The organism is Nocardioides sp. NPDC004968, assembly GCF_040608935.1.
GTDB lineage: Bacteria > Actinomycetota > Actinomycetes > Propionibacteriales > Nocardioidaceae > Nocardioides.
Genome location: NZ_JBEXJF010000016.1, coordinates 56,375 through 107,324 on the forward strand (window position 1 = coordinate 56,375; position 50,950 = coordinate 107,324).

The following is a 50,950-nucleotide window of genomic DNA, read 5'->3' on the forward strand; positions in this document are numbered from 1 at the left end:
CGCTCTACTCCACCTACCGCCAGATCTTCGACGAAGCCTGGACCCGAGGAAACGAGATATCCGCCTGATGTCGGACCTGGCGAAGTACCTCACCGCCGCCCACAACGCCGTAGACGTAGCCGACGCGATCCTGCAGGCGAGCCGGGACCAGTCCGTCGCGTTCAAGGGCGACCGGGATCCGGTCACAGAGACCGACCTGGCCATCGAACGAGCCATGCGCGACAGTCTCCGCCGAGCGACGCCCGAGGCGGGGTTCCTGGGTGAAGAGACCGGCGGAAGCACCGACGGACTCGCTTGGGTCCTCGACCCGATCGACGGCACCGCCAACTTCACTCACGGCGTGCCTCTGACCGCGGTCAGCCTCGCCCTCCTCGACCACGGCGAGCCGATCATCGGCCTGATCGCAGTTCACGCCGAGGGCGTCAGGTATGCCGCGATACGTGGACAAGGCGCGACCCGAGACGGAGACCCCATCAGTGCCAGCGCCTGCACGCAACTGCCATCGGCCATGGTCGCGATGGGTGACTACGCGACCGGCTCCGATGCCGACTCCCGCAACCGGACCCGCCTCCGAATCACCACCGTCCTTGCTGCCCGCGCTCAACGCGTACGCATGCTAGGAAGCGCCGCCATCGACCTCGCTTGGGTCGCGGCAGGCAAACTCGACGCGTCGGTGATGCTCTCCAACAAACCCTGGGACACCGCCGCCGGCGTACTCCTCGCCCGCGAGGCCGGTGCACGAGTTACCGACCTCGCCGGCCGCGAGCACGACCTGACCTCGACCGCCACTATCGCGGCCGCACCAGGAGTCGGCGATCAGCTACTCGACGCGTTGGACCAAGACGGCCTCGCCTGACCGCGGTATGCGTTCCGCCGGGCATCGGACTTCCTGAGCCGATGCCGCGCACACGTCGCGTGCGCAAGCGAGATTCTTTGCTTGATTCGGTTTAGATGTCGGTGCTCGCGGGTAGAACACTTCACGTGAAGGCTGCTCGGGCGGCATCGAGGGATCTGGCAGGCAGGCGGGCGTTTGGCCGTCTGCTGGCCTTGGCAACCCTCCTGCTCGCGTTCCTCACCGCACTCCCGGCCGCAGCGATCGACGTACCGTTCGACCCGTTGCCGATCCCGGGCGAGGACGCGTGCAACAACCTCGATGCACCGATTCCGGCTTCACCTCATGGGTTCGGGTCGTTCGTCGTCGAGCTCGATATCGATCGGGCGGGGCGGTCGGCGGATCCGTTCGCCGCCGAGCACCCGGCGTCGATCGAATCGGTCTACGGAACTTCACCGCAATGGTTCACCTACGACAACGGCTGTACCGGGCAGTTCGTCGCCGATGCCGGGACAGCGCTCGGCAACATCCTGCTCGAGCTCTCCGGCCTACCGCCGAACTGGTCCCACGCTCTGCTCCACTCGGTGCTCTCCCCTAGCTCGTGGCTCATCGCGCTCGAAGAACCCGTCGTGGAGGCCACGACGGCGACCGCACAGGGAGTGTGGTCGCCATGGCTGCCGATCGTCCTGCTTCTCGTCGTCGTGATCATCATCTTGCGGGCTCGAACCGGTCGATTCGCAGGCTCAGCCACCGCAGCGGCCTGGGCTCTTCTCGTGCTCGGCCTCTCATCCTGGTTGATGAACTACCCCTTGGAGGCAGTCCACCTCGTCGATGACGGAGTGCGTGGAGCGACCGAGCTGATCGCCACGTCGTTCAACGACGAAAAAGCTCTCCCGGAAGACGCCAAAGACCTCGGCGACGAGTCGGCGGTCGTCGCGGTGGACATTCAGTTCGACCACATCGTACGAACCACGCAGTACCGCACCTGGGCCACTGGAGTCTTCGGCAATCCCGATTCCGCGACTGCCAAGGAGTACGGGCCGAAGGTCTTCGCCGCTACGCACTTCTCCTGGGAGGAGTACGAGACCTACCGTGACGATCCGGAGGGCGCCGGAGCGAAGATCGTCGAGAAGAAGGCCGATGACTTCAAGACGTACGCCGAGCAGATCAAGGAGAACGATGCGCTCGCGTACGACCACTTCAAAGGCGGCCACTGGTCGCAGCGAGTCACTACATCGCTCGTGAACCTCGCGATGATCCTGGTGACCTGCGGGTTCTTGCTTCTCGCCGCTCTCGCCACGCTGCTCGCGTACGCCCTCGTTCGGCTCATTGTCCCCTTTTCCCCGGCGCTGGGTGTGCTGTTCATGATCGACCGCACCCGCGACGCGGCGGTCGCGATGCTCAAGCGTGTCGCCGGGCCTCTGGTGATGGGCCCGGTCTGTTTCCTCGTGGGACTTCTGCTGCTGCGATTCTTCGCTGCCATCCTTGCAACCGACGCCATCTGGTTCGTCCTCAAACTCGGCCTCATCGGCGTCCTGACCTACGTCGCCTGGAAGCTGGTGCGGCCGCAGGCCTACACCGTGGGACCCGTCCTGAATCGCGCCTTCGCACCTCTCAGAGCGGCGTTGGCTGCTCGGGCGGGTGCTGCGCATGGCACAGCAACGAGCCCTGCCAACATCACCGAGACGGCATCCGCCTCCGCAGGTGGGCAGTCGGCCAGCTTCGCTCTCCCGTACGTGCCACCGCCTGGGGCGACTTGGACCGATCCTGATGCGGCGACCTTCGTGCCGTACGTTCCAGCGCCGAAGGCACTGGAGGCGGCGCCGTCAGCTGCGAAAGAGCCGGTAGCGCGTTCATCGGCTACCCCGGCCGCGAGCCCGAGTGATCCGCAATACGGCTGGCCGATCGGGCCGCACCCACTTGTCAGGGCCAGCGAGCTCTACCCAGCGCCGCCCGTGAAGCGCGCGACCATGATCACGCCTCTGGGACCTCGGACCCGATTCCCACCGGACGGTCTCAAACTGGAACCGAACACGGCGTATCAGGTGGCTGGCCGCGGGACCTACTACACGGACGACGAGGGAATGATTGCCCACGTCGAGACAACATTCGGAACGAAGGGAAACCTGAACTGGGACCTGAACTACCCAGCAGCCAACGTGACTTACGTTGTCAGCGACAGATTCCGCTACGACACCGACAACGACACCAGGACCGTGAGGGCGAGCGACGTACAAGCGACGCGCGGCGATGCCCCGCGGTCAAGGTCGATCCAATCGTCGGTCGGAAGGGCCGCCGGCGATGGCTACGACGGCGGCCATCTCCACCAGAACGCGCACGCAGGAGGAGCGGAGCGGATCAACATTGTCGCCATGCTCCAGGAACTGAACCGATCCGGCTCGCAGGAGTACGGCTCCATCCCGAACAGCTTCTACCGACTTGAGACCGAACTGCGTGCCATGGTCGACACCGGGCGTAACGTCGAGATTGATTTGTACATCGACTACCCCGAGGACAGCGATAGCCGATCGCCGACGGCCATCACCGCCGAGTACCGGGTCGACGGCGGAGACCCCATACGAGAGGAATTCGAGAATGTCCGAGACGACTGATCCCGAGGTCCCGGCATTGGTCCGCCAGGGCGAGCTGATCGAAGAGATCTCCGCGATTCTGTCGGAGAGCGTCACGGGCGACTGGACGAAGCTCGTCCTCAATCGTCGCGCGTTGTCGATGTTCGCAGAGGAAACCATGCAGGTCACCCGCCCTGACGGCTCCACGACCGGAACTCTGGGCCCTCGACAGGCATCCAGGCTTTTCAAGGAGCTGCGCCAGGTGATGTATCGACCAGGTGCAGGCACCTGGCTGTCGTTGGAGTGGACCGTGACCAACCAGGACGGACAGCGACGGGCGGATGTCGATTTCAACTACGACGACGAGCCAGCATGGCGGCGCGACATCGATCCAGGTCTATATGGGCTTGACCTCGACAAGTTCCCGCGACGTGACGACGCCATCCCTCATTGGCTAAAGGCGAAGCTGGCCGAGGCTCGTGCGCGGGCCACGTGATGCTGGTTCAGATTGAGCCGGACGTGGGGCGTCTGCTGTATGGCCGCGTCATGTCCGCGCGTGCCGTTCTCATCACCCGGTCGATCTCCTCGAGCGCCTGAAGACGGCGCCCGTTGAGGTCGTCCATCTCCGTCGGCTGAACCCCGAGCTGTCTGATGGATTCCCGCACCTGCTCCAGCTTGGCCAGTAGGTCCTCGTCGCCGCTGATGATCGCAAGCTGACCGATAACGGCGCGAAGATTGGACTCCATGCCATACATCGCGATCCGGCGTGGCTCTCGCTCGGCCTCGGAACGTCTCCTGATGCGCGCGTCGCACCTGTCAAAGCAGACACGCAAGTACTCGTAGAGGCCCTCGGCACATTCCCCGTACAAGCGAAGCTTCGCTTCCAGGACTCGTATGTCCCAGTCCTTTCGACGAGCGATCTCCCCTGAGAGCCACGTTGCAGCCAAGGTTGCGGTCAGGCCCATCCCTGCAACGATGAGGGTGATCATCTCAGTGACCCTAGTGGAACCCGAGGTGATCCTGCATGAGATGGCACGAACAGATCTAAGCCTCTCGACGCCAGCGGTCGGGGGTGGTGCCGTAGCGGGACTTGAAGCGGCGTACTAGATAGCCCGGGTCGGTGAGGCCGGTGCGGGTGGAGATGACCGAGAGCGGAAGGTCGGTTTCGCGGAGGAGGCGGCGGGCTTCGGTGAGGCGGCGCTCGGTGAGCCAGTCGAGGAGGGTGCGGCCGGTGCGTCGGCGGATGACGGTGGTGAGGTGGCCGGGGGTGTAGCCCAGGGTGCGGGCCAGGTCGCCGGCGGAGACCTTGGTGGCGTACGTCCTCTCGATCTCGTCGAAGACCCGGCTGACCAGCGGGTCCGGGGCGATGGGAGCACTCGGAGCGAGGCGGGCGGAGGCGACCAGGAGGTTCGTGAGGATCGCGGTGACGGCGTCGTGGGAGCCGAGGCGTTCGGGATGGCGTAGCTCGTCGTCGAGCTCGGTGAGCCAGGCCCGCCACCGCGGGCGCTCGGCCTCGGGGACCATGCCGCGGCGGCCGTCGGCGGCGAAGAGGGCGAGCAGCGGGTGGTGGGCCCAGGTGAGCGGGGAGATGGAGGCGAGAGACGGGATGGCGTCGGGGGTGAACGCCACCGACCAGGCTCGCGCATGGGTGAGCTCGGCGAGCGACTCGGCGGCCACGACCTCACCGGGAGCGACCGCGTGGACCTCGCCGTCACGCAGCGCCACCTGCTTGCCGTCGAGGCCGACGGCGCCGCCGCCGCGCTCGACATAGGCCAGCACCCAGAAGTCGTGGGCGTGTCGGTTGTCGGGAGGCAGGTGCTCGGTGTCGCAGTCGGGATCGAGGGGTACGACCCTGACGGCGGGTCTGCCCGGGCGCTGGTCCCAGGCGTAGACCGGGGTGCCGTCGGCGCGCACGGTACGGACGGCTCGGGCGAGTACCGAGGTCGAATCCGAAGAACGTCCCATGTCGACCGACTTCCCTCCCACTGTAGATCCGCAAGATGTCCCATCGTGGAGCTATGACCACCATACAGATCATCGACGGCCGCGCCGAGGGCGAACGGGACCGCCCGTTCCTCCCCGGCATGGGCCGCACCTGGCTCCTTCCCCTCTACGACCTCTTCACCCGGCTCGCCCGCGTGCGCGCGCTCCACGAAAGGACGGTCGAGCTCGCCGGCATCGCGCCTGGGCAAACGGTGCTCGACGTCGGTTGCGGCACCGGCAACCTCTCCTTCTCGGTGCTTCGCGCCGTCCCGGGAGCCGTCGTCACCGGACACGACCCCGACGACGCCGCGCTGCGGATCGCCGCTCGGAAGGCGGGTCGGCGGGGCGTACGTCTCTCGCTGGTGCAGGGGTACGCCGACCGGTTGCTGCCCGAGGACGGCAGCGTCGACCACGTCGTCTCCTCGCTCGCGCTGCACCACGTCGACGACGCCGGGCGCGAGGGGTTCGGACGCGAGGCCCACCGGATCCTCCGGCCCGGCGGGCGGGTCACCATCGTCGACTTCGGCGCCCCCGACCACGGTCACGGCGGGCACGGAAAGGGACACGGCCACGAGGGCCACCGGCACCGCGGGATGAACGCCCATACCGAGCGCAACCTCGACGACGGGATCGTCACCCTGCTGACCGACGCCGGGTTCACCGATGCCCGCGAGATCGACCACATCGCCCACCGGTTCGGGCCGATCACGATCGTGCAGGCGACTCGCTGACGGCCCGGGGGTTAGACCCGCGCCTCCTGGGCGGGCAGTCTGGCCCCATGTACTTCCTCGGAGTCGACCTCGCCTGGGGCGTGCGCAGGCCCACCGGCCTGGCTGTCCTGGACGAGGAGGGCCGCCTCGTGCACGTCTCTGCCGTCAAGACCGACGACGAGATCGTCGCCGTCCTCGAGCCCTACGTCGACGACTGTCTCGTCGCGATCGATGCGCCCCTGATCGTCACCAACCCCACCGGGAACCGTCCGGCCGAGGCCGCGCTCAACAAGGACTTCGCTCGCTTCGACGCCGGCGCACACCCCTCCAACACCAGCAAGCCGGAGTTCAGCGAGCAGCCTCGAGGCGCCCGGATCGCAGCTCGGCTCGGGCTCGACATGAACCCCCGGTCCGGCCGGCGGCGCCGGGCGATCGAGGTCTACCCGCACCCCGCGACGGTGGCCCTCTTCCGCCTGGGACGGACGCTGAAGTACAAGAACAAGTCAGGGCGTGACATCGACCAGCTCCGCGCCGAGCTGATCATGTTGTTCGGCCTGCTCGAGGGTCTCGCGAGCGCCGACCCGCCGCTGCTGCTCGACAACCCGTCGTGGCACTCCCTGCGAACGGCCGCCGAGAATGCCGTACGCAAGAGCGAGCTGCGCGTGGTCGAGGACCAGGTCGACGCGGTGCTGGCCGCCTACATCGGCCTGTTCGCGACTCGCGCACCGGACCGCACCACCACGTACGGCGACTTCGCCACCGGCTACATCGTCACGCCGACGCTGCCCGACGACCTCCGCCCGACACCCCGCGGGCGGGCCGGGGCGAGGGTCCACGACACCGCGACCGCGGTCCGTGAGTACGCCGCGATGCAGCCGACGCTGCAAGAAGCGGCCGACCAGTACGTACAGCTGGTGACTTCGATCCTCGACGACGCGGGCATCAACTACCTCACCGTGACCTCGCGCGCGAAGTCGGTCGCCTCGTTCGCGGCCAAGGCCGCTCGAACCGTCGACGGGCGGCAGGTCTTCACCGACCCGCTCCGCCAGATCACCGACCAGATCGGGCTGCGCGTGATCACCTACGTCCACAGCGACGTCCAGGCCGTCGCCGACCTCCTCGACGACCAGGTGGTGGTCCACGACGACCGCGACATGGGCGAGGAGACCGCCAGCGAGGGCCGGTTCGGGTACGCCAGCCGCCACCTGCTCGTCAGTCTCGACCCAGCGCGCGAGGGACAGGCAGCGTACGAGCTGTTGCGAGGGCGCCAGGCGCAGATCCAGATCCGCACCGTGCTGCAGCACGCCTGGGCCGAGTTCGAGCACGACATCCGCTACAAGGGCACCATCCCCAGCGAGCACGTACCCGACTTCGACCGGCGGTTCACGCTCGCTGCCGGCCTGCTCGAGCTTGCCGACCGTGAGTTCTCCACGATCAGGGACCGGCTCCGGGAGGGCGCGACCGCCGCCAGCACGGAGGCTCCCGACGACGACCCGCGGATCAGCCCCCGGGAGCTGGCCGCGTTCCTGGCCGGGCAGTACGCCGAAGCCGGCTGGTCGCGGACCGACCACTACGGGTGGATCTCCGGCGTCATCCTCGAGCTCGGCATCACCTCGCTGACCGAGCTCGGCGACGCGTTGCGCTCGGTCGACGAGGAGACCCTCATGGCGCGGATGGACTACCGCTATCCGCCGGGCGCGGTGCGGCGGCTCGACGACGCCCTGCTCTGGGTCTACGGCGACGCCTATGTCGGGCTGCGCGCCAATGCGCACCGGGCGCCCGGCCTGCGAGCGAGGCTCGCCAAGATGCGCGACTCCGACTGAAATCCGATCCGGGGGCGGGCGCGAATTCCCGCTATGAGACACCTGGATCGCCACACCCTCGCCCATGCCGCCGCCGGTGTGCTCGCCGGAGTGGCCGGAATGTCGGCCGCGCACCTCACCGCTGCGCTGCTCACACCGGCCTCGTCCCCCGCGCTCGCGGTCAGCACCGCGGTCATCGACGCCACGCCCACCCCGGTCAAGGAGTGGGCTGTACGCGAGCTCGGCAGCGCGGACAAGCCGATCCTGATCGGCAGCGTGCTGCTGGTCACGATCGCGTTCGCCGCCGTGATCGGCGTCGTGGCCCGCAGACGGCTGAGACTCGGCGTCGGGCTCATGGCCGGCCTGGTCCTGCTCGCCGGGGCCGCCGTGGTTCGCCAGCCGCTCTTCGAGGTCGCCAACCTGGTGCCCACGCTGGTGGCGCTCGTCCTCGGACCCGCCGTCCTCGTGCTGCTGACCCGCGCCCTGACCGTTGAGCGCACGCCGAGCCACCGGAGCGACACCCCGAGCGACAGCGCGGCCACGCGCCGCAGCGTACTGATCGGGTTCGGGGCCCTCGCCCTGCTCTCCGCCGCGGCAGCGACCGGCGGGCAGCTGATCGTGCGCGGACGTACGGCGCTCGCCGACATCATGCTGCCGCGGGTCCGCGACCCGTTGCCGGCGCTCCCGGCAGGGCTGGAGGAGACGCACCAGGGGATCTCCCGGTTCATCACCCGCAACCGCGACTTCTACCGTGTCGACACCAAGCTGGCCGTCCCGATCGTCGACCAGAACAGCTGGTCGCTGACCATCGACGGTGACGTCGAGCGCGAGCTCACCTTCAGCTACGACGACCTGCGCGCGCGGGAGAACGTCGAGTACGACATCACCCTGACCTGCGTCTCCAACGAGGTCGGCGGCAAGCTCGTCGGCGCGGCGCGCTGGACCGGTGTACCTCTCAAGGAGCTGCTCGACGAGGCCGGCGTCGGCGGCCGGGCCGACCAGATCCTCTCGACCGACGTCGAGGGCTTCACGATCAGCACGCCACTCGAGGCCGCGATGGACGGGCGCAACGCGATGGTCGCCCTCGGCATGAACGGCGAGGTCCTCCCCCGCACCCACGGCTTCCCGGCCAGGCTGGTGGTGCCCGGCCTCTACGGGTACGTCGGCGCCACCAAGTGGGTCACCAGGCTGACCCTGACGCGCTACGACGAGGCGACGGCCTACTGGACCGACCGCGACTGGGCCATCGATGCCCCGATCAAGCTGTCCAGCCGGATCGACACGCCCCGCCCGCTGAGCAACATCCCCTCAGGCCGCACCGTGATCGGCGGCGTCGCCTGGGCCCAGCACCACGGCGTCGCCAAGGTCGACGTACGCATCGACGGCGGCCGCTGGCAGCCCGCCGAGCTCGGCCCGGACGCCGGGATCGACTACTGGCGCCAGTGGTTCCTGCCCTGGGACGCCCAGCCCGGCAGTCATCAGCTGGCCGTTCGGGTCACCGATCGCGACGGCAACGTGCAGAGCGACGCGCGAGCCACCCCGTTCCCCGACGGGTCCAGCGGGATCCAGGAAATCGTCGTCACCGTCACCTGATCAGAAATTGGCGAAATCCGATTCGGCCACCGTGCCGAAGCCCTCATGACAGCAAGAGACCAACCCTCGAAAGGCTCTCCCAATGAAGCTCAACACGATCACCCGCACCGGCAGCGTCGCCGCGTCCATGGCGCTCCTGCTGGGTCTCGGTCTCTCGGCATGTGGTTCCGAGGACTCCGCGTCCGGCAGCGAAGGCGGGTCCAGCACCTCCGAGTCGACCGAGGCGGCTCCCGAGGAGTCCGAGAACATGGAGGCCGGCGCGCAGACGTTCGGCGAGGGCTGCAAGCTGATCCCCGCCGACGGCGAGGGCTCGTTCAACGGCATGTCCACGGCCCCGGTCGCCTCCGCGGCGAGCGCCAACCCGCTGCTCACGACGCTGGTGTCGGCCGTCGGCCAGGCCGAGCTCGTCGACACCCTGAACAGCGCCGACGCGCTGACCGTCTTCGCCCCGACCGACGACGCCTTCGCGAAGATCCCGAAGGCCGACCTGGACGCCGTCCTGGCCGACAAGGAGACGCTGACCAAGGTCCTCACCCACCACGTGGTGGCCGGTCAGCTCGGCCCGGACGAGGTCGCTGGTGAGCACGAGACCCTGGCCGGCGACATGATCACCGTCGAGGGCGAGGGCGAGGAGTTCACCGTGGGCAAGGAGAACGCCAAGGTTCTGTGCGGCAACATCCCGACCGCCAACGCCACGGTGTACGTCGTCGACACCGTTCTGATGCCCTGACCGGGACATCGGACCGGATATCCGCGAGGATCGATACATGAGACCGCTCAGCTCAGTTCCCTCCGGCGACTCGTCGCCGGAGGGAGCGGGGTCCCCGGGGCTTCCCGAGCTCCTCCGTCGCGTCGCCCGAGGCGATGAGGCCGCCTTCGCCGCCCTCTACGACGCGACCTCCGCCCGTGTGCACGGACTGGTGCTGCGGGTGGTGCGAGACCCGGCTCAGGCGGAGGAGGTCACCCAGGAGGCGTACCTCCAGGTGTGGCGTACCGCCAGCCGGTACGACGAGAACCTGGGCAGCGCCCATTCGTGGCTGCTGACACTGGCCCATCGTCGTGCCGTCGACCGGGTTCGATCCGCGGAGTCCGCCGGCCGCAACGACACGGCCTACCACGGCACCACCCAGACCCCGCCCCATGACACGACGGCCGAGGCCGTGGAGACCTCCTTGGAGGCTCGCCGCGTCCACACGGCCCTCGAAACCCTGACGGCAGTTCAACGTGAGGCGCTACAGCTGGCGTACTTCGGTGGTTACACCCACACTGAGGTCGCCGCCATGCTCGACCTGCCGATAGGCACTGCAAAGACCCGAATCCGGGATGGACTGATCCGGTTGCGCGACGCGATGGGAGTGAGCCGATGACCGCGCATGACATTCACGCCCTCTCCGGGGCGTACGCCGTCGACGCCCTCGACGACATCGAGCGCGCCCGGTTCGAGGAGCATCTCGCCGTGTGCGCCGACTGCCGTGACGAGGTGGCCAGCCTGCGCGACACCACCTGGATGCTCGGCGGCCTGACCGACACCGCTCCCTCGCCGGAGCTGCGCGACCGCCTGCTCGCCGGCATCAAGGAGATCCGGCCGCTTCCGCCCGAGACCACGCCGAAGCACAGAGCCATCGAGACTCCTGAGCCCTCGGACGCGTCGCCCGGCCGTCGACGGTTCGGTTGGCGTACGTTCGCCGCCGCAGCTGCGGTGCTGGCCGTCGTCGGCACCGGCACGGTCACCGCCGTCGAGCTGATCCGCGACGACTCCAGCCAGACCATGACGACCGCGGAGCGGGTGCTGAACGCGAAGGACGCCACCACCGTGGCCGTCGACCTGCCCGGCGACGCCCGGGCCCGGGTGGTCCGCTCGGTCTCGGAGAACAGGGCCGTGCTGGTCACCTCCAACATGCCGGCCGCGCCGACCGGCAAGGTCTACGAGCTCTGGCTCCAGCACGACGACGTCATGGTCCCCGCCGGCGTGATGCCCGCCGGCAGTGACCAGACCGTCGTCCTGCAGGGTGACGCCGGGGACGCGAGTGCGGCCGGGATCACCGTCGAGCCCGAGGGAGGCTCCGACGAACCCACCTCGGCCCCGATCGCACTGTTCGACTTCGCGCAGGCCACCTGACCTGCGCGAACGGGAGGCCGGCCGGCTCAGGCGTAGGGGTCGAGGGAGACCCCGGCCGGCTTCCCGGTCGCCAGTGCGTTGCCGAAGCGGGCGTCGGTGAGCTTGAAGGTGGCGGCGCCGAAGTCGGCTGCGACGAGGCGGTCGCGGATGCCGGCCGGGTAGTTGTCCCAGCCGACCAGGCCCTTCATCTGCCAGACACCCTCGTGGTTCTCGGGCGGCTCGTCTCCGCCACCGGTCTTGGGGAAGCGGAAGCAGTGGGTGCTGCCGCCGTCCTTGTGATAGACGGCCTTGGGGTGCGTACCGCCCTCGAACTGCAGCTCCGACTCCGGCTTGATCTGGTAGCCGGAGTGCTGAGAGACGGACATGAACCTCGCGTGACCGTCCTGCACCCACACGATGATGTGCTCCCAGTCGTGCCGGTGGCCGGCCGAGCCCGGGCCCCACGAGACCTGGTCCTTCTCGAAGTAGTAGCCGTAGAGGTACGCACACCAGCCGTTGTTGCACTTCGAGCGGGAGTAGACGTTGGTGCTCTGCAGGTCGGAGAGGTCGCGGCACTGGCCGTTGACCGTGCCGCCCATCGCCAGGCCGCCGTTGAGCGTGCCGTCCGGGCCGATCGCCGGGGTGCTGTAACAGCCGTCGGTGTCGAAGTCGAGCGCCGGCTGCCAGGTGCGGTCGCCCTCCGGGGCCGAGGCCGGCAGCGCCGGGGGCGGGGCGGCCCAGGCGGCCGCCGGAACGAGGGAGAGGAGTGCGGCGAGCGGAAGCGCCAGGGCGAGCTTGCGCGTGAGTCGTTTCCCGAGAGTCATGTGGGGTCCCTTGTTCGTGGGGGAAGGGGGTGCACAGATGCAACCAGTGCCGCGATCGCGTGACAACCCCTTGTGCGTGAACGCGCCGGTAACGCTGCTCACCGGTGGTCTCGCCGGCCCTGGTTGGATGGACCGGTGGACGCAACGCAGTGGCACGAACGGATCACCGCCGAGCTCGCCGGCCTCGGGCAGCAGGAGTTCGTGATCATCTCTGAACCCTCGCCGCCGGCCCCGGAACCGACGGGCTTCCTGGCTCGGCTCAGGTCGAAGTCGTCACGGACCGTGCCGTCTCGGTGGGGGCAGGTGCTGTGCGTCGACTCGGTTCTCTACGCGGAGTTCGCCGGTACGCAGCACATCGGCGGCACCTGGGAGGCCTCCACCGAGCAGCACGAGGCGCTGCGCGCGGCCGGCTGGTTGACCCCCGACGAGACCGACCCGATCGCTCCGGCGCCGGGGGTGCCGCACTACTGGCGCACCGTTCCCCAGGCCAAGGCAGCGCTCGTCGCCGGGCTCCTCGTCGACGCCTTCCGCATCCTCGGCGCCGACTACTCGACGCTTGCCATCAGGCGGGATCAGTAAGCGGAATCACTGGTCAACGCCTCGCTCGCACTGCAGAACAGATGCTGCGCATCGTGGCCGGCGTTGCCGTGCGCGAACGTGAGCGTCCCGTCTCCGGCGTCTTCCGATCTCAGCGCAGACGGGATCGGCGACGCGATGACACCGAGGCAGAAGCGTACGGCCATCAGGTTCTCGGGCAGTGTGATCTTCCCGTGCCCCAGGTCGTCACCGAAAGGCTGGTTGCGAGTGGCTGGTAGGTCCACGCTGGTCTCGACCGTCAGCGTCTTGCCTGGGGCGAGCATCTCGCCACCGCCGGTGGGCGCGACGGCCAGGTTGACCCCCGGAGGCCAGGGGAAGACCCGATGGGAGAGCACCAGGACTGGACCGTCGTCGCTGTTCTCGGCCGTGACGTAGGGCGCCGTGGACAGTTTTGTCCCGGCCCCCGACGGCACCAACGTTCGGTCGGCCACGAAGATCTCTGACGACTCGTTGTTGGTCACCGTGTAGGTCACCGACACCGACGTCGAGTCAGCCTCGATGTCGGCCGAGAAGTCGACCTTCGGCGCGGCCGCCGGCGAGCTCGGGTCGGGCGGCTCGCCACCGTTCTCGAACCCAGGCACATCTGATCCACCGCAACCGCTCAGTGCGGCAAGCAGGGCGGCGATCACCGAACCCATCAGGAGTTTCCTCATCGTCTCAGTAGTGTGGCCGGTTGGGCGCACCCATCTCCTCACGAAGTCCGTTCTCCGTCAGATCATAGGAGTGGTCGGGGTCGATCCGCTCCGGGGTGCTGGGGTCGTTGTCGTGGTCGATCGGCAGACCGACCGCCACCCGCTCACCCTGCTCGACGCCGTGGTTGGCCGTGTCGTCTCCGGAGTACTCCGTGCGGTCGAACTGGTCGTGGCGGAAGTCATAGGCGTGCGCCATCTCGTGGAACAGCACGACCACCGGCGGCCCTTCCTCGATCCAGTCGATGCGCGGCGAGTAGTTGATCCGCTCGCCACTGGGTTCGGCGGTGCTGTTGCTGTTGTCGGCGTACTCCGCGATCGTCAGGCCCTTCTTGTTGAAGCCGAGGAATCCGGAGTCGTCGTACGTCTTCTGGAAGTCCGCCAGCATCTGCTGCCCACGTGGGGACGCCGCCAGCAGCTCCAGATCGGCACGCACTCGGGCCTGGAACTCCGGGCTTCCCTCGATCTTGATGAACTCGGGGATCTCGTCGATCTGGACCTTCACCGTCTTCTCCGTGCCGGTTCCGGTGTCGCCGCTCTCGGCGTACGCGGTGTCGTCGCCCGAACCGCCCGCGATCGTGTCCGAGCCGGTGCCGGCGTATGCCACGTCGTCATCGCCGCCGCCGGTGATCCGATCGTCGCCGGAGCCTCCTGAAAGGGTGTCACGACCGGATCCGCCGACGATCCGGTCGTCGCCGGCACCACCCTCGAGGAAGTCGTTGCCGTTCTCACCTGCGACAACGTCGTTGCCGTCGAGGCCGTAGACCGAGTCGTTGCCTTCGCCACCGTAAAGGCGGTCGTCGCCGGTCTGGCCGTCGATGTAGTCGCGGTCTGCTCCACCGCTGACTCTGTCAGAGCCAGCGCCGGCGTCCACGTAGTCGTGACCGTCGAGACCGTAGACACTGTCATCACCGTCGCCACCCTGCACCGCGTCGTTGCCCTCTCCACCGATGAGGGTCACATCCAGGTCGACCCCCTTCGGCACACCGATGCGGTCGTTGCCGCCGCCGCCGCGCACGATGAGCTCTTGGTCCGCAGGCACGCGATACACGGTCTCTCCGCTGCTGTTCTTCACGACGACGATCTGCTCGCCGGTAGTGGGGTCGATGAAGACGGTGACCTCGTCATCCCCATCGCCCGTGCTGATCACGGTCTGGTCGCCGGACGTGATGATGCCGGTCCCCTGTGCCCCCGCAGGCAGCTCAAAGGCGTCGTCCGTGCCCTCCGCAACGGCCTGCCATACCCCGGCGATCTCCTGCCACTTGGCCGTGGCGGCGTCGAGAGCGTCGCGGTCCGTCGCGAGCTCGGAATCGAGACCACTGCGGATCTCGTTCGCGGCGCTGATCGCATCGTCGACTCGCTTGGACTCCTCCGGCGTCGACGGCTGGAAGATCACCTCGCCACCGATGCCCCTGGAATGGGGCACCCCGACCACCGTCGCCCAGGACTGGTCGAGACGACCTTGGGCGATGCGTACGGACCCCGCGGAGCGAGACAACAGGCTCGCGACCTTGTCAGCCAGGTCCGCCGCGGTGTCCAGATCGGTCATGACCTTCTTGCGGTGCTGGTCGTAGGAGTCGGCGGTCTTGCCTTCCCAGTCCGCGGCTCGGACCCGTCGGGAACCCGAGTCGACCGCGTCGCTCGACGAAGTCAGCGCGGTGCCGAGCACGGCCCATCGACCCGACGCCCGGTCCAGCTGACCGGCGTCCTCATCCAGATCCCACAGGCTGCTCATCAGCGGCCGCCCTCGTAGACGGACCAGTCGACGGTCGGGTTGTAGGGGAAGATCCCTCCGATACGGGGCGCCTCGGATCGCATCTTCGCCGCCGCGTCCTCATCAGAGGTCGCGAACAAGAACGCGCAGGCGTAGATGTCGTCCATGTCCTGCTCGAGCACACCAGCCAGTCGACCGATGGCGGTGCCCGCAGCGTCGCTCACGCTGACGTGCGCGGTGATCAGGCCCGGCCCGCCGGGCGAGTTGCCTGCCGCGGTGCCCGGGATGTCCAACTCCGCCACGTTGTCGGTGAAACCATCTCGTGCGGTGTCTGCTGCTGTGCGCAGGTCATCGGCGAGCGTGGTGAGCGACTCGGGAATGCTGATGGTCATGCGATGGCCCCCAAAGGTTCAGCCAGAAGTGATCCTGGTTAGGTCCTTCCCCGAACCAGCCGCTCTCAAACCGAAATGCCGATGATTTTACCTATCTGAGACGCACGGGCGGCTCAGTAGGCGCCGAGCTGCTGGCAGAGCATGCGGTAGAAGGCGGTGTTGGTCATCGGGGTGAGCCTGTCCTCCAGCGCGAGGTGGAGGCCGTCGGGGCCGTTGATGCCGGCGAGCTGCCACGGGCCGACCGTGATCGACCAGGCGGTGCGGGCACCGAGCTCCGTCAGGACCACGTCGCGAGCGTCCTGGTCCTCGCTCAACAGCTCGGCCATCCGGGCGGTCGGGAACGGGCGTACCGACCCGGCCGCGCCCTTGACCGGGCGGACCTTCAGGGTGCGGACCAGGCTCGGGACCAGGTGACCTCGCGGGAGGTCGAGGGGCTGCGTACGGGTGCCGTCGACGCCGAGCTCGAGGTGGATGCCCGTGGGGTCGACCGCGGCGCGGTGCTCGAGGCGTCCGCCGGGACCGGCGAGGATCCAGACGACCTCCGTGGCAGCGGAGCTCATGCCGGGCTCCAGGTCGCGGCAGCGGCGTCGATCTGGGCGGCCCAGGTCGCATAGTCGCTGGTCAGGACTGTAGCGGTCAGCGTGTGACCGACTCCGTCGATCGCCACGAACCACTGCTCCATGGTCAGCGCGGAGCCGCCCGGCCCGTCGTACATCGCCAGCCGCCGCCCCGCCTCCTGCCCGGCGATCGTGAGGCGCTCGAGGTCGATCGGCGTGTAGCCCGGCATCATCTCGGTGAACGCCATCTCGGAACCGACCTGCCAGTCGCGGAACCCCAGCTCGCCGTTGGTCTGGGCGGTCACCGTGAAGTTGGAGCGGAAGGTGCCACTCGCTGGCGCGAGCGCCAGGAAACGTACGCCCTCGGGTGGCTCGACGCTCTCCCAGCCTTCCGGGAGCGTCATCGTCGTCTGATCAGACATGGTCACTTCTTTCCTGCGGTGCGCTTCTTCTTCGGGCGCGAATCGCGATACCACTTCGGCTTGATGAACGACGGGGTGGGCACGATGACCAGCAGCGGATAGACGATGCAGGTGAGCAGGAAGAGTCCACCGATGATCGTCCATGCCGCGGTCTGCTCCGGCACCAGCCCGAACGCCGTCGAGCCGGTGATGGCCAGCGCGGAGATGCAGGGCAGGTGGATGAGCACGACGTCCTCGCCCACACCGCCGCGGTTCCACGCGGTTGCCCAGGAACGGGCACGAGCCGAAAGCCCGAGATGTTGCCAGATGCTGACCCCGGCGCCGATGACTCCGGCGGCGAGGATGAGTGCGGCCCAGATCATTGCGGTCCTAGTCCCAGAAGGTGATGGCGTCGCCGACATCGGAGGCTACCTCGCCGGCGCCCTCCGCGAAGTCGCTGACCCCGTCGACCACCGCCTCGCCGAGCTCACCGGCCTCGTCGACCACGAAGTCGGCCGCCTTGCCGGCCAGCCCGGAGCCGATCGCACCACCGATCACGCCGCCGACGACACCGCCGATGACCGTGCCCGGGCCGGGGAAGATGCTGCCGATAGCGGCACCGGCCTGGGCCCCGGCCCAGGCCCCACCCGCGGCGCCAGCAGTCGTGATCGCCGACGTGCTCACCGTGCGGCTCACCCGCTCCGTCGTCGACAGCGACGGGTCGTCGGCGTCCTTCTGCCACTGCTCCCACCCCGAGGCGCCGGCCGTGACCACCCAGCCGGCCCGGGTCGCCCACTTGCCCGCGGTCAGCCACTTGCCGCGTACGGCTGCCTTGTTGGCCTTCGCGTGCCAGTTCTTGTCGTTGAGAACCTTGGCTGCCCGCTCGAGCTTGGTCAGGCTCGACGGACTGGCGAACCGGCCGTTCACCCGCGGCTGGAACGTGCCGTAACGGCTCTTCACCATCCAGTCGACGCCGACACCGGCGCCCAGACCGGCCAGCCCCAGGGCGTACGCACCGATCTGCATGCTGTCGGAGAAGTCCTTCGGCAGCAGGCCCAGGTCTTCCAGGCGGTCCTCGATCCAGCCGTCGCCGGTCGACTTCGAGATCGCCTTGCCGAGGTCCTCGTGGGCGTTGTCCTCGTCCTTGCGAGCAGTCTCGACCCGGCTGACCAGGTCGTTCCACTTCTCGACCTTGGTGTTGTGGGCGTTGACGTCGCCCTCGGAGGCGTCCTCGCCCGGGTCGGTCGGCGGCGAGATCATGGTGCCGCTGACGGTGAGCCCAGCGCCACTGGCCTCGGTGCGGATCGTCGACATCTTGGTCTCGACCGCCTTCAGGTCACCCGAGAAGGTCGAGAGGCCCTTGCCCATGGCCTCGATCCGCGACTCGAGCTGACGCAGGTCGCTCTTGCGCCTCTCCGCCTTCGACTCGAAGGCGGCGCCGGCCTGGCCCTTCCACGAGCCGGCAGTCTTGATCGCCTTGCCGAGATCGGCGAGGGCCTCACCGACCCCGTCCTTGGCGGTCGTGCACGCGTCCGCCGCTGTCTGCGCTTCCGACGCGTCGCCGTAGACCTTCGTGTCCATCGCCTCAGCCATCTCAGTTGCCCCTCACCCTCTGCTCCTGGCGCCGGCCCGCATCGCCGGCCCCGTGATCGGCCGTGGTCGCATGGTCGAGAGCGTTCTGTACGCCGTCGCTGAGTGACCCGAGGCCTTCCGCCATCCCTCCGACGGCTGCCGCCAGCGACGCGAGCGCGGTCGCGACCTCGGAGGACGACTCGCCAACGTCAGGCGTCTTCTGCAGCGGCTTGGCCTCCTTGAAGAGATCGCCGCCGGCGGTGTCGAGCGTGCTCTTGATGGACCTGAGATCGTCGGGATTGACGTGCATGTCGTCGTCACTCATGCCTTCGTCCTACCCGCTTTCGCCGATTTCAAACACGACGAAAGTAAAAAGCCCTATAGGGCCGCCTCGGCCGGGCTCCGCACGTCGTGCTCACCCTCGACGAACCTGCGGGAGAGCACGGCGAGCGCCTCATCGAGCTTCGCGTCGTCGGCGCCCCAGTCGGAGAGCTCGTTGGCCAGCCACTGCTTGAACGCAGCGACCAGCTTGTCGAGCTCCTCCTTGCCCGCCTCCGTCAGGGCGTACGCCGACTCGTCGCCGTGTAGGTAGCCCTCCGCCGCGGCGGTGGCGAATGCCGGCGCCAGCACCGCGCCCGGCATCCCGAGGCGGTGACCGATCGCGACCAGCGAGGTCTCACCTCCGACCCACTCGCGGATCCCGATCTGGCGTACGCACCACGCGGTCGCGGCGTCGAGATCGACCGCCGACTCCCGGAGCATCGTGAAGGTCTCCGGCGGCTGGCGGCGGACGAGCTGGGCGACGGCGGCATCGAGACGCATCGCGCTGTCGGAGGAGTTGGGCATCGCGAAGCCGTCGCCCGTGTCGGTCGCGGCCGCCCTCGAGGTGCCACGCAGGGGCACTTCCTTGAGGAGGAGCGCGACCAGGAACGCCAGCCCGGCGACGGGGACCGCGGCGAAGAAGACGACCTGCAGCGTCTCCGCGTAGGCACTGATGATCGGCGCGCTCTGGGCGTCGGGCAGCGAGTGGAGAAGGGCTGGTGTCGCAACCTCGTCCGGGGAGACTCCGGCCGTGGTGAGGGCCGCGGGGAGCCGGTCGGCGAGCCCGTTGGCGTAGACGGTGCCCATGATCGAGGCGCCGAACGAGCTGCCCATCGTCCGGAAGAACGTGACGCCCGAGGTCGCGACGCCGAGGTCCTCGTAGGCCGCGGTGTTCTGCACGATGATCGTCAGGATCTGCATGCTCAGGCCGACACCCATGCCCATGATCAGCAGGTACAGCGACATCATCGGGGTGCTGGTGTCGGCGTCCATCGTCGAGAGCAGATAGAGCCCCAGCGCCATGATCAGCGCACCGGCGACCGGGAAGACCTTGTATCGCCCCGTCCGACCCACGATCGAACCCGCAACCGTCGATGTGACCAGCAGACCGACGACCATCGGCAGGGTGCGGATCCCGGACGACGTCGCGGAGACGCCGTGGACGTACTGCATGTAGGTCGGCAGGTAGGTCATCGCGCCGAGCATCGCGAAGCCGACGATGAACGAGAGCACGACGCTGACCGTGAACACCCGGTCCCGGAACAGCCGCAACGGCAGGATCGGAGAGACCGCCCGCGACTCGACCCAGACGAAGATCGCGAACGCAACCGCCGAGCCGATGAACAGGCCGACGATGGTCGCCGATCCCCAGGCGTACTCCGTCCCGCCCCAGCTGACGGCCAGCGTCAGCATCGAGGCGCCGAGGCCGACGAAGAGAATGCCGAGGTAGTCGATCGAGGGTCGTTTGCCGCGGGCGATCTGCGGCAGCGTCAGGCTGGCGATCGCGATCACGGCGATGCCGAGCGGCAGGTTGATGTAGAACGCCCAGCGCCAGGAGAGGTGGTCGGTGAAGACGCCGCCGAGGAGCGGCCCGAGGACGGTGGTGACGCCGAAGACCGCCCCGAGGGCGCCCTGGTACTTCCCTCGCTCCCGCAGCGGGATGACGTCGCCGATCAGCGCCGTCGCGGTCACCATCAGGCCACCGGCGCCGATGCCCTGCACCGCTCGCGCGCCGATCAGCCAGGCCATGTCGGTCGCAAACCCGCACGCGGCCGAGGCGAGGATGAAGAGCCCGGCGGAGACCTGCAGCATCAGCTTGCGGCCGAAGAGGTCACCGAACTTGCCGGCGAGCACGGTCGCCACCGTCTCGGCCAGAAGGTAGGACGACACCACCCACGACAGGTGGCCGGCACCTCCGACGTCGGCCACGATCGTCGGCAGCGCTGTCGACACGATCGTCTGGTCGAGCGCCGCGAGCAGCATGCCGAGCATCACGGTGCCGAAGATGAGATTGATCCGGCGCCGACTCAGCTGAGGCTCGACGTCCGATGCCGCCTGCGGTGCTGCCATTGCGACCCCCACGGTCTCGACTGGAATCAAACTAAGCCAAACTCCAGGTCGGGACGAGGGGCCTCGCGGAGTGTCAAGCAGCCTCCTCGTGGTGGTCGGCCAGGTCCCGGATGAGGCTCGCCGCCGGCTCGTGGACGAATTCGGCGAACCCGCCGAGCGCGGCAAGCGCATCGGGCGGTGTGCCTGAACTGAGCGCGGTGATCGTCGCCGGTCGCATCAGCCACGCGGCCAGACACGCGGGATAGTCGGCCGGATGGTTGAACAGCTCGTCGAGCTCGCCCAGCCCGTCGTCATCGGGATTCCTGAACGCATGCAGACCCGCGTCCATGGCGAGGTTGACCAGTCCGTACGGAATGTCGGTGAGCAAGCCGTAGTCGCGCAGCCCGCGGTGGGTCCAGATCTCCCCCGGCTCGCGACCCGGCCTCCCGGTCCTGTCACGCAGCGCGTCGATCCACCGCTCCGGTTCATCCGCGACGGCGTACGCCACCTCCTCGGGCACCCGAAGCGGAGCTGTCTCGAACATCAGGCCGTCGTCGATCGGCACGATCCGGCCGATCACGCACTCCCCGTCGTCGACGAGCAGTCCGGCACCGATGTTGATCGTGGTCAGCTGCTCGCCGGTCCTCGGATCCTCCCAGAGCAGGTGTCGCGGCTCGTGTCCCAGCAGCCGTAGGCCACGCATCGGCGCCCGCACCCACTCCCAGATCCGGTCGGCGCCGGCGATGAGGTCGCCGGACGCGTTGTGACGCAGGAACGCTTCGAGCCCGCCGAGCTCGTAGAGGAACGTCTGGCGATAGACCCAGTCGCGATCCAAGATCTGGATCCGGTCGTCCTCCCGGTCACGTCCGGGGTCGGGACCGCCGCGGACGTCCAGTGCGACCCGGATCGCCTTCGACATCCGCCACTGGTTGCGCGCCTGGGTGCTCTGCATCGCCTGCGCGACGATCCACCGCGAATGCGCCCACCTCGGCATGAGCGCCTCGAGCAGCCGCAGCTGTTCCAGCCGCTCGAGGCGCGACGGATGCCAGAACTGCTCCTTGTCGAGCTGGGCGCTGGTCGTATGGATGATCTCCAGGGCCGACTTCACATCCCCGCGGGCCTCGGCGTCGTTCACCGCGAACATCGCCGGCCAATAGGGACTGTCGACGACCTTCTCCGCGAACGACCGCCGCCGCGGATCCCCGGGCCTGTTCGGTGGACGAGGTGACTTCTCACGCTTCTTTCGTTTGGGCATGACCCCAGCAGACCCCGGATCCGTACGCCCCGCCAGCGCCTATCACCGGCCTGTGGATAACCCTGTCCCGGAGGTCGCCTGTGGACAGTGATCGGCCCGCCGATCAGGCAAGAGCGAGGAAGAGCTTCTCCATCTTCTTGGTGTCGACACTGTCGCGCCCGCCCTCGGCGAGGCACTTCTCCAGCCCGGTGGCGACCAGCGCGTAACCACCTCGGCTGACCGCCTTGTTGACCGCCGCGAGCTGGGTCAGTGCGTCCTCGCACTCCGACCCCTCCTCGAGCATCCGGATGACCGACGCCAAGTGGCCGTTGGCCCGCTTGAGTCGGGTGATGATGGCCTTGATCTCGTCAGGCTCGAGCTGCATCGTCGTCCTTCTTCTCTCCCGTGAGTGCTTCCAACATGCCAATGAGGCGCTGACGCGCGTCCGCTGCGACCTCGGCGACGCCGGCGTCCGAGCTGAACGAGGTCATCGCGGCCGGGTCGAAGACCTCCACCCGGGTCTCCTCGCCCTCCGCAGCGACCACGACGTTGCACGGCAGCATCGTCGCGATCCGCGGGTCTGCCTCGAGCGCGCGATGTGCGAGCTGGGGCATGCAGGCTCCGAGGATCACCTGCTGCGGGATATCCACGCCGAGCTTGGCGCGCAGGGTCGCGGTCAGGTCGATCTCGGTGAGGACGCCGAATCCGGCGTCGCCGAGGAGGTCTCGTACGCGCGCCAAGGTCTCCGCGTACGACGCGGGGACGGTGGCGCTCAGGGTGAAGCTGGTCATCGGTTCTCCTTCGTCTTCAGCGATTCTATAACCCCCCGGGGGGTTATGCTACCGTCCTAAGTGTAACCCCCCGGGGGGTTACGACGCTGAGGAGAGACACCTCCTCCACCGCGGCCGAAAGGAGCCATCATGACCACCACTACTGACCATGCCTCGCCCCACGGCAAGAGCGTCCTGCGGGACCTGGGGCCGCTCCACCAGGAGCTACGCCGCGCCATCCCCGACGTCTACAAGGGCTGGGGCGGGCTCTCCAAGGCGGCCTTCGCTGACGGTGCGCTCGACCGTAAGACCAAGGAGCTGATCGCCTTCGCGATCGGCGTCGTCGAAGGCTGCGACGGCTGCATCGCCTCCCACGGCCAGGCCGCCGCTCGCGCCGGCGCGAGCCCGCAGGAGGCAGCCGAGGCCATCGGCGTCACCTTCCTCATGCACGGCGGTCCCGCCACCATCCACGGCGCACGCGCCTTCGACGCCTTCTGCGAGTTCGTCGACGCCCTCGACGCCGGCGAACCTCCCGCCTGACCACCACCCAGATCCACAGAAGCAGGAACCCAACAATGTGTCGCCCCGTCCGCTGCAAGAAGTGCAGGAAGACCACCTGGGCCGGCTGCGGCCGCCACGTCGCCGCCGTCAAGGCCTCCGTGCCCACCGGTCAGTGGTGCCCCGGGCACTCCGCCGACCCCAAGGACCCCAACGGCACCTGGCTGAGCCGCATCCTCGGCCACTGACGTCTCGGCGTCTCCAAATAGATCCGGTCCCGCACCCTTCCTCGGGTGCGGGACCGGACTCATTCAGCCTTCAGGCTCAGCTGCAACCGGAGGTCGAGCCGCAGCCCTCGCAGACGTAGCAGGAGCCGGCGGGGCGCATCTTGGTGCCGCAGGTGAAGCAGAGCGGGCTGTCGATGGCCATGCCGCTGATCGACTCGAGCAGCTCGGCGGTGGTGTGGGCGGTGGCCTTGGGCGCCTCCTCGACGACCTCGGCCTCCTCCTCGATCTCGGCCTCGACCGGCTCGGCGACGGGAGCAGCCGCAGCCTTGCGCTCCGGAGCCGGCTTCTGGACCAGCTCGGCGGCGGTGGTGCCGTTGCCGAGCTGCTCGTAGGAGCCGGTCTCGAGGTAGCGCTGACGCTCGTCGGCGGAGTAGATGCCGAGAGCAGAGCGGTCCTCGAAGGACATGTAGTCCAGCGCCAGGCGGCGGAAGACGTAGTCCATGAGCGACTGCGCCATGCGTACGTCCGGGTCGTCGGTCAGACCGGCGGGCTCGAACTTCAGGTTGGTGAACTTGGAGACGTACGTCTCCAGCGGCACGCCGTACTGAAGGCCGACGGAGACCGCGATGGAGAAGGCGTCCATGACACCGGCCAGGGTCGAGCCCTGCTTGCCGAGCTTGAGGAAGACCTCACCGAGCTCGCCGTCGGCGTGGGCACCGGAGGTCATGTAGCCCTCGGCGCCACCGACCGTGAAGGACGTGGTGCGCGAGACGCGGGACTTCGGCAGGCGCTTGCGGGTCGGCGCGTAGACGATCTTCTCGATGATCTTCTCGACGACCTCGGGCTCGACCTCGGCCTCAGCAGCCACGGCAGCGGTGGAGAGACCCTGGTCCTTCTTGGCGCTCTCCGACTTGCCGTCGGCCAGCGGCTGGCCGACCTTGCAGTTGTCGCGGTAGATCGCGGTGGCCTTCAGGCCCAGCTTCCACGACTCCATGTAGACCTGCTCGATCTCCTCGACCGTCGCGGTCTCGGGCAGGTTGACGGTCTTGGAGATCGCACCGGAGAGGAACGGCTGGGTCGCCGCCATCATGCGTACGTGGCCCATCGGCTGCAGCGCACGCTTGCCCATCGCGGTGTCGAAGACCTCGTAGTGCTCCTGGCGCAGGCCGGGGGCGTCGATGACGTGGCCGTGCTCGGCGATGTAGGCGACGATCGCCTCGATCTGCTCGGGCTGGTAGCCCATCTTCTTCAGCGCGCGCGGGATCACCTGGTTGACGATCTGCATCGAGCCGCCGCCGACGAGCTTCTTGAACTTCACCAGCGAGAAGTCGGGCTCGATGCCGGTGGTGTCGCAGTCCATCATGAAGCCGATGGTGCCGGTCGGAGCGAGCAGCGAGGCCTGGGCGTTGCGGAAGCCGTTGACTTTGCCGATCTCGACGACGTCGTTCCACACGCGGGTCGCCGCGTCGATGATGTTGCGGTCGACCGGGTTGATCGAGCGGACCGCGTCGTTGGCGGCCTGGTGCTTGCGCATGACCCGCTGGTGGGCCTCGGCGTTGCGGGCGTAACCGGCGTACGGCCCGACGACACCGGCCAGCTCGGCCGAGCGCTTGTAGCCGGCACCGGTCATCAGCGAGGTGATGGCGGCGGCCATCGTGCGGCCACCCTCGCTGTCGTAGCCCAGACCCATCGCCATCAGCAGCGCGCCGAGGTTGGCGTAGCCGATGCCGAGCTGGCGGTAGTCGCGGGTGGTCTCGCCGATCGCCTCGGTCGGGAAGTCGGCGAAGCAGATGGAGATGTCCATCGCGGTGAAGACGACCTCGCAGGCCTGCTGGAAGCGCACGGCGTCGAAGGTGTCGTCGTCCTTGAGGAACTTCAGCAGGTTCAGCGACGCCAGGTTGCAGGAGGAGTTGTCCAGCGACATGTACTCCGAGCACGGGTTGGAGCCGGTGATCCGGCCCGTCTCCGGGTTGGTGTGCCAGTCGTTGATCGTGTCGTCGTACTGCAGACCCGGGTCGGCACACTCCCACGCGGCGATCGAGATCTTGCGGAACAGCTCGCGGGCGTCGATCTCCTCGATGACCTCACCGGTCGTACGCGCCCGGAGGCCGAACTTCTTGCCCTCCTCGACAGCGCGCATGAACTCGTCGGAGACGCGCACGGAGTTGTTGGCGTTCTGGTACTGCACGGACGAGATGTCCTTGCCGCCCAGGTCCATGTCGAAGCCGGCGTCGCGCAGCGCGCGGATCTTGTCCTCCTCGCGCGCCTTGGTCTCGACGAACTCCTCGATGTCGGGGTGGTCGACGTCGAGCACGACCATCTTCGCCGCGCGGCGGGTGGCGCCACCGGACTTGATGGTGCCCGCGGACGCGTCGGCGCCACGCATGAAGGAGACCGGACCGGAGGCGGTGCCGCCGGAGGACTTCAGCAGCTCCTTGGAGGAGCGGATGCGGGAGAGGTTGAGACCGGCACCGGAGCCGCCCTTGAAGATCAGGCCCTCCTCCTTGTACCAGTTCAGGATCGAGTCCATGGAGTCGTCGACCGAGAGGATGAAGCAGGCCGAGACCTGCTGGGGGGACTCGGTGCCGACGTTGAACCAGACCGGCGAGTTGAAGGCGAAGTGCTGGTTGACCAGCAGCCAGGTGAGCTCGCGGCCGAAGAGGTCGGCGTCGGCCTCGGAGGCGAAGTAGTCGTTCTCCTTGCCGGAGGCGACGTAGGTGTTCACGACCCGGTCGATCAGCTGCTTCAGGCTCTGCTCACGCTTCTCGGTGCCGAGCGCGCCGCGGAAGTACTTGGTCGTCACGATCGTCGAGGCGTTGATCGACCAGAAGTCGGGGAACTCGACTCCGGTCTGCTCGAAGACGGTCGCGCCGGTCTTCCAGTTCTTCTGGACGACGTCGCGCCGCTCCCAGGTGATCTCGTCGTAGGGGTGGACGCCCTCGGTGCTGAAGATCCGCTCGATCTTCAGCCCGGCGCCTGCCTTCGCCGATGCCTGTGCCTCTGATGCCGTGTCTGTCATTTCGTTCCCCCTGTTGTCATCGATCGCTGTGCCGTGCTGCTGGTCGGTGCTGATGGTGGAGTCCTTGCTCTGTTCTATCTGTTTCCGCTGGTTGTGCCGTTGATTGGCCCGAGCAGGTCGCTTCCCCACGGCCTGCCCGGGCCGGTCTATGTGTCCCGTGGGACCTAGTCGGAGCCCACCGGGGCCTCGACCGGATGTTCTGCCTCGAAGTCCTGGACTTCCCGTTCCGTACGCAGCATCTGGATCTCACGCTCGAAGTCCTCCACCGACCCGAAGGCCCGGTAGACGCTCGCGAAGCGCAGGTAGGCCACCTCGTCGAGCTCGCGCAGCGGCGCGAGGATCGCCAGCCCCACCTCGTTGCTGGGAACCTCGGCCAGCCCCTGGCTGCGCAGCGCCTGCTCGACCTCCTGGCCGAGGCAGGCGAGCTGGTCCTCGGTGACCGGACGGCCCTTGCATGCCTTGCGTACGCCGTGCACCGCCTTGTCGCGGCTGAACGGCTCCGCTGCGCCGGAGCGCTTGGCCACCATCAGCTGCATCTGCTCGACGGTCGTGAACCGCTTCCCACATTCCTGGCAGACCCGGCGGCGCCGGATCTGGCCACCGTCCTCGGCCACGCGGGAGTCGAGCACCTTGGTGTCGCTGTGTCGGCAGAACGGACAGTGCACGGTAGAGCCCCTCTCGTGAGACCTGTGGATCCAGGCCGTCTCATTGGCGGCCCGAGCCTGTGGAACCTGTGGATATGAGCGTGAGTCCCTGTGGAACAACACCCCCATCGCTGTGGGCCATCCGCCCGTTCATGTGAACTAGATGTGGATAACTACAGCGGTGTAACTACTAGATGTAGTGGTAACCGTACGCCCGCCCCCACGACGATGCAAGCGAGCGTCGGGTTTACCCGCGTGCCCGGCGTGTCGCCGGTCAAACACCGAAAGATTCCGGTTCAGCGGCGACGGACTGGCCTGGATGAGTAAGAATGACCCCCGTGACAAACATCTCCGGAGGAAATCGCGTCGGGTCGCGGAGAGGCACGCGCCCCAGAAACGGTCCCCGGCCACCTTTCATCTTGCCTGCGATCGCGACACTGGCCTTCCTCGTCATCTGGGGAGTGCTCGTGTGGGTCGCCGTCGGTTTCGGGGCCGACGCACGGGGAGGCGATTCCGGCGCCTGGGCGAAGCTCGCCATCGCGGCGGTCGTTGCAGTCGCCTGCCTCTTCCTGACCTTCACCTTCGCCGGGAAGGCCTGGCGGGCCTTCTCCGGCTCCCCCACCACGCCACCCACCGACGACTACGCCGGAAGCCACTCCAACGCCTACGTCGAGGAGCAGGACTACTCGGCCCCGGCCTACGCCGACCAGGCCTACCCTGAGCAGGCTTACCCGGAGCAGGACTACTACGGCACCGGCTCCTACGGCTACGACGACACCGGCTACGGCCGGCACAGCTCCGACACCGGGAGCCAGCCGCCCTACGGCGACACCTCGAACCGCTCGGCCTACACCGACACCGGCTCCCAGTCGCCGTACGGCTACCCCAGCAGCGATCAGGGCTACGGCAACACCGGCAGCCGGGCCGCCTACGGCGCATCTTCCTACCAGCCGCCGACCAGCCCGCCGCCCACCCCACAGCCCTACTACTCCAGCCCGCCGACACCGACGTCGACGCCGCAGAGCACTCCGGGGTACGGCTCGCAGGGATACGGCACGGACAGCTACCCCACCCAGCAGGCCGGCTCCCCGCAGTATCAGTCCGGCGCCTACCAGACCCCGACCGGCTACGGCCAGACCGGCTCGCGGGCTCGACTGACCCAGGACCCCGCCGCAACCCAGGCGATGCCCTCCCAGCGTCAGCCCCAGGACCCGCCGGTCGAACCGGACGACGAGTGGCCGCCGCGGCACGGCACTCGCAACAAGCAGTGGCCGCCGGCCGAGCCGGACAGTCCCTACCGCGGGCGCCACTGACCCCAACATGCGAGAGTGCTGCAGACGCTTCCCATCGTCTGCAGCACTCTCACTTTTCCCCGGTAGCCGGCCGCCAGGGTTGAAGGAGCAGCCGGACATCTATAGCGGCGCCCTACGGCGCGGTCGGAACGATCAGCGTCTGTCCGGACACGAGCATCGAGGACTCGAGACTGTTGAGCTCCTTGATCCTCTGCTCCATCTCCCGAATCGAGGAGTCGGTGCCGGCGACGGCCTTCGAGGAGATGTCCCAGAGCGTGTCGCCATCGCCGACGACCATCGTGTGGGCGGTGGAGGAGGGACTTTTGTCGGCACCGTTCTCCACGGCGAACGCCACCTTCGCCCCGATCAGCGCGATCCCGAAGAGCACGACGAGCGCGAATGCGAACACGACGACTCGGCCGCGACGAGTGAGCCGCACGCTCGAGCGTCGCACCTCCGGCACCGGACGCGGTGGCTCGGCTACGGGCAGCACATAGACTGTTGCACTCATCTCACGGCCTCCTGATCACCAGTCTCTCGATCACGTGTTCGATCGAGCATATGTTCGAAGGTAGATCACGTGTTCGAACAACGCAAGTAGCGACCCCAAGAATTTTCGAACGCCGACACGCGCCGACCACGAGGTCGAACAAATGTTTGATGTCGTGGTGCCAGAGGGACTAATGTGGTGACATGACCACGCAGAAGACAGGCACCGGATCAGGCGGTTCGAAGAAGAGCCGCGTCCGCGAGCTGCCCGACGGGCCGCCGGACGCGACCGGGCTCACGCCGCGTCAGCAGCGGATCCTCGCTCACCTGCGCGACAGCATCGAGCAGCGCGGCTACCCGCCCAGCATGCGCGAGATCGGCGCCGCGGTCGGGCTGACCAGCACCAGCAGCGTCGCCCACCAGCTCCGCGCGCTGGAGCAGCGTGGTCTGATCCGCAAGGACCCGAAGCGACCGCGCGCCCTCGAGGTCTTCCTCCCGGAGGTCATGGCCCACCGCAAGGCCATGTCCGGCGAGGAGCCCGAGTCGACGATCACCGCCGAGGCCGACATCAACCCCAACCCCGACGCCGCCATGGTCCCCCTGGTCGGGCGGATCGCGGCCGGTGGCCCGATCCTGGCCGAAGAGACCTCGAGCCAGCAGAGCATCGAGGACGTCTTCCCGCTGCCCAAGCAGCTGGTCGGCAACGGCGATCTCTTCCTGCTCTCGGTCTCCGGTGACTCGATGGTCGACGCGGCGATCTGCGACGGCGACTTTGTGGTCGTGCGCCAGCAGCCGACCGCCGAGAACGGCGAGATCGTGGCCGCGCTGATCGACGGCGAGGCCACCGTCAAGACGCTCTCCCGCAAGGACGGCAAGGTCTGGCTGCTGCCGCACAACGCTGCGTACGAGCCGATCGACGGCACCCACGCGACGATCCTCGGCAAGGTGACGGCGGTCCTGCGCAGCCTCTGAGTCCTGCGCCACCTCCCGGAACGAGTCCGGGAACACTGCGTGAAATCCAGCCGCCGGCCCATGACAGGGCCGGCGGCTGCGTCGTTCCCTACAGCGTGACCCAGACGCAGATCGACCGCCGTACCCTCATCGCCGCCGGGCTGGCGACCGCCGCAGGAGCCGGGGCCATCGCTCTCCCCGAGCCCGCCGAGGCGGCAGGCGGCACGCTCAACCACTTCCAGCACGGCGTCGCCTCCGGCGACCCGCTCCCGGACCGCGTGGTCATCTGGACCCGGGTCACGCCGACGGCGGACGCGACTCCCGGGTCCGGGCAGGGCGAAGAGGTCCTGGTCCGCTGGGAGGTCTCGCCCACCGCGGACTTCGGCCGCGTCACCGCGAAGGGATCCCAGCAGACGGGTCCCGACCGCGACCACACCGTGAAGCTCGACGTCACCCGCCTGGCGCCGGAGAGCTGGTACTTCTACCGCTTCACCTACAACGGCCAGACCAGCCGCGTCGGCCGCACCCGCACCGCTCCTGCCGCAGACGCGGCCCCGGAGAACGTACGTTTCGGGGTGGTCTCCTGCTCCAACCTGCAGGCCGGCTGGTTCGCGTCCTACCGCCACCTGGCCGCCCGCGACGACCTGCACGCGATCCTCCACCTGGGCGACTACCTCTACGAGTACGGCCCCGGCGAGTACGGCTACGGCATGGCCAACGAGGACGTCCGGCCGCACGAGCCGGCCCACGAGATGCACACGCTGGCCGACTACCGGATCCGGCACGCGCAGTACAAGCGCGACGTCGACCTCTCCGCCGCCCACGCCCGGCTGCCCTGGATCGTCACCTGGGACGACCACGAGTCGGCCAACGACGCCTGGCTGCTCGGCGCCGAGAACAACGAGCCCGGCGAGTACGACTGGATCGACCGCAAGACCAACGCCAACCAGGCCTACGACGAGTGGATGCCGCTGCGCGTCGATGGCACAGCGACGGTGGAGACCGACGGCCATCTCCACGACCGCATCTACCGGCGGCTGCGTTTCGGCAACCTGCTCGAGCTGAGCATGCTCGACCTGCGCTCCTACCGCTCCCAGCAGGTCGCCCGCACCGACCTCGCCGGCGTCGACGACCCCGACCGCACGATCACCGGCGACGAGCAGCTGGAGTGGCTCAAGGACGGCCTGCTCACCGACGCTCAGTGGAAGATCGTCGGCAACCCGGTGATGATCGCGCCGGTCACCTTGGGTGCGCTCCCGAAGAGCCTGATCACCCCGGTCAACGACGTCACCGGCCTGCTGCCCGACAACGGCATCGCCTACAACGTCGACCAGTGGGACGGCTACACCGCCGACCGCACCGAGCTCTTCGAGCACATCCGCAACAACGCGATCACCGACACCGTCTTCGTCACCGGCGACATCCACTCAGGTTGGGCCTGCGACCTGCCGTACGACTCCGCCGTCTACCCGCTCGGCAAGACCGCCGGCGTCGAGTTCGTCGCCACCTCGGTGTCCTCGAACAACCTCAAGGACATCCTCGGTGCGCCGCGCCGCACGGTCAGCCTGACGGTCGAGAACATCATCAGGACCGCCAACCGCCACGTCCGCTACCTCAACTTCGACGACCACGGCTTCTCCGTCCTCGACGTGACCCGCAACCGCGCCCAGATGGACTGGTACGTCATCGGCGAACGCAAGGACTCCAATACTGCCGCCACCTGGACCAGGTCGTACGCCACCGCAACCGGAAGCAACAGGCTCCATCACGTCACGCAGCCCGTCTAGGCCGTGTCCGCCGGACACAGCGGCACTCTGCGCTTAGACTGCCCAGGTCTGCCTTCCCGAACGTCTGGTATCTCATGCGAAACATTGCCCGCCGGATCAACCGCAAACAACGATCCCTCGTCTTGATCGCAGGCATGGTCGTCGCGACGTTCGTCGCCACCATGCCCGCAACCGGTTCGACGCCGGCGACCTCGGTGAGGACCGGCGGTGACACCAGCGCCGAGCAGCCGGTGACGGAGAAGGCGGCCCGGGAGGCGCTCGCCGCGGCCAAGAAGGTCAAGCGCAACCAGTCGGTGCGCGGCACCCGGCAGGTCGTGCCCGGGCGGCACGTCGCCGGCCGGCCCGACGCGACCATCGCGCTGACCGACCTGTGGAACGCCAAGGATGCCCTGGACGGCTCCAACAAGGCCGCCGCGCGGGAATTGCTCGCCCGCCCGCGCACCGCGGCCCAGACCTGCAGCGACGCGGTCTGCGTCCACTACACGCCGGGCAAGGGCGGCGACCGCGCCTCGACGACGTACGCGACCCAGGTCCGTGACGTGGTCACGAAGGTCCACAACCTCTACGTGCAGGCGGGCTACCGCAAGCCCGCCGCCGACAAGGCGGTCACCCCGGGCAAGGTCGACATCTACCTGGAGAACCTCTACGACGAGGGCTACTACGGCTACTGCGCGCCCGAGACGAAGGTCTCCAAGACCGCCGCGACGGCCTACTGCGTTCTGGACAACGACTACGCCACCAGCGAGTACGGCTCGTACAACACGCCCACCGAGAACCTCCGGGTGACCGCCGCTCACGAATACTTCCACGCCGTCCAGTTCGCCTACGACGCCGGCGAGGACCGCTGGATGATGGAGTCCACCGCGACCTGGGTCGAGGACGAGGTCTACGACAGCATCAACGACAACCGGCAATACCTGGGCTACGGCCAGCTCGAGGACCAGCGCAAGCCGCTGGACAACTCCTACGCCTCCAACCTCGGCATCTACGGCAACTGGATCTTCTTCCGCTACCTCTCCGAGCGCTTCGCCAGGGAGCGGGGTGGCCTGCCAGCCGTGGTCCTCGATATCTGGAACCGAGCCCCGTCGACCTACTCCACCCTCGCCATCCGCCGGGCGCTCGCCGACCGCGGCACCACCCTGAAGACGCAGTACGCCCGCTTCGCCGCCGCCAACCTGGCACCCTCGAAGACCTACAGCGAGGGCGGCGCCTACTACGCGCCGGTCTACGACGGCCGCACCGCGCTGCCCGCCAAGCGACAGACCGTCGACGGCAAGTTCACGCTGAAGCACCTCACCTACGCCTCGCAGCGCCTCGTCCCGAAGAAGGTGGGCAAGGGCTGGAAGCTGCGGGTGAAGGTCGACCTGGCCCGACCCAGCGCCAACGCCGCCGTGGTCAGCATCTTCCGCACCGACGGCACCCGCGGCGTCTACTACCTCAAGCCCAACAGCAAGGGCATTGCCACCAAGACCTTCGAGGGCTTCTCCTCGAAGCGGATCCGCAAGGTCGAGGTCACCTTCGCCAACGCGAGCAGCAACTTCAAGTGTGGCCAGGGCACCGCGTTCTCCTGCCACGGCGTCGCGACCCCTGACAAGGCCACCCATCGCTGGTGGGCGAAGACCTACCGCTGACCCAACCCACGCCGAGTCGGCTCGTCATAACGAGCCGACTCGGCGTGCATTTCGGTCAGGCCGAGGCCATCTCCGAGAGCCGCTTGAGGGCCTTTCGTACAACGTCGGGGTCGGTGGTGGCCCACATCGGCGGCAGGCTGGCCTTGAGGAATCCGCCGTAGCGGGCGGTGGCGAGGCGGGCATCCAGGACGGCCACGACGCCACGGTCGGTGGTGGTGCGGATCAGCCGGCCGGCGCCCTGCGCGAGCAGCAGCGCCGCATGGGTGGCGGCGACCTGCATGAACCCGTTGCCGCCGGCCTTGTCGGCCGCCTGCTGCCGGGCAGACATCAGCGGGTCGTCGGGCCGCGGGAACGGGATCCGGTCGATGATCACGAGCTGGCAGGTGTCGCCGGGGACGTCGAGGCCCTGCCACAGCGACAGCGTGCCGAAGAGCACCGTGTGCGGGTCGGCGACGAACTGCGCGGCGAGTTCGGGCAGCTGTGCGTCGCCCTGGGCCAGCGTGGTCAGGTGAGGCAGCTTCTGGCGCACGACCTCGGCGGCGGCCTCGGCGGCACGACGGGACGAGAAGAGCCCGAGCGTACGTCCGTCGGCGGCGTCGACGAGGTCGACGATCTCGTCGAGGGTCTTGGCGCCCATGCCGTCGCGCCCGGGAGGAGGCAGGTGGCGGGCGACGTAGAGGATCCCCTGCTTGCCGTAGTCGAACGGGCTGCCGACATCTAGGCCGATCCACGGCAGCACGTCATCGGTACGCTGCGCCGCGGCGCCCACCGCGGTGCGCTCCTCCGCCTTGAGCCCGAGGGATCCGGCCACGGGGCCGAAGTCGCCGCCGAGCTTGAGGGTCGCCGAGGCGAAGACGACGGTCTTCTCGGTGAGCAGCTTCTCGCGCATCTGCGCCCAGACCTGGAGCGGCGCGACGCAGAGCCGCGGCGGGATCCGGTCACCGCCCTCGTTGAGCCAGATCACGTCGCGCTCGGAGCCCGCGGCCATCCGCTCGGCGGTGGTGAAGACCTCCTGCAGGCCACCCTTGGCCTGCTGGAAGCCGGGGTCGGCGCCCTCGGAGTCCTTCGGCTTCGGCAGCGCGGAGATCGCGGACCGAGCGGCGTCACGCACCAGCACCAGGGCGTCCGAGACGACCTCGGGCAGCGTGATCAGCCGCCCGGGTGAGGTCTCGTTGATCGCCGCGCGCAACGCGTCGGAGGCGTCGGCGAGGTCATCGGCCTCGGAGCCCTCGATGTGCTTCTGGGCCCGCCGGGCGGCCCGCTCCACCTCGGCCGCGGTCAGCTCGTCGGTCGCCGCCTGGGTCACCCGGGCGACGAGCTCGTGGGCCTCGTCGATCACGACGGCGTCGTACTCCGGGATCATCGGCACACCCTCGATCGCGTCGATCGCGAGCAGGGAGTGGTTGGTGACGATCAGGTGGCTCTTCTGGGCCTTGTCCTTGGCGACCTCGGCGAAGCACTCCTCGCCGAAGGGGCACTTGGCGGCGCCGAGGCAGTCGCGATGGTTGACGGAGACCTGGCGCCACTCGCGGTCGGTGTGGCGAGGCGCGGAGTCGCGCTCGCCGCTGCCGCCCTTCTCCGCCTGCTTCTCGGCCCAGCTGCGCAGCTCGAGGACCTTCTCCGCCATCGGGCCCAGCGGGACGTCGACCAGGGTGCCCTGGTCGTCGGGGGCGCCCTCGCGCACCCGGTGGAGACAGGCGTAGTTGGAGCGGCCCTTGAGGACGGCGTAGGACGCGTCGATGCCGGGGCGCGAACCGATCGCCTTGACCAGGCGCGGCAGGTCGCGTTCGACGAGCTGGTGCTGCAGCGCCAGGGTCGCGGTGGCGATCACGACCCGGCTGTCGTGGAGCAGCGACGGGACCAGGTAGGCCAGCGACTTCCCGGTGCCGGTGCCGGCCTCGACCAGCAGGTGCTCCTCGTCGGCCAGGGCCTGGGCGACCGCGTCGGCCATCAGCACCTGACCCTCGCGAGTGGCCCCGCCGAGGGTCGCAACCGCATCCGCCAAGGCTTCACGTACGGGCGTCTGGGTGGCGGTCTCGGTTACGGTCACCCAGGCAACTTTAGCCGTGGGCGGGGACAGTCTCCGATCGGCTCTCCGCGATCCGGCGGGCGACGATCTCCCCGAACTGCATGTGGCCCGCCACCGTCAGGTGGGTGTTGTCCGCGAGCATGGGCAGTTCGAGGTCGAAGACGTTGATGTACGTCACCCCGTACTCCGCCGAGACCCGCCGCATCATCTTGTTGACGACCCTGATGGCCTTGGCGCGGGAGTTCACCTTGGGCGCACTGAGCACGATCACCTCGTGGTCCTTCAGCTCGTCCAGGGTGGCCCGGAAGCCCTTCTCGACGTCGTCGAGATCGCTCTTGGAGTCGTTGATGCCGCCCTCGAGCACGACCAGGTCGGCCCCCTGCGCCACCGCGTCCGGAACACGCTCGGGGAACGAGATCGGGCCGCACCGCTCCATCAGCTCGTGCGAGTAGCCGGTGCCGCCGAAGCCGGAGACCCGCACCTCGCCGTCGAGATAGCGCGGCCAGGACAGCCCGGGGTCGTCCAGCCCGAAGCCAGAGGCCCAGGAGTCACCGATCACCACGACCCGCTCGCCGGCTCCGGTCACCACGGAGGCGCGGGTCACCGACTCGGCGGCCAGCCGGGTGCACAGGTCCTGGGTCACCTCGGCCTCGTGGTTCGCCTTCTGCCCTGGGAGGGCGGCGTCGTCCTGGCTGCCACAGCCCGCGAGCGCGGCCACCAGGACAGCACCAGCCAGCGCGCTCACGATCGTGGCGCGCGCCGCGTGGCGTACCTCTGTCCGCATCCCTGCCCTCTCCGAGACTGATCGTCCCAAGTGTGCGGGACGATCCTGGCATCACCAATCTCGAAACGCCGGATCAGAGTGCGCGCTCCGCGCTCAGTTCGTGTACGCAGCCAGCTCGCCGGCCAGGTCCGCGTTGGCGCGGCCCTTGACGACGGTGCCTTCGGCGGTGTGCTCGAGGTGGTCGATCTCGCCGTGCTGGTGGATCCGGTTGACCAGGTCACCCCGCTCGTAGGGAACCAGCGCGGAGAACTCGACGCCCGGCCGCGGCAGGTCGGTCTCGACGGCCTTGATGGCCGCGTCGATGCCCTCGCCGGTCTTGGCCGAGACCGCGACCGAGTGAGGTTCGGCGCGCAACAGCCTGGCGATCACCAGCGGGTCGGAGATGTCGGCCTTGTTGATCACGACCAGCTCCGGCACCTCGCTGGCACCGATCTCGGCGAAGACCTCACGCACCGCCGCCAGCTGACCCTCGGGGTCGGGGTGGGAGCCGTCGACGACGTGCACGACCAGGTCGGCGTCGGCGACCTCCTCCAGCGTCGAGCGGAAGGCCTCGACGAGCTGGTGGGGCAGGTGACGCACGAAACCGACGGTGTCGGACATCGTGTAGACCCGCCCGTCCTCGGTGGTGGTGCGGCGGGTGGTCGGGTCCAGGGTCGCGAAGAGCGCGTCCTCGACGAGCACCCCGGCACCGGTGAGCCGGTTGAGCAGCGACGACTTGCCGGCGTTGGTGTAGCCGGCGATCGCGACCGCCGGGATGTGGTGGCGCTTCCGGTCGGCACGCTTGGTGTCGCGGGTGCCCTTCATCGCCTTCAGCTCACGGTTGAGCTTGGCGATCTTGGTGTTGATCCGGCGGCGGTCGGTCTCGATCTTGGTCTCACCGGGACCACGGCCACCGATACCGGCACCACCGGCGACGCGGCCACCGGCCTGGCGGGACAGATTGCCACCCCAACCACGAAGCCGCTGCTTCATGTAGCTGAGCTGGGCGAGCTCCACCTGCGCCTGGCCCTCGCGGGACTTGGCGTGCTGGGCGAAGATGTCGAGGATCAGCGCGGTTCGGTCGACGACCTTGACCCCGGTGCGGTCCTCGAGGTTCCTGAGCTGGCTCGGGGCCAGCTCGCCGTCGGCGATCACGGTGTCGGCGCCGGTCGCGGCGACGATCTCCTTGAGCGCCTCGACCTTGCCGCGTCCGATGTACGTCGCGGGGTCGGGCGCCTGGCGACGCTGGTAGATCGCCTCGAGCACCTCCGAGCCGGCCGTCTCGGCGAGGAGCGCGAGCTCGGCCAGGGAGTTCTCGGCGTCGGTCTGGGTGCCGCCGGCCCACACGCCCACGAGCACCACTCGCTCCAGGCGAAGCTGGCGGTATTCGACCTCGGTGATGTCCTCGAGCTCGGTGCGCAGGCTGGCGACGCGCTTGAGCGCGTGCCGCTCGGCGAGCTCCATGGCACCGACGGTCGGGTCGATGTCTTCGGGATCCTCGTCGGCATAACCCGACTCGAAGCTGTCGTCGAGCGCGTCCCAGTCCTCGGTGGCCTCGAGCTCGTCAGCGAGTGAAAAATCGTGTGCGTTGTTCGTCATATACCAACAAGGATACGGCGCCGCACCACCCGGGGGACAATGCTTATCCACAAGCCCGATCCGGGGCCGGTCTCAGCGTTGCCCGAGCGCCTCTCGAAGGACCTGCCCGACGTCCTCCGGTCGCTCGGCGACGTACGCGGCCCCGCCGGTCGCATCGGCGATCGCCTGCAGCGTACCGAGGTCGGCGTCGGCGGTGATCCCGATCCCCAGGACGCGGACCGGCCGCCGTGGGTCGGAGGCAGCCTCGAGCTGGCGTACGAGCTCGGCCACGTCGATCGAGTCGGGGTGGTCGTTGGTGCCGTCGGTGAAGAGGAGCACGTCGTTGGAGGCCAGCGGGTCGTAGGAGGCGACCGCGGCCTGATAGGCCGCCAGGGCGGTGTCGTGCAGGGATGTGCCGCCGCCGGTGCGCGCGGTGAGACCGGCGATCTCCTCGGTCAGCTGCGCGCGCTGGTTCTTCGACGCGAGCTGACGGGTGGGGACGAGCACCTTGTGGTCGGCTCCCAGCGTGCCCTCGGTCTTCTCGGAGAAGGCCCAGAGCCCGATCGCGGCGCCGCCGGGAAGGAGATCGACGGCCTCCGAGGCCGCCTCCTGGGTGAGCTGGAGGCGGGTGGTGGCGCTGTCGGGAGCGGTCGGCCACGCCATCGAGCCGGAAACGTCCATGACCGCGATCGCCCGGGCCGGCCGAAGCCTGGCGCTCCACTCCGAGGCCGTCTCCGCGACCGCGGCCGAGTCGACGCGGGTGTACGCGCCCACGTTGGGCGCCGGTTTGCCGGCTCCGGTGGTGCGGAACCCGGCCTGGGTCAGCGCGGTGTCGGTGGCACCGCTGTCGAGCACCCTGGCGAAGCTGGTGATCGAGGCGGCGATCGAGTTTCGGCGCGAGGCGTCCGCGGTGATCAGGACCGGGTAGTCGAGGACCACCGTGCCCTCCTTCGGGGCACTGGCCTTCAACGTCGGCGCGTACGTCGACCACTGCTGCTCGCTGGTCGCGGTCACTCCGCCCATGACCGTCTGCAGCTCGGCCAGGCGTCCCGAGTCGGTCGGCCCGGCGCCCTCCTCGCCGGAGGCGAGCCGCTCTGCGAACGGCTCCAGCTTGGCCTCGCTCTGGGGCTTCCCCCGGCTCGCGACGGCGGTGCCGAGCGCGCTCATCATCCGCTGAGGGTCGCCCATCAGCAGGTCGTCCTCGGCGAAAGCCTCGGCGTACGAGGTGCGGGTGAGCCCGTCGCCGGAGACGAGCACGACCGGCGAGGAGGCCATCGAGTCCCGCAGCGTCACCGGCTCGACGGCCGGGTCGACCCGGTCCAGCCAGACCGAGGAGTCGGGGATCCACACATCGGGGAGATCGCCGTCGAGCGCCAGCGGCGCAAGGACCTGGTCGGCCTTCGCCGACTCCACCTCGATCTGGCCACAGCCGGCGTCCTCGAGGATGTTGCCCACGGCGGTCGCCGCCTCGGGAGCCACCGCCACCGTCATCTCCGGGCCGAGACAGGTCCGGTCGTCGGTCGAGTCCGCGTTGCCGTTGGCGACCAGCGCGGTCGCGATCAGGCACACGGCCAGTACGCCGGCCGCACCGGCGATCACCCCGATCGTCTCCCGCGTCAGTCGTGGCTCGCGCGGGGGCTCGCCCTGTCCCGCCGGCCCCGTGGGCTCGTCGGACTCGATGATCGCGAGCGCTTTCGACGTACTGGTGTCCGCCTTATCGGACATGCGAACTCCTTGCTCCGACATTCCGCGGAGCGGTCTGAAACTGTCCGCGGCTGGCGCACACATTAGCGGTGCGCCAGCCGTCGGGGTACATCTTGCCTTCAGTTACTTCGGTGGCATCCGGATGCCGCCGTCGACGCGGATCGTCTCGCCGTTCATGTAGTCGTTGGTCAGACACTCCACGACCATGCTGGCCAGCTCCGCCGGCTCACCGAGCCGGTGCGGGAACAGCACGCTCTCGCCGAGCTTGGCCTTGAACGCCTCCGACTCCGGGCCCTCGCCGTAGATCGGGGTGTCGATCAGCCCCGGGGCGACGGTGTTGACGCGGATGCCGACCGCGGCGAGGTCGCGCGCGAGCGGGAGGGTGAGGCCGACGACGCCGCCCTTGGACGAGGAGTAGGACACCTGTCCGATCTGGCCGTCGAAGGCCGCCACGCTGGCGAGGTTGACGATCGCGCCACGCTGCCCGTTGGCGTCGGGCTCGTTGCGGCTGATGTAGGTCGCGGCCTGGCGGCACATGTCGAAGGTGCCGATCAGGTTGATCGCGATGACCTTCTTGTACGCATCCAGGTCGTGCGCCGAGCCGATCTGGCCGTCGCGTCCGATGGTGCGCTGCGCCCAGCCGATCCCGGCCGAGTTGACCACCGCCTTCAGCGGCGCGATCTCCACGGCCCTCTCCACGGCGTTGGTGATCTGGTCGGTGTCGGTGACATCGACGGGCACGAACAGGCCCTTGATCTCCTCCGCCAGGGCCTCGCCCTTGTCCTTCTGCATGTCCGCGACGATCACCGTCGCACCCTTGGCCGCCAGCGCCCGGGCGGTCGCCGCCCCGATCCCACTGGCCGCACCGGTCACGATCGCTGTGCTATCAGTCAACTCCATGGGCAGCACCATAGACGTGACCACCCTCACGATGGTGAATGCCCGTTAACCGTCTCGCAGTCAGAGCGCGGTGGTGCCTTCGGCGATCAGGACCGCCGGCCCGGTGAGCAGCACCCGGTCGTCGGTCGTCCAGGTGACGTGGAGCGTGCCGCCAGGAACATCGACCCGGTACGTCACATCAGCATCGCGCGCGATCGCGAGACCGTCGGCCTCGGCGGCCGCGACCATCACCGCGCATGCTCCGGTGCCACACGAGCGGGTCTCCCCCGCGCCGCGCTCGAAGACCCGCATCGCGACGTGACGCTCGGCGACGCGTTCGAAGAACTCCACGTTGACTCCGTGCGGATAGACCGCCTCGTCGAAGATCGGGGAGTCGTAGAGGTCACCGACGGGACCGTGTGGGTCGATCGAGTCGACCTCGGCGGCGGCGTGCGGGTTGCCCATGTCGACGTTGCAGGCCGACCAGAAGTGGTGGGCGACGGTGACCTGGGTCGACCCGAGCAGCTTCGGCGAGCCCAGGTCGGCGGTCCAGACGTCTCCGGACGCCCGGAGGGTCTTGTCGCCCGCGCGGGTCGCGAAGGTGACCTCGTCGCCGGCGAGCCCGGCGGAGCGCAGATACTCCGCGAAGACCCGAGTGCCGTTGCCGCACATCTCGGCCCGGGTGCCGTCGGCGTTGCGGTAGTCCATGAACCACTCGGCGTCGCTGACCGGACGGTCCTCACCGGTGTAGGCGGCGGTCCGGATCACCCGCAGGATCCCGTCGCCACCGATGCCGGCACGGCGGTCGCACAGCGCCCGGACCCGGTCGGCCATCGCCTCGTCCGAGAGGGCGCCGTGCACCGACCCGTCGACGTCGGGCAGCAGCACGAAGTCGTTCTCCGTGCCGTGTCCCTTCAGATACGGGTAGGACATCAGTAGAGGGACTTCGAGTAGGTGTCGGTGCGGTAGTAGTCCTCCATCTCGGCAAGCGTACGCGGGTCGTTCTCGACCTGCTTGGCGATGACCGCACGCTTGGGGAGGTGGTCGGGGTCCCACGTCTCCGGGTCCCACAGGCCCGAGCGCAGGAACGCCTTCGCGCAGTGGAAGAAGATGTCGTCGATGTCGACGACCAGGGCGAGGATCGGCCTCTTGCCCTTCACGACCATCTCGTCGAAGAACGGTGCGTCCGAGACCAGCCGGGCACGGCCGTTGATCCGCAGCGTGTCGCCGCGGCCCGGGATCAGGAAGTTGAGCCCGACGTGCGGGTTGGCCAGTACGTTGCGGTAGCCGTCGACCCGCTTGTTGCCCGGCCGCTCCGCGATCGCGATCGTCTTGTCGTCGATGACGTGCACCAGCGACCCGGCCGGGTCCCCCTTGGGCGAGGCGTCGCAGTTGCCGGCGGTGTCCGACGTCGCGAGCACGCAGAACGGCGTCGCGGCGAGCCACTGCCTGTCGATGTCGAGGAGCGCCGGGCGCCCCTTGGTCGCTGCCCGCTCGTGCGGCACGCCGACCAGGTCGACGAGCTCCTCGATTGTGCTGATCTCAGTCCAGGTAGGGGTCACGGCCTCAGGGTACGAGGCGGGCGCGCGGGCGGCCGAATCATTTCGCCGCTCGCTCAGACCGTCGGGACCTCGCCCCGGCGGGCCCGCAGCCACTCGATCGGGTCGCCCCGGTCGACCTCGACACCGGCCATCCGGAGCATCATCCGGGCCAGCAGACGCCGATGGGCTGCGTACGTCAGGACGTGGGCGACCACCGACCCGATCTGGAAGCTTTCCGGCGGCTCGCAGAGGGCGTCGATGAGCCGGTCCTCCCAGGCCCCGCGCCGCTCGATGTCGCGTACGACCGCCAGCCACCGCGCCGCCACGGCCTCGTGCCGCTCGACCAGCGCGACGACCGAGTCCGTGCGGCTCCGGACCGGCATCGCGAGGCCCTCGATCGAGGCCACCCAGCACTCCTTGGCCCACACCGTCGCCTCCAGAACCTGCGCGAGCGACTCCTCCGGGCCGTCCCACTCCAGCACCTCATGGCCGGCCAGCCGCACCTGGGTGAGCACTTCCGCGGGCAGTCCCTTGGCGAGGTCGAGCAACGCTCGGGTGTCGTCGAGGTCGTGCAGGACAAGCTGCTCGGTCAGCGGAGAGAGCACCCGCTCCTGGGAGTCGACCCACAGCGACTCCGGCGGATGGAAGTGGATCCCGTTCGGCGCCGGTAGCCAGTGGCTGAGCGCGGCGGTGCTCGGGGGGTGCCCGAAGGCCTTCGCATAGGCCCGCGAGAACCCCTCCACCGACTCGTACCCGGCGGCCCAGGCGGCATCGGTCACCGTGCCACCGTGCTGCAGCTGCCACGCGGCCCGCTCCAGCATCACCCGCCGCCGCATCGCCACCGGCGGCTCGCCCGCGCCCCGGGAGAGCAGCCGGTTGAAGTGATAGGGCGACGTGTAGGCGTCGCCGGCCATCTGCGCCAGCGTGCGCGGCTCTCCGGCGTCGGCACCGTCGAGCACCGCGTCGAGCAGCTCCCGCAGCCGGTCACGTACGTTCTCGCTCACAACACCATCCCCCCACCGCCGCGACGGCCTTCTCCAGACGGGACGGATCGTCGTACGAGACCCACACGACCCGCGGATCCTTGCGGAACCAGGCGTCCTGCCGACGTGCGAACTGCCTGGTCTTGATGGCGGTTCGCTCCATGGCATCCTCCAGCGTCGTCTCCCCCGCGAGATAGGCGGCGACCTCCTTGTAGCCGATGGCCTTCGACGCGGTCCGCGACCGCCCCAGACCGGCCTCCAGGAGCCGCGCGACCTCGTCGACGAAGCCGGACTCGAACATCTCCGAGACCCGCTGCCGGATGCGTACGTCCAGGGCTTCTCGGGAGATGTCGACGCCGATCTGGATGGAGGCCGGGTCGTGGTAGACCTGCTCGGGCAGTCGTGCGCTGAACGGCTCACCGGTCAGCTCGATGACCTCCAGAGCGCGTACGACGCGGCGACCGTTGTCGATCTCGATCCGCTCCGCCGCGACCGGATCCAGGGCTCGCAGGCGGTCGTGAAGTGCCTTCTCACCTGCGGTTTCGAGCTCCTTCTCCAGTCGCTCACGCACCTCCTCCGAGGTCCCGGGGAACTCGAACCGGTCCAGGATCGCTCGTGTGTAGAGAGCACTGCCGCCGACCAGCACGGGTGTCTTCCCAGCCTTGCGAAGCGTCGCGATCTCCTCACGCGCCAGTGCCTGGAAGTCGGCGACGGAGGCCGGTTCGGCGATGTCGAGGAGGTCGAGCAGATGGTGCGGGATCCCGCGCCGCTCCGCGACCGGCAGCTTCGCCGTCCCGATGTCCATGCCGCGATAGACCTGCATCGCGTCGGTGTTGATGATCTCGCCACCGAGGGTCTCGGCGAGGTCGAGCGAGAGCGACGTCTTCCCTGCTGCGGTGGCTCCGACGACGGCCACGATCGGGGTGGCGGACAGGGGAAAAGATCCCAAGTCGCGTAGTCCGGATGACCCATCCGGGTCGCGTGTCCCCCTGTTGCTGTCGTACTCCATGCAGTTAGTCTGGCCGCAAGTTGGCTCAAACGGGGAGCCACCGATCCAGAGGGGGGAAGCATGAGCTTCTTGGACAAGGCAAAGGATCTCATCGGGCAGGGCGTCGACAAGGTCGGTGCCGACAAGGTCGGCGAGGGCCTGGACAAGGCCGGTGAGTTCGCCGACGAGAAGACCGGTGGCAAGTTCAGCGACCAGATCGACCAGGGCGTCGAGACTGCCAAGAACGAAGCAGAGAAGCTGGACGGCGGCAACTGAGCCCTCCACACGCCACGAGGCGGGGAGCGACCCACACCGGGTTGCTCCCCGCCTCGCGTTTACGTCCCGGTACACCCAGCTGACTTTTTGCGTGTCGACTTTCGAAACACTGTTACGAACCTGTTGCGACTTGTGCCGTCACATGGAACGGTCTAGACCGTCTCATTCTCGTCTCACCGAATGAGGCAGCCGGGGGGCGGACGTGCGATGCACGTTCGATTCCGGTCCAATCACAACTACTCGGAAGTGTGGACCAATATGTCTGAGAACTACGGCAACAGCGACGAGCAGCAGAACTACGGCCAGGAGGGTGGCTTCGGCGGCCAGGAGTCCAGCGAGGGCTCCTCCTACGGCTCCGAGTCGTCCAACGAGGGTGGCTTCGGCGGCCAGGACGGCGGCCAGAGCGAGGGCGGCTTCGGCGGCGGCCAGGAGCAGTCCGAGGGCTCGTCCTACGGCTCCGACGAGGGCTCGAGCGAGGGCGGTTCCTCCTACGGTGAGCAGTCCAACGAGGGCAGCTCCTACGGCGGCGGCGAGCAGTCCGAGGGTGGCCAGAGCGAGGGCGGCTTCGGCGGCCAGGAGCAGTCCGAGGGCTCTTCCTACGGCTCCGACGAGGGCTCGAACGAGGGCGGCTTCGGCGGCGAGCAGAGCCAGTCGCAGTACTGATCCAGCACTGCTGATCACACACGGATCGAGCGCCGGGCCCGCAAGGGACCCGGCGCTCGGCGCGTATGTCAGGCGACGATCAGGCGCGGTACGCCACCCACCCGTCGATCATGCGCTGCACCTGACCCGGCGTGAACTCGTCCATGCACGCGTCTTCGGTGTAGTCCATGAAGTTGTGGATCGGGTCGAGGCCCGGAGCGGTGCAGGTGTCGGAGCCCTCCGGGCAGCCGAAGGCCGGCGCGGCCTCGGCCGGGGTGTCGGCGACCTGGTCACCCTTGCCACGACAGCCACCCTGGAAGGTGTGGTAGAGGTGCAGCCAGTGGCCGACCTCGTGGGTTGCCGTGTCGCCCTCGTCGTACGGGGCCGCCGAGCCGCCCGGCAGCGACTCGCCAAGGATGACCACACCGTCCTGCGACCCGATGTTCTTGGTCGGGAAGGTCGCCCAGCCGAGCAGACCATCGTCGATCTCGCCGATGTAGACGTTGAGCGCGTTGTCACCGCCCTGGCGCAGGGACGACTTCATGTCCCGCTCCCCGGTCGAGCCGGAGATGATCGGGTACCAGGCCGGGTTGATCGTGGTCTCCTGGCCGGCCACCTCGAAGGAGAACGGCGTGCCGGCGTACGCCGCGTTGAGCACGTCGATCTGGGCGTCGATGTTCGCCTGCGGGACGGCGCCGGTGGTGGCGTTCTCCTGGATGACGTGGATGTAGGTCGGGATGGTCGTCGCGGCGAGGTTGGCGCTGCCGCCCTTCTTCCCCTGCGCGGCCAGCGCACTGGAGAGCGCCTTCTCCTTGGCGTCGGCCTGCTTAGCGGTCAGATGGTTCGTGTCGCGGACCTGCTTGGCCCCTTCGGCGACGCGGGCGGCGCCGACCTCGTGCGGGTCGAAGCAGGCATCTCCTCCTGCGGACGCCTGCATGGCGCCCGCTGGGGCCGCGGCTGCCAGGCCTGACGCCACGAGAACACCGAGTGCGCCCATCGCCGCTGCTCTGTTGACCAGCTTGGGAATCGACATGGGGGTATCCCTTCCTGAGACAAGTTGCCTCAGGCTAGAGCAGGAATACCCTCAGGGGGAGGGGTACTACGGAGAATTTGCTGTTCGTGCGGCAGCCAGCCGAACGATCATCCGCACGCCGGCGCAGCGGGCAGCGGAGCGGGAACGCCGACCGACGGCATGCCGAGCCCGACCGAAGCGGCCTCGGGCTCGGGGCGGCCCTGGCGCGCCTCCCAGGCGTCACCGGAACGGGTGCGGCGTACCTCGAGCACGGGGTTGTCGGCGACCAGGTGGTGCGGGGCCGCGTAGGTGACCTCGACCTTCACCATGTCGCCGGGACGTACGCCCTCGGCTCCGGCCGCGTTGAAGTGGACCAGCCGGTTGTCGGGAGCACGACCGGAGAGCCGGTGGGTCTCGGCATCCTTGCGGCCCTCGCCCTCGGCGACCATCAGCTCGAGCGTACGTCCGACGTTCTTCTTGTTCTCCTCGTAGGCGATCTCGTTGACGAGGTCGACGAGCCGGCCGTAGCGGTCCTTCACGACCTCGGGAGAGATCTGGTCGGGGAGATCGGCGGCGGGGGTGCCGGGACGCTTGGAGTACTGGAACGTGAAGGCGGAGGCGAAGCGCGACTCACGGACCACGTCGAGGGTGGCCTGGAAGTCCTCCTCGGTCTCCCCCGGAAAGCCGACGATGATGTCGGTGGTGATCGCCGCGTGCGGGATCGCCGCGCGGACCCGCTCGATGATGCCGAGGAACTTGGTCGACCGGTAGGAGCGGCGCATCACCTTGAGCACGCGGTCGGAACCCGACTGCAGCGGCATGTGCAGCGACGGCATCACGTTGGGCGTCTCGGCCATCGCCTCGATGACGTCGTCGGTGAACTCGGCCGGGTGCGGGCTGGTGAACCGGACCCGCTCCAGTCCCTCGATCTCCCCACAGGCGCGCAGCAGCTTCGAGAAGGCCTGCCGGTCGCCGAACTCGACGCCGTAGGCGTTGACGTTCTGGCCCAGCAGGGTCACCTCGGTGACACCCTCGGCGACCAGCGCCTCGATCTCGGCGAGGATCTCGCCCGGTCGTCGGTCTTTCTCCTTGCCGCGCAGGCTCGGGACGATGCAGAAGGTGCAGGTGTTGTTGCACCCCACGCTCACCGACACCCAGGCGGCATAGGCCGACTCGCGCTTGGTCGGCAGCGTGGACGGGAAGACCTCGAGGGACTCCAGGATCTCGACCTGGGCCTCCTCCTGCACCCGGGCCCGCTCGAGCAGCACCGGGAGCGAGCCGATGTTGTGCGTGCCGAACACCACGTCGACGTACGGCGCCTTCTTCGTGATCGTCGCGCGGTCCTTCTGCGCGAGGCAGCCACCGACGGCGATCTGGAGGTCGGGGTTGGCCTCCTTGATCGGGGCCAGGTGGGAGAGGTTGCCGTAGAGCTTGTTGTCGGCGTTCTCCCGGACCGCGCAGGTGTTGAAGACGACCACGTCGGCCTGCGTGCCCTCGGTCGCCTTCAGATAGCCAGCATCCTCCAGCAGCCCGGAGAGGCGCTCGGAGTCGTGGACGTTCATCTGGCACCCGTAGGTGCGGACTTCGTAGGTGCGCACCGCCGAAGCGGAGCCAGAGGCGATCGACGTAGTCATAGCGCCTTCAAGCGTACGACCGCAGGGGCCGCGTCGAGGAATCCAGCGCGGATGACCGGTGCAGCGGGCGTACCGAATCTTGTTGGTTATCTGGTTGTAACCGATCCCGGGGGCCAAGTCATAGATGTGCAATGCAGGATGTGGTTAGGTCTGCGGCATGACCGTGCTTGACACCGAACCCGCCAGCGCACCTTCGGGAGACGCCTTGGTGGTTCTTGACCATGTCGACAAGCACTATGGCGAGCTGCACGTGCTCCGGGACATCAACTTGGAGATCAAACGTGGCGAGGTCGTCGTGGTGATCGGGCCCTCGGGCTCGGGGAAGTCGACTCTCTGCCGCGCGATCAACCGCCTGGAGACGATCGACTCGGGCACGATCAAGCTCGACGGCAAGGAGCTGCCAGCAGAGGGCAAGGGCCTGGCCAAGCTGCGCGCCGAGGTCGGGATGGTCTTCCAGAGCTTCAACCTCTTCGCGCACAAGACGATCCTGCAGAACGTCACGCTGGGCCCGATGAAGGTGCGCAAGCTGAAGAAGTCCGCGGCTGAGGCCGAGGCCAAGAAGCTGCTCGACCGCGTCGGCGTGGGCGTCCAGGCGAGCAAGTACCCTGCGCAGCTCTCCGGTGGTCAGCAGCAGCGCGTCGCGATCGCCCGGGCGCTAGCGATGAAGCCGCAGGTGATGCTCTTCGACGAGCCCACCTCCGCGCTCGACCCGGAGATGGTCAAGGAGGTGCTCGACGTCATGGTCAGCCTCGCCAAGGAGGGCATGACCATGATCGTGGTCACCCACGAGATGGGTTTCGCCCGCGTCGCCGCCGACCGCGTCGTCTTCATGGCCGACGGCCAGATCGTCGAGTCCAACACCCCGAGCGAGTTCTTCGACAACCCGAAGTCCGAGCGCGCCAAGGACTTCCTCGGCAAGATCCTCAAGCACTGAAACGTACGTCTCGGGTGAGCCCTGGGCTCGCGAACCCTGCAACGCACCAACCCTTAATTCCAGAAGGTGGAAACGATGAAGTTCACGAAGATCGCCGCGACCCTGGGCGCTCTCGCGCTCACGGGCTCGCTCGCTGCCTGTGGTGGTAGCGACGACACCGGCTCCGACGCCGGCGGCGACAAGATCAAGATCGGCATCAAGTTCGACCAGCCGGGCCTCGGTTTCAAGGAGGCCGACGGTGACTACTCCGGCTTCGACGTCGACATGGCGGAGTACATCGCCGAGGGCCTGGGCTACGAGGACGACCAGATCGAGTGGGTCGAGGCCGTCTCCGCCAACCGCGAGACGTTCCTCAAGGACGGCACCGTCGACATGATCCTGGCGACCTACTCGATCACCGACGAGCGCAAGGCCGAGGTCGACTTCGCCGGCCCGTACTACATCGCCGGCCAGGACCTCCTGGTCGCCGCCGACAACACCGACATCACCGGCCCCGATTCGCTCGACGGCAAGAAGCTCTGCTCGGTGACCGGCTCGACCTCGGCCCAGAAGGTCAAGGACGAGTACTCCGAGGGCGTCCAGCTGCAGGAGTTCGACACCTACAGCAAGTGCGTCACCGCGATCGACGGCGGTCAGCTCGACGCGATGACCACCGACGACATCATCCTGGCGGGCTACGCCCAGCAGGACCCGGGCAAGTTCAAGATCGTCGGCGCCCCCTTCTCGGAGGAGAACTACGGCGTCGGTCTGCCCAAGGGCAGCGAGGACCGCGACAAGATCAACGACCTGATCGAGCAGGCCTTCGCGGACGGCGCTTGGGAAGAGGCGTTCAACGACAACCTCGGTGAGTCTGGGTACGAGCTGCCGGAGCCGCCGGCCGTCGACCGCTACTGAGCAAGCTTGACGTCATGCCGAGTCGGCGCAATCGGTCCGCTGCGAAGCGGCGACCGGATTGCGCCGGCTCGGCATGACAGACGCTTTCTGAACAATCCTGGAAGGACCCATGGATCTCTTCTCCGAGTACGGGTCAGCCATCCTGACCTCGTTCGGGCTGACTCTGCGGCTTGCCGTGTACAGCGGCATCTTCGCGCTCATCCTCGGCACCGTGCTCGCCGTGTTCCGGGTCTCCCCGGTGCCGGTGCTGCGGTTTGTCGGTTCGGCCGTCGTCTACACGTTCCGCAACACGCCGCTGACGCTGGTGATGTTCTTCGCGCTCTTCGGGCTCGCTTATCAACTGGGCTTCAACCCCGCACCTGACGACCTCTACGAGAACAACTTCCGTCTCGCGGTCCTGGCGCTGGGTATCTACACCTCGACGTTCGTGTGCGAGGTGCTCCGTTCCGGCATCAACACGGTGCCGCTCGGACAGGCCGAGGCGGCCCGTGCGATCGGGCTCACCTTCACCCAGAACCTCACTCACGTCGTTCTACCGCAGGCACTGCGCTCGGTGATCAACCCGCTGGCCAGCGTGCTGATCGCGATGACCAAGAACACCACCGTCGCCGTCACCATCGGTGTCGTCACCGCGACCGGCGTCAACGAGGCGTCGGGCCAGATGAAGACCATGATGGAGAACGAGTCCGACCAGATCCTGCTGATCTTCATCATCTTCGCGATCGGCTTCATGATCCTGACCCTGCCCATCGGCTTCGTCGCCAACTGGGCCTCCAAGCGATTCGCGGTGATCCGATAATGGCCGCCTCCGTTCTCTACGACGCCCCCGGCCCGCGCGCCAAGGCGCTCAACCGGGTCTATTCCGGTGTCGCGTTGGTGGCGCTCCTGGCCATCGCCTGGTTCGTCTGGGCGAAGTTCAAAGAGACCGGCCAGTGGGAGGCCGACAAGTGGACACCGTTCCTCGAGTCACCCGCCTGGGAGAACTTCCTCATCCCCGGCATCATCGGCACACTGAAGGCCTTCGCGGTCGGCTCGGTCCTCGCGCTCGTCTTCGGGTTCGTGTTCGCCGTCGGCCGGCTCTCCCAGAGCAAGCTCATCAGCCTGCCTTCGGCGGTGGTCATCGAGTTCTTCCGCTCCATCCCGATGCTCCTGCTGATGATGTTCATCTACTTCATGCAGGCGCCGCTCGGATTCGACACCAGCGTCTTCTGGGCGGTCGTCCTCGGCCTGATGCTCTACAACGGCTCCGTCCTCGCCGAGATCATCCGAGCCGGCGTCGGCGCGCTGCCCAAGGGGCAGACGGAGGCCGGTGTCGCGGTTGGGCTCACGGACGGGCAGGTGATGCGCGCGATCCTGCTGCCGCAGGCGGTGCGCTCCATGCTTCCGGCGATCATCGCCCAGCTGGTGGTGCTCCTCAAGGACACCGCTCTCGGCTACATCCTCGCCTACAGCGAACTGCTCAATCAGATCGTCAAGCTGGACGGCAACTTCGACAACCTGCTCCCGGCGGCGATCGTGGTCGCCGCGATCTACATCACCCTCAACACGATCCTCGGTCTGATCGCCAACTACGCCGAAGTCCGTACCCGGCGCGTGGGACACACCGCGGGACCGGTCGGTCACGCCGACGCGATCGACCCGGTCGCGGCCGAGGCCGAGCTCGTACAGAAGGGCAATGCCACTGGCAGCACCATGGGCAGCGCGACCGGCCTCTAGGCACGGCAGCCAGATGCCAACGGCCCGCTGCCTCGACCACAGATCCCTATTGCACGTCGGACGAGGCTCGCGAATTGGCCGAAGCCTGGGGCTCGGAGTTTGTCGACGCTGGCGACAGCGGCCATCTCAAC

52 protein-coding genes and 1 pseudogene (1 of these 53 only partly in view) are annotated in these 50,950 nt (G+C 68.2%); 24 read left to right on the forward strand and 29 right to left on the reverse strand.

What is annotated here, in order from left to right; all coding sequences use genetic code 11:
- From ABZU72_RS16465 to ABZU72_RS16480, 4 genes are all read left to right on the forward strand, one after another.
- A protein-coding gene (locus ABZU72_RS16465; RefSeq protein ID WP_355019913.1) for a DUF5919 domain-containing protein crosses the window boundary here: on the forward strand, window positions 1–68 show its end. Its footprint begins 811 nt before the window's first position; only the last 68 of its 879 coding nucleotides appear in the window; the start codon falls outside the window, past its left edge; the stop codon is at window positions 66–68.
- The gene (locus ABZU72_RS16470) at window positions 68–856 is read left to right on the forward strand and encodes an inositol monophosphatase family protein (RefSeq protein WP_355019914.1); all 789 of its coding nucleotides are present in this window, start codon (window positions 68–70) and stop codon (window positions 854–856) included. Before ABZU72_RS16465 ends, ABZU72_RS16470 begins: the two co-directional genes overlap by 1 nt.
- A 95-nt stretch (window positions 857–951) precedes the next feature.
- The gene (locus ABZU72_RS16475; RefSeq protein WP_355019915.1) at window positions 952–3,444 is read left to right on the forward strand and encodes a DNA/RNA non-specific endonuclease; all 2,493 of its coding nucleotides are present in this window, start codon (window positions 952–954) and stop codon (window positions 3,442–3,444) included.
- Entirely contained in the window at window positions 3,428–3,898 is a 471-nt protein-coding gene (locus tag ABZU72_RS16480; protein WP_355019916.1) for an agglutinin cell wall attachment protein, read from the forward strand. The genes ABZU72_RS16475 and ABZU72_RS16480 overlap by 17 nt, the downstream gene beginning before the upstream one ends.
- Before the next feature lie 7 nt (window positions 3,899–3,905).
- Here the strand turns inward: ABZU72_RS16480 and ABZU72_RS16485 are convergent, their stop codons facing one another.
- A complete protein-coding gene (locus ABZU72_RS16485) occupies window positions 3,906–4,391 on the reverse strand; it encodes a hypothetical protein (protein WP_355019917.1) in 486 nt (161 codons plus the stop codon).
- 55 nt (window positions 4,392–4,446) lie between these two features.
- Window positions 4,447–5,367, reverse strand: coding sequence for an AraC family transcriptional regulator (locus tag ABZU72_RS16490; protein WP_355019918.1), 921 nt, complete (start codon window positions 5,365–5,367; stop codon window positions 4,447–4,449).
- A 53-nt stretch (window positions 5,368–5,420) separates the two neighbouring features.
- Here ABZU72_RS16490 and ABZU72_RS16495 point away from each other — a divergent pair, with 53 nt between their 5' ends.
- The 6 genes from ABZU72_RS16495 (at window position 5,421) to ABZU72_RS16520 (ending at window position 11,609) form a co-directional block, all read left to right on the forward strand.
- The gene (locus ABZU72_RS16495; RefSeq protein WP_355019919.1) at window positions 5,421–6,116 is read left to right on the forward strand and encodes a class I SAM-dependent methyltransferase; all 696 of its coding nucleotides are present in this window, start codon (window positions 5,421–5,423) and stop codon (window positions 6,114–6,116) included.
- A gap of 47 nt (window positions 6,117–6,163) precedes the next feature.
- Entirely contained in the window at window positions 6,164–7,918 is a 1,755-nt protein-coding gene (locus ABZU72_RS16500; RefSeq protein ID WP_355019920.1) for a DUF429 domain-containing protein, read from the forward strand.
- Window positions 7,919–7,951: 33 nt separating this feature from the next.
- Window positions 7,952–9,490: a molybdopterin-dependent oxidoreductase gene (locus tag ABZU72_RS16505; protein WP_355019921.1), complete on the forward strand. Its 1,539-nt coding sequence runs from the start codon at window positions 7,952–7,954 to the stop codon at window positions 9,488–9,490.
- An 82-nt stretch (window positions 9,491–9,572) separates the two neighbouring features.
- Entirely contained in the window at window positions 9,573–10,220 is a 648-nt protein-coding gene (locus tag ABZU72_RS16510) for a fasciclin domain-containing protein (protein ID WP_355019922.1), read from the forward strand.
- Window positions 10,221–10,257: 37 nt separating this feature from the next.
- Window positions 10,258–10,857, forward strand: coding sequence for an ECF RNA polymerase sigma factor SigK (gene sigK, locus ABZU72_RS16515; protein WP_355019923.1), 600 nt, complete (start codon window positions 10,258–10,260; stop codon window positions 10,855–10,857).
- Window positions 10,854–11,609, forward strand: a complete 756-nt coding sequence (locus tag ABZU72_RS16520) for an anti-sigma factor (protein WP_355019924.1) — start codon at window positions 10,854–10,856, stop codon at window positions 11,607–11,609. The genes sigK and ABZU72_RS16520 overlap by 4 nt, the downstream gene beginning before the upstream one ends.
- 26 nt (window positions 11,610–11,635) lie before the next feature.
- Here the strand turns inward: ABZU72_RS16520 and ABZU72_RS16525 are convergent, their stop codons facing one another.
- Window positions 11,636–12,412, reverse strand: a complete 777-nt coding sequence (locus tag ABZU72_RS16525; RefSeq protein ID WP_355019925.1) for an NPP1 family protein — start codon at window positions 12,410–12,412, stop codon at window positions 11,636–11,638.
- Between the two features lie 135 nt (window positions 12,413–12,547).
- Between ABZU72_RS16525 and ABZU72_RS16530 the strand changes: the two genes are divergently transcribed.
- Window positions 12,548–12,991 (forward strand): hypothetical protein, encoded by a 444-nt coding sequence (locus ABZU72_RS16530; RefSeq protein WP_355019926.1) that lies wholly within the window; start codon window positions 12,548–12,550, stop codon window positions 12,989–12,991.
- Here ABZU72_RS16530 and ABZU72_RS16535 read toward each other — a convergent pair.
- From ABZU72_RS16535 to ABZU72_RS16590, 12 genes are all read right to left on the reverse strand, one after another.
- The gene (locus ABZU72_RS16535; RefSeq protein WP_355019927.1) at window positions 12,985–13,647 is read right to left on the reverse strand and encodes a hypothetical protein; all 663 of its coding nucleotides are present in this window, start codon (window positions 13,645–13,647) and stop codon (window positions 12,985–12,987) included. The genes ABZU72_RS16530 and ABZU72_RS16535 overlap by 7 nt on opposite strands.
- 19 nt (window positions 13,648–13,666) lie before the next feature.
- The gene (locus ABZU72_RS16540; RefSeq protein WP_355019928.1) at window positions 13,667–15,433 is read right to left on the reverse strand and encodes a M91 family zinc metallopeptidase; all 1,767 of its coding nucleotides are present in this window, start codon (window positions 15,431–15,433) and stop codon (window positions 13,667–13,669) included.
- Window positions 15,433–15,804, reverse strand: coding sequence for a hypothetical protein (locus ABZU72_RS16545; RefSeq protein ID WP_355019929.1), 372 nt, complete (start codon window positions 15,802–15,804; stop codon window positions 15,433–15,435). Before ABZU72_RS16545 ends, ABZU72_RS16540 begins: the two co-directional genes overlap by 1 nt.
- A gap of 113 nt (window positions 15,805–15,917) precedes the next feature.
- Window positions 15,918–16,364, reverse strand: a complete 447-nt coding sequence (locus ABZU72_RS16550) for a hypothetical protein (RefSeq protein WP_355019930.1) — start codon at window positions 16,362–16,364, stop codon at window positions 15,918–15,920.
- Window positions 16,361–16,783, reverse strand: a complete 423-nt coding sequence (locus tag ABZU72_RS16555; protein WP_355019931.1) for a hypothetical protein — start codon at window positions 16,781–16,783, stop codon at window positions 16,361–16,363. The genes ABZU72_RS16550 and ABZU72_RS16555 overlap by 4 nt, the downstream gene beginning before the upstream one ends.
- A gap of 2 nt (window positions 16,784–16,785) precedes the next feature.
- Window positions 16,786–17,145: a hypothetical protein gene (locus ABZU72_RS16560; RefSeq protein ID WP_355019932.1), complete on the reverse strand. Its 360-nt coding sequence runs from the start codon at window positions 17,143–17,145 to the stop codon at window positions 16,786–16,788.
- 7 nt (window positions 17,146–17,152) lie between these two features.
- Window positions 17,153–18,355, reverse strand: a complete 1,203-nt coding sequence (locus tag ABZU72_RS16565; RefSeq protein WP_355019933.1) for a hypothetical protein — start codon at window positions 18,353–18,355, stop codon at window positions 17,153–17,155.
- Between the two features lies 1 nt (window position 18,356).
- Window positions 18,357–18,659, reverse strand: a complete 303-nt coding sequence (locus ABZU72_RS16570; protein WP_355019934.1) for a hypothetical protein — start codon at window positions 18,657–18,659, stop codon at window positions 18,357–18,359.
- A 53-nt stretch (window positions 18,660–18,712) separates the two neighbouring features.
- Complete coding sequence (locus ABZU72_RS16575; RefSeq protein WP_355019935.1) at window positions 18,713–20,725, reverse strand: MDR family MFS transporter; 2,013 nt, start codon at window positions 20,723–20,725, stop codon at window positions 18,713–18,715.
- A gap of 73 nt (window positions 20,726–20,798) precedes the next feature.
- On the reverse strand, window positions 20,799–21,848 hold the full coding sequence (locus tag ABZU72_RS16580) for a hypothetical protein (RefSeq protein WP_355019936.1): 1,050 nt from the start codon (window positions 21,846–21,848) through the stop codon (window positions 20,799–20,801).
- A gap of 214 nt (window positions 21,849–22,062) precedes the next feature.
- On the reverse strand, window positions 22,063–22,323 hold the full coding sequence (locus tag ABZU72_RS16585; protein ID WP_045546765.1) for a metal-sensitive transcriptional regulator: 261 nt from the start codon (window positions 22,321–22,323) through the stop codon (window positions 22,063–22,065).
- Entirely contained in the window at window positions 22,307–22,729 is a 423-nt protein-coding gene (locus ABZU72_RS16590) for a DUF302 domain-containing protein (RefSeq protein WP_355019937.1), read from the reverse strand. The genes ABZU72_RS16585 and ABZU72_RS16590 overlap by 17 nt, the downstream gene beginning before the upstream one ends.
- Window positions 22,730–22,858: 129 nt before the next feature.
- Here ABZU72_RS16590 and ABZU72_RS16595 point away from each other — a divergent pair, with 129 nt between their 5' ends.
- Together ABZU72_RS16595 and ABZU72_RS16600 are read left to right on the forward strand one after the other, a co-directional pair.
- On the forward strand, window positions 22,859–23,248 hold the full coding sequence (locus ABZU72_RS16595; RefSeq protein WP_355019938.1) for a carboxymuconolactone decarboxylase family protein: 390 nt from the start codon (window positions 22,859–22,861) through the stop codon (window positions 23,246–23,248).
- A gap of 35 nt (window positions 23,249–23,283) precedes the next feature.
- Complete coding sequence (locus ABZU72_RS16600; RefSeq protein WP_355019939.1) at window positions 23,284–23,454, forward strand: hypothetical protein; 171 nt, start codon at window positions 23,284–23,286, stop codon at window positions 23,452–23,454.
- Between the two features lie 76 nt (window positions 23,455–23,530).
- Here ABZU72_RS16600 and ABZU72_RS16605 read toward each other — a convergent pair whose 3' ends face one another.
- Complete coding sequence (locus tag ABZU72_RS16605; protein WP_355019940.1) at window positions 23,531–26,452, reverse strand: vitamin B12-dependent ribonucleotide reductase; 2,922 nt, start codon at window positions 26,450–26,452, stop codon at window positions 23,531–23,533.
- Between the two features lie 164 nt (window positions 26,453–26,616).
- A complete protein-coding gene (gene nrdR, locus ABZU72_RS16610) occupies window positions 26,617–27,117 on the reverse strand; it encodes a transcriptional regulator NrdR (protein ID WP_160025421.1) in 501 nt (166 codons plus the stop codon).
- 398 nt (window positions 27,118–27,515) lie between these two features.
- Here nrdR and ABZU72_RS16615 point away from each other — a divergent pair, with 398 nt between their 5' ends.
- The gene (locus ABZU72_RS16615) at window positions 27,516–28,409 is read left to right on the forward strand and encodes a hypothetical protein (protein WP_355019941.1); all 894 of its coding nucleotides are present in this window, start codon (window positions 27,516–27,518) and stop codon (window positions 28,407–28,409) included.
- Between the two features lie 112 nt (window positions 28,410–28,521).
- Here ABZU72_RS16615 and ABZU72_RS16620 read toward each other — a convergent pair whose 3' ends face one another.
- On the reverse strand, window positions 28,522–28,899 hold the full coding sequence (locus ABZU72_RS16620) for a LysM peptidoglycan-binding domain-containing protein (RefSeq protein WP_355019942.1): 378 nt from the start codon (window positions 28,897–28,899) through the stop codon (window positions 28,522–28,524).
- A 182-nt stretch (window positions 28,900–29,081) separates the two neighbouring features.
- Between ABZU72_RS16620 and lexA the strand changes: the two genes are divergently transcribed.
- The 3 genes from lexA to ABZU72_RS16635 all read left to right on the forward strand — a co-directional run bounded on the left by lexA (window position 29,082) and on the right by ABZU72_RS16635 (window position 33,246).
- Window positions 29,082–29,849: a transcriptional repressor LexA gene (gene lexA / locus ABZU72_RS16625; RefSeq protein WP_160025424.1), complete on the forward strand. Its 768-nt coding sequence runs from the start codon at window positions 29,082–29,084 to the stop codon at window positions 29,847–29,849.
- A 95-nt stretch (window positions 29,850–29,944) separates the two neighbouring features.
- The gene (locus ABZU72_RS16630) at window positions 29,945–31,615 is read left to right on the forward strand and encodes an alkaline phosphatase D family protein (protein ID WP_355019943.1); all 1,671 of its coding nucleotides are present in this window, start codon (window positions 29,945–29,947) and stop codon (window positions 31,613–31,615) included.
- A 122-nt stretch (window positions 31,616–31,737) separates the two neighbouring features.
- Window positions 31,738–33,246 (forward strand): MXAN_6640 family putative metalloprotease, encoded by a 1,509-nt coding sequence (locus ABZU72_RS16635; RefSeq protein ID WP_355019944.1) that lies wholly within the window; start codon window positions 31,738–31,740, stop codon window positions 33,244–33,246.
- Between the two features lie 55 nt (window positions 33,247–33,301).
- Here ABZU72_RS16635 and ABZU72_RS16640 read toward each other — a convergent pair whose 3' ends face one another.
- The 9 genes from ABZU72_RS16640 to miaA all read right to left on the reverse strand — a co-directional run bounded on the left by ABZU72_RS16640 (window position 33,302) and on the right by miaA (window position 43,672).
- A complete protein-coding gene (locus ABZU72_RS16640) occupies window positions 33,302–35,296 on the reverse strand; it encodes an ATP-dependent DNA helicase (protein WP_355019945.1) in 1,995 nt (664 codons plus the stop codon).
- Window positions 35,297–35,306: 10 nt separating this feature from the next.
- Entirely contained in the window at window positions 35,307–36,059 is a 753-nt protein-coding gene (locus ABZU72_RS16645; protein WP_355019946.1) for an SGNH/GDSL hydrolase family protein, read from the reverse strand.
- A gap of 93 nt (window positions 36,060–36,152) precedes the next feature.
- A complete protein-coding gene (hflX, locus tag ABZU72_RS16650; RefSeq protein ID WP_355019947.1) occupies window positions 36,153–37,637 on the reverse strand; it encodes a GTPase HflX in 1,485 nt (494 codons plus the stop codon).
- A gap of 72 nt (window positions 37,638–37,709) precedes the next feature.
- Window positions 37,710–39,341 (reverse strand): VWA domain-containing protein, encoded by a 1,632-nt coding sequence (locus ABZU72_RS16655; protein WP_355019948.1) that lies wholly within the window; start codon window positions 39,339–39,341, stop codon window positions 37,710–37,712.
- A 102-nt stretch (window positions 39,342–39,443) separates the two neighbouring features.
- Window positions 39,444–40,220, reverse strand: coding sequence for an SDR family NAD(P)-dependent oxidoreductase (locus tag ABZU72_RS16660; protein ID WP_091051594.1), 777 nt, complete (start codon window positions 40,218–40,220; stop codon window positions 39,444–39,446).
- A gap of 60 nt (window positions 40,221–40,280) precedes the next feature.
- Complete coding sequence (gene dapF / locus ABZU72_RS16665; protein WP_355019949.1) at window positions 40,281–41,132, reverse strand: diaminopimelate epimerase; 852 nt, start codon at window positions 41,130–41,132, stop codon at window positions 40,281–40,283.
- Window positions 41,132–41,761, reverse strand: a complete 630-nt coding sequence (locus ABZU72_RS16670; RefSeq protein WP_355019950.1) for a pyridoxamine 5'-phosphate oxidase family protein — start codon at window positions 41,759–41,761, stop codon at window positions 41,132–41,134. Before ABZU72_RS16670 ends, dapF begins: the two co-directional genes overlap by 1 nt.
- Before the next feature lie 53 nt (window positions 41,762–41,814).
- Window positions 41,815–42,744 carry a helix-turn-helix transcriptional regulator gene (locus ABZU72_RS16675; RefSeq protein ID WP_355019951.1) on the reverse strand — a complete coding sequence of 310 codons (930 nt, stop codon included), beginning with the start codon at window positions 42,742–42,744 and terminating at the stop codon, window positions 41,815–41,817.
- Window positions 42,725–43,672 (reverse strand): tRNA (adenosine(37)-N6)-dimethylallyltransferase MiaA, encoded by a 948-nt coding sequence (miaA, locus tag ABZU72_RS16680; RefSeq protein ID WP_355019952.1) that lies wholly within the window; start codon window positions 43,670–43,672, stop codon window positions 42,725–42,727. The genes ABZU72_RS16675 and miaA overlap by 20 nt, the downstream gene beginning before the upstream one ends.
- A 120-nt stretch (window positions 43,673–43,792) precedes the next feature.
- Here miaA and ABZU72_RS16685 point away from each other — a divergent pair, with 120 nt between their 5' ends.
- Window positions 43,793–43,987 carry an antitoxin gene (locus ABZU72_RS16685; protein ID WP_091051581.1) on the forward strand — a complete coding sequence of 65 codons (195 nt, stop codon included), beginning with the start codon at window positions 43,793–43,795 and terminating at the stop codon, window positions 43,985–43,987.
- A gap of 258 nt (window positions 43,988–44,245) precedes the next feature.
- Window positions 44,246–44,650 (forward strand): hypothetical protein, encoded by a 405-nt coding sequence (locus ABZU72_RS16690; protein ID WP_355019953.1) that lies wholly within the window; start codon window positions 44,246–44,248, stop codon window positions 44,648–44,650.
- 79 nt (window positions 44,651–44,729) lie between these two features.
- On the opposite strand, the gene ABZU72_RS16695 is transcribed toward ABZU72_RS16690, so the two are convergent.
- Together ABZU72_RS16695 and miaB are read right to left on the reverse strand one after the other, a co-directional pair.
- The gene (locus tag ABZU72_RS16695) at window positions 44,730–45,662 is read right to left on the reverse strand and encodes a zinc metalloprotease (protein ID WP_355019954.1); all 933 of its coding nucleotides are present in this window, start codon (window positions 45,660–45,662) and stop codon (window positions 44,730–44,732) included.
- A 107-nt stretch (window positions 45,663–45,769) separates the two neighbouring features.
- A complete protein-coding gene (miaB, locus tag ABZU72_RS16700) occupies window positions 45,770–47,275 on the reverse strand; it encodes a tRNA (N6-isopentenyl adenosine(37)-C2)-methylthiotransferase MiaB (protein ID WP_355019955.1) in 1,506 nt (501 codons plus the stop codon).
- A 205-nt stretch (window positions 47,276–47,480) separates the two neighbouring features.
- On the opposite strand from miaB, the gene ABZU72_RS16705 reads away from it, so the two are divergent.
- The 5 genes and pseudogenes from ABZU72_RS16705 to ABZU72_RS16725 all read left to right on the forward strand — a co-directional run.
- A complete protein-coding gene (locus ABZU72_RS16705) occupies window positions 47,481–48,209 on the forward strand; it encodes an amino acid ABC transporter ATP-binding protein (protein ID WP_355019959.1) in 729 nt (242 codons plus the stop codon).
- Window positions 48,210–48,284: 75 nt separating this feature from the next.
- Window positions 48,285–49,103, forward strand: a complete 819-nt coding sequence (locus tag ABZU72_RS16710) for a glutamate ABC transporter substrate-binding protein (RefSeq protein ID WP_355019956.1) — start codon at window positions 48,285–48,287, stop codon at window positions 49,101–49,103.
- Window positions 49,104–49,212: 109 nt separating this feature from the next.
- A complete protein-coding gene (locus tag ABZU72_RS16715) occupies window positions 49,213–49,902 on the forward strand; it encodes an amino acid ABC transporter permease (RefSeq protein ID WP_355019957.1) in 690 nt (229 codons plus the stop codon).
- Window positions 49,902–50,819 carry an amino acid ABC transporter permease gene (locus ABZU72_RS16720; RefSeq protein ID WP_355019958.1) on the forward strand — a complete coding sequence of 306 codons (918 nt, stop codon included), beginning with the start codon at window positions 49,902–49,904 and terminating at the stop codon, window positions 50,817–50,819. The genes ABZU72_RS16715 and ABZU72_RS16720 overlap by 1 nt, the downstream gene beginning before the upstream one ends.
- 41 nt (window positions 50,820–50,860) lie before the next feature.
- Window positions 50,861–50,950 (forward strand): annotated as a pseudogene (locus ABZU72_RS16725) (alpha/beta hydrolase); the annotation flags it as partial.

Coding starts and splice junctions, on each gene's coding strand:
- ABZU72_RS16470 (WP_355019914.1), top strand. CDS start 68: ATGTCGGACCTGGCGAAGTACCTCACCGCCGCCCACAACGCCGTAGAC.
- ABZU72_RS16475 (WP_355019915.1), top strand. CDS start 952: ATGTCGGTGCTCGCGGGTAGAACACTTCACGTGAAGGCTGCTCGGGCG.
- ABZU72_RS16480 (WP_355019916.1), top strand. CDS start 3,428: ATGTCCGAGACGACTGATCCCGAGGTCCCGGCATTGGTCCGCCAGGGC.
- ABZU72_RS16485 (WP_355019917.1), bottom strand. CDS start 4,391: ATGATCACCCTCATCGTTGCAGGGATGGGCCTGACCGCAACCTTGGCT.
- ABZU72_RS16490 (WP_355019918.1), bottom strand. CDS start 5,367: ATGGGACGTTCTTCGGATTCGACCTCGGTACTCGCCCGAGCCGTCCGT.
- ABZU72_RS16495 (WP_355019919.1), top strand. CDS start 5,421: ATGACCACCATACAGATCATCGACGGCCGCGCCGAGGGCGAACGGGAC.
- ABZU72_RS16500 (WP_355019920.1), top strand. CDS start 6,164: ATGTACTTCCTCGGAGTCGACCTCGCCTGGGGCGTGCGCAGGCCCACC.
- ABZU72_RS16505 (WP_355019921.1), top strand. CDS start 7,952: ATGAGACACCTGGATCGCCACACCCTCGCCCATGCCGCCGCCGGTGTG.
- ABZU72_RS16510 (WP_355019922.1), top strand. CDS start 9,573: ATGAAGCTCAACACGATCACCCGCACCGGCAGCGTCGCCGCGTCCATG.
- sigK (WP_355019923.1), top strand. CDS start 10,258: ATGAGACCGCTCAGCTCAGTTCCCTCCGGCGACTCGTCGCCGGAGGGA.
- ABZU72_RS16520 (WP_355019924.1), top strand. CDS start 10,854: ATGACCGCGCATGACATTCACGCCCTCTCCGGGGCGTACGCCGTCGAC.
- ABZU72_RS16525 (WP_355019925.1), bottom strand. CDS start 12,412: ATGACTCTCGGGAAACGACTCACGCGCAAGCTCGCCCTGGCGCTTCCG.
- ABZU72_RS16535 (WP_355019927.1), bottom strand. CDS start 13,647: ATGGGTTCGGTGATCGCCGCCCTGCTTGCCGCACTGAGCGGTTGCGGT.
- ABZU72_RS16540 (WP_355019928.1), bottom strand. CDS start 15,433: ATGAGCAGCCTGTGGGATCTGGATGAGGACGCCGGTCAGCTGGACCGG.
- ABZU72_RS16545 (WP_355019929.1), bottom strand. CDS start 15,804: ATGACCATCAGCATTCCCGAGTCGCTCACCACGCTCGCCGATGACCTG.
- ABZU72_RS16550 (WP_355019930.1), bottom strand. CDS start 16,364: ATGAGCTCCGCTGCCACGGAGGTCGTCTGGATCCTCGCCGGTCCCGGC.
- ABZU72_RS16555 (WP_355019931.1), bottom strand. CDS start 16,783: ATGTCTGATCAGACGACGATGACGCTCCCGGAAGGCTGGGAGAGCGTC.
- ABZU72_RS16560 (WP_355019932.1), bottom strand. CDS start 17,145: ATGATCTGGGCCGCACTCATCCTCGCCGCCGGAGTCATCGGCGCCGGG.
- ABZU72_RS16565 (WP_355019933.1), bottom strand. CDS start 18,355: ATGGCTGAGGCGATGGACACGAAGGTCTACGGCGACGCGTCGGAAGCG.
- ABZU72_RS16570 (WP_355019934.1), bottom strand. CDS start 18,659: ATGAGTGACGACGACATGCACGTCAATCCCGACGATCTCAGGTCCATC.
- ABZU72_RS16575 (WP_355019935.1), bottom strand. CDS start 20,725: ATGGCAGCACCGCAGGCGGCATCGGACGTCGAGCCTCAGCTGAGTCGG.
- ABZU72_RS16580 (WP_355019936.1), bottom strand. CDS start 21,848: ATGTTCGCGGTGAACGACGCCGAGGCCCGCGGGGATGTGAAGTCGGCC.
- ABZU72_RS16585 (WP_045546765.1), bottom strand. CDS start 22,323: ATGCAGCTCGAGCCTGACGAGATCAAGGCCATCATCACCCGACTCAAG.
- ABZU72_RS16590 (WP_355019937.1), bottom strand. CDS start 22,729: ATGACCAGCTTCACCCTGAGCGCCACCGTCCCCGCGTCGTACGCGGAG.
- ABZU72_RS16595 (WP_355019938.1), top strand. CDS start 22,859: ATGACCACCACTACTGACCATGCCTCGCCCCACGGCAAGAGCGTCCTG.
- ABZU72_RS16600 (WP_355019939.1), top strand. CDS start 23,284: ATGTGTCGCCCCGTCCGCTGCAAGAAGTGCAGGAAGACCACCTGGGCC.
- ABZU72_RS16605 (WP_355019940.1), bottom strand. CDS start 26,452: ATGACAGACACGGCATCAGAGGCACAGGCATCGGCGAAGGCAGGCGCC.
- ABZU72_RS16620 (WP_355019942.1), bottom strand. CDS start 28,899: ATGAGTGCAACAGTCTATGTGCTGCCCGTAGCCGAGCCACCGCGTCCG.
- lexA (WP_160025424.1), top strand. CDS start 29,082: ATGACCACGCAGAAGACAGGCACCGGATCAGGCGGTTCGAAGAAGAGC.
- ABZU72_RS16645 (WP_355019946.1), bottom strand. CDS start 36,059: ATGCGGACAGAGGTACGCCACGCGGCGCGCGCCACGATCGTGAGCGCG.
- hflX (WP_355019947.1), bottom strand. CDS start 37,637: ATGACGAACAACGCACACGATTTTTCACTCGCTGACGAGCTCGAGGCC.
- ABZU72_RS16655 (WP_355019948.1), bottom strand. CDS start 39,341: ATGTCCGATAAGGCGGACACCAGTACGTCGAAAGCGCTCGCGATCATC.
- ABZU72_RS16660 (WP_091051594.1), bottom strand. CDS start 40,220: ATGGAGTTGACTGATAGCACAGCGATCGTGACCGGTGCGGCCAGTGGG.
- dapF (WP_355019949.1), bottom strand. CDS start 41,132: ATGTCCTACCCGTATCTGAAGGGACACGGCACGGAGAACGACTTCGTG.
- ABZU72_RS16685 (WP_091051581.1), top strand. CDS start 43,793: ATGAGCTTCTTGGACAAGGCAAAGGATCTCATCGGGCAGGGCGTCGAC.
- ABZU72_RS16690 (WP_355019953.1), top strand. CDS start 44,246: ATGTCTGAGAACTACGGCAACAGCGACGAGCAGCAGAACTACGGCCAG.
- ABZU72_RS16695 (WP_355019954.1), bottom strand. CDS start 45,662: ATGTCGATTCCCAAGCTGGTCAACAGAGCAGCGGCGATGGGCGCACTC.
- miaB (WP_355019955.1), bottom strand. CDS start 47,275: ATGACTACGTCGATCGCCTCTGGCTCCGCTTCGGCGGTGCGCACCTAC.
- ABZU72_RS16710 (WP_355019956.1), top strand. CDS start 48,285: ATGAAGTTCACGAAGATCGCCGCGACCCTGGGCGCTCTCGCGCTCACG.
- ABZU72_RS16715 (WP_355019957.1), top strand. CDS start 49,213: ATGGATCTCTTCTCCGAGTACGGGTCAGCCATCCTGACCTCGTTCGGG.
- ABZU72_RS16720 (WP_355019958.1), top strand. CDS start 49,902: ATGGCCGCCTCCGTTCTCTACGACGCCCCCGGCCCGCGCGCCAAGGCG.